The sequence below is a fragment of the Variovorax sp. VRV01 genome, from assembly GCF_014852545.1.
GTDB classification, from domain to species: domain Bacteria; phylum Pseudomonadota; class Gammaproteobacteria; order Burkholderiales; family Burkholderiaceae_C; genus Variovorax; species Variovorax beijingensis_A.
Genome location: NZ_JACVBS010000029.1, coordinates 1 through 57064, shown reverse-complemented (window position 1 = coordinate 57064; position 57064 = coordinate 1). Strand labels below are relative to the sequence as shown.

Genomic DNA, 57064 nt, shown 5'->3' with positions numbered 1-57064 from the left:
GCGATGCACTGGGGCGCGGCCCGGTCGGCCCGCAGCTGGCGCAGGGCCGGGTCGAGCTGGTGCCCGCGAAGGTGCGCGTCGTCGCGGACGCGGTGGCAGCGGACGCCCTTGCAGGCGACGCCGGCGGCGGTGGCGAGGAAGCCGCGCGGCCGCGGGCCCGCGAGGGTGCGGTCATGGCCGCCAACCTCGACCTGTTCCGGACCGCGCGCTCCGAGGTGCTGGTCGTCTCGCCCTATTTCGTTCCGGTGCCGCGCATGATCGAGGCGCTGTCCCATGCGAGCCGCGAGGGCGCGAGCGTGTCGGTGATGACCAATTCGCTCGCCACCACCGACGAGCCGCTGGTGCACTACGGCTATGCGCGCTACCGCAGCACCCTCCTGCAGATGGGCGCCACGCTGCATGAACTGATGCCGGCCGGCGAGCCGCATCCGGGCTGGAGCGAGAACGAAGGCAGCCGCGGCTCGCTCGGCCGCCTGCACGCCAAGCTGGCGGTGGTCGACCGGCGCTGGTTCTACGTGGGATCGATGAACATGGACCGGCGCTCGGCGCACTGCAACACCGAACTCGGCCTGATCGTCGACAGCCCCGCGCTGGCCGGCGAACTCGTGGAACTGATCCGGCGGGTGCGCATGCCCGCGAGCTTCACCGTGAGCGAGCTGCCGCGGCACGGCGGCCTGCAATGGAGCTTCCAGCGCGACGGGCGGCACTGGGTGCTGCACCGGGAGCCGGAATCGAACTGGGCCCAGCGGCTGCGCTGGTCGCTGCTGTCGCTGGTGGTGGACGAGGACCTGCTGTGACCCGAACCTCGGCCGCGCGGTCGGTTCTCAGCTAACTCTGAACTCTTCTCACTTAACGCTGAACTCGAAGAGCGTGCGTCTCAACCGTCCGCCGTGCTCGAATGCCGATGCGCTTGATGCGCTTGGCGGCATCCATGTCTTCGTTTGGACTCTGAATCCGATGTGTCGGTCTCGAAGCCCGAGCGGGCATTTCGAAGAAATAATTGATGGGCTCCCGGAGCAACCACGGTTCCAGGCGGTCGTGAACGCGGTGTACGCACTTCTCACGCGTCGGATCCTGTTTGCCGCCGCGTAGGTTTGCAGCGCAACCAGCTTGGTTCAGAGATTCGGGTAAAGGTGCCGTTCGCACAAGATGTAATCAAATTCCTACAATCAGGCGATTGCGAACCCGAGGCGTCCAAAAAGCGATGGCTGGCGCGGGCTGCAAAATGTTAAATTCGTAAAAGGAGGCCACCCTGCGGCGATCCTTCATGCGTTCGCACACGGGACCGGGAGATGGCCTCCACATGGAGCGGTCCTGCAGCATTGCCGTGTTCGAAACGGCGGTCCGTCGCGCTCCAGGTCACCACCTTGCTCTCGGACTCACTGCCACATGACATCTTCTTTTGTCCTTCCAACCGTGCGTGTGCCGTCTGCCCGCCCCCGATCCCTCATCTCCCGTTTCCTCACACTGCTCCTGGGTGTCATTGCGCTGCTGTCCGGATGCGGGGGCGGCTCGGGGGGCGGCGTAGGGTTCTTCGGCGCCGTTCCCGCAGGCCCGCAGCCGCCCGCCGGATTGAGCTACGCCATGACTTCGGCGGTGTATGAGGTGGGCCAGCCGATCGTGCCGAACCGCCCCAGCGCAAGCGGCGGCACGGTTGACCGCTATTCGGTTGCCCCCCCTCTGCCGGCTGGTCTGGTCCTCGACACGGCCACGGGCGTTATCAGCGGAACGCCCACCGCGGTCGCGCCGGCCGCCGTGTATGTGGTTAGCGCAGAGAACACCGGCGGCAACACCACGGCCCGCGTCGAAATCGAAGTGCGCAGCACACCAGCCGCGCCTGGCGGGCTGACCTACCGCGTTCTGGCTGCGGTCTATACGGTGGGCGAGACCATTGCGCCGAACGCACCCAGCAGCAGCGGCGGTCCGATCACTGGCTACGCCGTCGCGCCGGCACTCCCGGCCGGACTGCTGTTCGATGCGCGATCGGGCGTCATCAGCGGAACACCCACCGCACCGGCCGCCGAGGCCGACTACATCGTCACCGGCAGCAATGCGGCGGGGTCGGCCGTGGTCACGCTGCGACTGACCGTCAACGCGGCACTGGTGGCGCCCGTCAGCGTGAGCTATGCCACCCCCGATGCGTTGTACGTGACAAGCGAGCCCGTCGTTCCCAACACACCGCAAGTCACCGGCGGCGTGGCTTCCGCGTTCTCGGTTTCGCCGGCGCTGCCGGCCGGCCTGAGCCTGAACACGCTGACCGGCGCGATCACCGGCACGCCGACCGTGCTTCAGCGGCAGGCGACGTACACCGTTACCGCAAGCAACAGTGTGGGCTCGGCGCAAACGCAGATCCGGATCATCGTCACCGGGCAGGGAAGCTGGACAACGATGAGCGCGGTTCCGCTCGCCCGGCACTATTTCGCGATGGTGCGGCTGCCCAGCGGCAAGGTGATGGTCATCGGCGGCTTCGCGACTTCCACCATCACCAATTCGGTGGTCGTCTACGATCCTGCAACCAACGGCTGGTCGCCCGCGGCTTCGATGTTGTCCGCGCGCTCCGATCCGTCCGCAACGGTGCTGCCGGACGGCCGGGTGCTGGTCGCCGGAGGCGATACGAATGTCAATGCAACCCTTGCGAGCGCCGAAATCTACGATCCGGTGGCCAACACCTGGACAGCGACCGCCAGCATGGCTGAGGCCCGCACCCGGCAAACGGCCACGCTGCTCCCGAATGGCAAGGTCCTGGTCATCGGCGGCTACAACAGGGGCGGAAGTCTCACGTTCTCGCAGACCGCCGAAATGTACGACCCCGCACAAGGCACCTGGACCACCATGACCACGCCGCTGTCGGATTCGCGCGGCCAGCACGCCGCTCAGCTGCTGCCGGGCGGCAATGCCGTGCTGTTGATCGGCGGCGTCAACAGGACCGGGTTCGTGAACACTGCCGAACTGTTTCCGGTGAACGACACCGGCAGCACCACGGTGCTGCCGTACACGGTTCCGAGTGGCAATGTCTATACCTCGGTGCTTCTCGACGACGGCAGCGTGCTCGCCACGGCGGACGGCAGCACCACCGCCTTGCGCTTTCATCCCGACACCTCGAGCTGGACAACGAGCACCTTCAGCAGCACGCGCCTGCTACCCACCATGACCACGCTCGCAGATGGGCGCGTGTTGCTGGCCGGGGGCGCCTCCAACGGCGGTGTTCGACTGACGACGGCCGAGATCTACAACCCCGATGCAAATGTGTGGACCACGGCCGCCCCCATGTCCACCGCTCGCGGGGCAGCCTCGGCCGTGTTGCTGACCGACGGCAGCGTGCTGGCAGTCGGCGGGTTCAACACCACCAGCCTCGATTCCGTCGAACGCTACACACCCTAGCCAGCGGGAGCGTGCCACGTCACTCATCTTGAAGCACAACTTCAAAAGGCATGCGGCATTGGCCACCTATTTCTTTCAGACCCCGTCCCTGCAATAAGCGGGGACCGGCGCGGATGCCCAGCAGGCGCTCGGCCGGACCGAACTTGAGGGGCAGCTCGGATCGGCCATTGGCGGTGCTAAGGCCGTCAAAATAAGCATGCCTCCGTTGCCGAAAAATTCAGAGCTAAATGAAACTGACAGGGAAGAGTTCTGAGTTAGCTGAAACAACAGTTCAATACTCTGAGACCACAAGGGCTCTAGGTCATTGATTCGTGAGGGACGGCGATTCAGGGGTGGGAGACACGCGCAGCCGGCGGCGCAATGGCCCGTGGGCCTCCTCGGGCGACGCTCGGCGCGCACGCCAGGGCTTGACGACGGCGTACCACGCGCAGAGCGGCCACAGCACGACGGCCGAACCGGCAGCGAGAAGCTGCATGTCGAGCAGGAGCTCGGCGCCCGGCACGTAGCAATCCCCCGATGCAGGGCATCCGATGGCGCGGCGGTAGCTGTCATGGAAGCGGTATTGCACGACGGGGATCGCCGCCGCCAGGGCCCACCACAGGACACGCAGCGCAGTGCGGAGCAGCTTCAGCAATCTCATGGTGGATTCTCCTGGGGTACCGGCCCGCATTCTGCCCTTCGCCCCGCGGGCCCGGCAGGACCGCGCGGCGCCCATGAGGCATTCCGGCCGCGCTGGCATCATCTCCACCCTCTCCACCCTCTCCACCCTCTCCACCCTCTCCACCCTCTCCACCCTCTCCACCCTCTCCACCCTCTCCACCCTCTCCCACCCTCTCCCACCCGCGGAAGAAAAACGGCCATGCCTCGATTCGCGCTTCCACGTCCCTCGGCGACGAAATCCATTCTCCTGGGCCTTGTTGCCGCGCTGCTGGCAGTCACCGCCGCCGCGCAGTCGGCGACGACGACGCTGCGCATCGCCACGGAGTATCCGGCCACCTCGATGCCCGGCCTCGGCGTCTCGTATTTCGTGCAGCAGGTCGTGCAGAAGACCGAGGGCCGCCTGGTGTTCGAAGCCAGCTTCGACGCCGCCGCCGGATTCAAATCAGCGGACATGGTGGATGCCGTCGAGGCGCGCAGGATCGACGCGGGCGACGCCTTTGCCGGCGGCGTGGCGAACCGGTACCCGCTGTTCGCGGTGTCGTCGCTGCCCTTCCTGGCCGATTCGCTGCCACGCGCAGAAGCGCTTCTCAAGGCGGCACGCCCGGCTTACGAACGGTTTCTCCAGGCGCATGGACAAAGGCTGTTGTACACGACGCCCTGGCCCGCGTCCGGCATCTGGTCGAGGAAGCCGGTGACATCGCCCGATGGCATGCGGGCGCTTCGCATCCGCACCTACGACGACATGTCGCAGTCGACCCTGGCAGCGGCGGGCGCCCAGGCCTTCAACATCTCGTTCGCCGATGCGGTGGCGCGCATCGCTGCCGGCGACGTCGACGCGGTCCTGTCCTCCGGCGACGGCGGTGCCGGCCGCAAGCTCTGGCAATACCTGCCGGCCTTCACCGAGATCAACTACGCCATGCCGATCTCGATCGCCACAATCAACCTGGCGGCCTATGAAAGCCTCGACGCCGCCGCCAGAACGGCCGTCGACCAGGCGGCCGCCGAGACCGAGGCGGCGCAGTGGCAGCGCATCCGCAGCCGCCTGGAGGACAACTACAGGGTCATGCGCAGCAACGGCGTGGTGATCGAGACGAATGTGCCGCCGGCCGTCACCGGTGCGCTGAAGGCGGCATCGGCCGGCGCCATCAGCCAATGGCAGGAGCAGGTGGGGCCGGACGCCGACGAGATCCTGAGGCGGTTCTCGGGCCGGTGAGGGACCGCCGGTCCGCCGGGCGAAGGGTGCAGTTGGCCGTTCGCGCCGCCGATCCGGAGGCGGTCCGCCAAGTCTCGGTGCTGCTGGCCACCGGATCGATCGAGGCCGGGATCGCAGCGCCGCTAGACGCCTTTCTTGGCGGTCTCCGCGGCGAGGTGGCCGTGGCCGTCCAGCCGGTCGCACAGGTCGCTCGAAATGCCGCTGCCGACCTTGCGCACGAACCATTTGCCCGACGCGACGATCTCCTCGTAGTCCGATGTATGAAACCAGCGCGACAGCGAGGGATCGATCAGGTGCAGGTTCGCCGCGTCCCAGACGCCGCTGCCGCTGACGGGCTCCACGGTGTGCTGCAGCGGGGAATTTGTGAGCAGGGTATGAAAGTAGATTTCGTCGGGCGCCTTGGAGAACCGAAGAAAACGCTTCACCGACGCTTCATGCGGATACGACACGAGGTAGCTCACCGCTTCAGGGGTCAGCGCCCACCATTGGGAACCGAAGTGCCACTGCGAGAAGAGCGGCAACGAACGCCGCCCAAGCTTGCCGACGAATTGCAGAAGACCGCGTGACAGCCGTACGAGGGTGTATTTCCGTCCATCCACCGGAAGGTCCTGGTAGAACCAGAAGTGGCGGACCCGCTCGTGCTGTTTGCGCATGCTTGCCAGCGGAATCAGCTTGATGAAGTTCGTGCCGGCATGCGACCGCGAATAGGCCCGGAATTCCTCCGGCGGACGCAGTGGATAGCAGTTGCCCGAGAGCAGCACGAAGTGGCTCACCTGCGACACCTCGCATTCCGCGAGCGCGGTGCGCATGAGCCTCAGCGTGGCTTCGACCTGGGAGATGGCGCCCCAGTGCACGTCGACACGATCCTTCACGAAAATTACGCGCGGATCGTCGATCCGGAACGCGGCAGGCTCGGCCTTGGCATCGACATGGACGATGCAACGGCCGACTGAAACGAGGCGCCGCAGCAAGCGCTTCGCCTGTTGGGGGTCCGCATGTACAAGCAACAGGAATACCGGGCTCATGTCACGATGGTGCGTCTCATCAGCTGCTGCGTGCCTGGCAGAGGGTTCTGGGAGTGCTTTCGAGGCCGAAGCGGCCCAGATCGTACGACAGGCACGCGATTGCCCCATGGGGGTGGGTACCTAGGTGGGCCGGCCCTCCTCTCGACCTGACGTCACGCCCGCGGCACCCACGCTGGGCTTGCGTCATCGCGCATGCCGACGCGGCACCGCTCTCTGAAGTCTGGATTGGAAGTGCCGTCGCGCACACCCACGGGAGCGTGGCGCGGCGTACTTGGTCGGGTGTGTTGTTGTGGCTTTGAGCCTGCCGAAGGCCAAGCGCGGAGGATCGCAGCTCGTCAGGCGGCGGGTAGCATTTCAGGAGAACGTGGGCTTGTCCAACGCCGTTGGCGCGAGGTAGCGTCGCGCCAACGGCAACGCGCCGTACGGTTCAACGCGGCGCTATGGCGTTCGCGAGGAAACGTTGCAGCGCATCATTCAACTCGTAGCTCTGGCGCTTATGCAGCACGTACGTGGTGATGTGTATGTCCTCTTGCAGAGGCAAGGCCACCACGTCGGTGCGGCGCAAGGTAGCCATGTGGCCGGCATCGGCGACTCCAACCCCCAGACCGGCAGCCACACGGGTGACGTAACCCGCCAGGGTCCGGGCTTCGCCGGCGATGACAGCGCTCACCGCGAACTTCCGACGTACAGCATCCATCTGACTGCGAAGCCCCGGCAAACGATCGGGGTGAGAGGCGATCATAGGAAACCCAAGGAGCTCAGAAATCGGCAGGACGTCGCGTGTTGCCAACTCGTGACCAGGCGGGAGCAATGCAACCAATGGGTATGACCATGCCGCATCTTGGACGATGGCGTCGTCGCCCGGCACACCGAAGGAGAACCCGGCGTCCACTTCCTCGCGCCGCAGCGCAGTCAGCAGTTCGACCGCGCGCATCTCCGTGATTTCGAGCGGGACGCTGGGCGGGAGCGTTTGCCATCTCGCGAAGCACTCGGAGAGCTTGGGTTGGGCGATCCCGTCGGCTACGCCAATGCGAAGCGGCGCACGGTCCCGTGCATCGGTTGCGCGTACGACGCGTTTGATGCGTTGCAGCCGAATAAAAAGCCTGCGAGCGTGTTCCAGCAGCTTTTCTCCGGCCGGTGTGAGTTGCAACTTGCGCGTCGGTGAGCGGACGAACAGCAAGACTCCCAATCGATCCTCCAGATCCCGGATGGTGCGTGCCAGCGGACTCTGGTCGATGTGAATGCGTTCGGCCGCTTTTCGGAAGTTGAGCTCCTCCGCGACTGCGATGAAGTAGCGTAGATGGCGAAGCTCAATCATTCTTGCTGCAGTGTCACTGAACCACTAGCCGACGCGAGGCTGATCAGAGCCGTACGGGCAAGTGCACCCACGTTCAGCGCAAACGCCATTGGTCCGATTAGGCATCAAGTCGCAAGTTCGACATGGATCGCGTGTAGCAGCCGCTCGACCTCGCTCTCCGTGCCGACGCTGATTCGCACCCACTCCGGTAGACCATACGAATCGACGGGACGAACGATGAGGCCATGCTTTTCCAGCCTCCGCGCAAATGCCGCGCCTTGCCCTGCCTTGGCGAGAACGAAATTTGTGTGCGACTCGAGGCTTTGAATTCCAAGGCTCGTCAAACCCTTCACCAGCATCTGGCGCACGCGACCGTTCATCTCGATCGTGCGCGACAGGAATTCTTGGTCATCCAACGCCGCGATCGCAGCCACCTGAGCAGTGTGCGTCACGGTAAATGGAGAGCGAACCCTGCGGAGCATGTCCGCGAGCGCAGGCTGGGCAATTCCGTATCCCACACGGAGTCCCGCCAGTCCATAGGCCTTCGAGAAGGTGCGCAACACGACGAGATTCGGAAAGCGCCTGACCCAATGGACGGAATCCCCCCGAAGTTGCGGGCCGACGAACTCGAAGTAAGCCTCGTCGAGAATGACCACCACGTGCGCAGGCATGCGCGACAGAAAGGATTCCAGTTCGTCCGGTTCCAGGACCGTCCCGGTCGGGTTGCCCGGGTTGGCAATGTAGACCAGCGAGGGATTCTCGCCAAGCGCCCGCTCCAGCCCGCCCAGATCGACCTTGAGATCAGGTGAGGGCACGACGATGGGCACCGCGCCCATTCGCTTCGCCGCATTGACATAAGCCTGAAAGGAGTACGCCGAATACGCCGACTTTCGTCCGCCCTCCAGAATCGTTGCGGCAATGTTTCCCAGCACACTCTCTGAACCTGCGCCAACGACCACCCACTCCGGCGAGATGTCATGGAACTGAGCGATCGCCTTCACGAGAGCCGCACAGTCGCTGTCGGGATACCTCGAGATATCGATCGCCGCGCTGGCCAGAGCGGCCAGCGCCTTGGGGCTTGCCCCGAGCAGGTTCTCATTCGATGCGAGCTTGACGATTTCGTTCTCCTCGAATCCAAGTCGCGCAGCCAGGTCGGAGATTGGCAATCCGGGAACGTAGGGTTTGAGGGATGCGATATGGGCGGGGTAAATGGGCGTTGCAGTCATGTGCGGATGCTCCCGTAGTTTCCCAGCCTTGCCTAGTCAGGCCGCGCCATTCATGATTGCCTTTGGAAATCACCCTCTCTGTTCGCAGCCAGCGCATTCATGACATTGCAGCAGTTGAAAGATCTTGTCGCCGTGGTCGCCCACGGTGGATACCGTGCGGCCTCGCGGGTCCTTGGTGTTTCCCAGGCCGGGCTGACCAAGAGCTTGGCCAAGTTGGAAGAGGAGTACGGCATCGAGTTTCTGCAGCGAACCGCGAAAGGCGTCGTCCTCACGACACGCGGAGAAGAGTTCGTGGCCCACGCCCGGGCCGTCCTGCTGGAAGCGGAGCGTGCCGAGCATTGGTTGCAGGCGATCAAGGCGCCAGGCGACGTGCAGGTCAAGGTCGGGGTTTCAGTCGAACCCTCCTTGCGTTTGGTACCTGCGGTCCTAAAGGACTTCCGCCATGTCTTTCCTCAAGCGGTCATCCACCTCGCCCAGCGCTCGTCCAGCGAGCTTCTGGCGGCCGTCCGCGACGGCAGGCTGGACCTGGCCGTGATGCGGCTGCCCCAATTGGACGAAACAGGCGATCTGTGCGTGCAGGCGTTGTACACGGCCACCGCCGCGCTCTTCGCGCGCCTGGATCATCCGCTGCGCAACGCGAAATCCATCGGCGATCTTGCTGACTCGGAATGGATCGTGGTGGGTGATCCATCCCGTCCGGGGCAGCAGGACGAGAGCATTCAGGAATTGTTCCTGCAGCATCGTCTCGGACGGCCCCGCTTCGCTTGTGTATCGGACTCGCTGTTTGGAGCCATTTCGATGCTTCTCGAATCCGACTGCGTCGCGCGGCTGCCGTCGTCGCTGCTCACGCACCCGCTTGCAGCCAATACGCTGACCGAAATTCGTATCCGCGAACAGGCGGATCTGGTCTTTCAAGTCGGCATCGTCTACAAGGCTGGAAGGCGCTTGAGTCCTGCGGCATCGCAACTCGCATCCATGCTCAAATCGTTCTCACGCATGACGCAGGGTCTTCAACGCTCGACCCTTGCGCAGGCTTGAAGCCCAACAGCCACGAGGAGAATTCGCTGCGCTATTGGCGGATCTTTCCCAGGCCGCTCACGATCGACAGTTCGACATAGCGCGAGCCCGTGTGCTGCGTCGGCTTGAAGGCCACACTGTAGCCGCCCATGTCATAGGGTGCCATGCTGTGCAAGGCGTTCACCATGCCTTCGCGCGTAGGCTTCGCCCCTTGGCGGCGCACGGCTTCGACAATCACGCGGCCGGTAACGTAGCCCTCCATCATCGCGAAACTCAACGGCACCTCGAGCTTTTGCGCCCTCACCGCGTCGACGAACTCCTTGGTGAGGCGGCCTTTGATCTGATAGGGGCTGGGCGCGACCTGAGCGATGATCACCCCCGCCATCTGCTCCTCGCTCAGGCGTTGCGACAGCTGCTCGATTTCGGTTCCCGAATGTCCCAGCAACTGTGCCGTGCCGCCAAGGCTGCGGTAACCCTCGATGAAGGCCGCCGCCGCAGCGCCACTGGTGACCATGATGATCGCCTGCGGCTTTGCCTGTATGAATTGGTTCGTCGCCTCGCTCACCACAGTGGTGTTAGGTGTGTAGGAGGCTCGCGTGATGATTGTGGCGCCCGCCTTCTGCGCCTCCGCATCGGCAGCAGCGACCAGCACCTGCGCATTGGGGCCATTTTCGTAGAGCAGCGCCAAGCGCTTGATACCCACCGTGGCCAGATGCGTAGTCATCCGGGCAAGCTCATCGCGAAGGCCGGCGCGCACGCTATAAAGCATTGGCGCCTCGTCCTGCATCTCCGCGCTTCGATAACCCACGAGCACAAGGCGCTCGTCTTTCAACAACCCCGAAGCTACCAGGTCCGAGATATTTCGGCTGCCGAAGTAGCCGGCCAAGACCAAGGGTTTGGCGTCGGTCACAAGTTGCCGGGTGAGCGCCACCGTGTCGCTGGGCTGGCCACGGTCGTCCTTGCGCACCAGGGTGAAAGTGTGGCCGTTGGCGCCCCCCTCCTTATTCACCGCCTCGAAGTACATCTGCATGCCAGCGCTGTAGGCCCGGCCCTGCCGCGCCTCTGGTCCCGTCAGGGGAGCGACCTGGCCCACGACGATCTGCGCCGCACCTGCGGCCTGCGCAACCACGGACAGCCAAACCGCGGACACGGCAATGACCGACCGGGCGCTCGGACGGATGAACGATTTCATTCCATATCCCCTCTAGAGTGATGCACGTTGCCGAGACAAGTTTTCTGAGCGGCAGTTGTTCGGACGAACGGCTGCGCCATGCCTGAATCGTCCTCCCGGATGGGCACAGGGCTCGCCCCACCGAACCTGCTACTCAGGCTTGAAACCAGATTCGCGCACGACCGGCGCCCATTGCTGAAGCTCCTGAACCTGCAGGCGCGTAAAGTCCGTGGACGGCATGTAGGCGCTTTCGATCACCATCTTGTTCAGTCTTCCGTTCAATTCCTGCGAGGCAAGCGCCTGTGCAAAGGCGCGATCCACGCGGCTGACGATGTCCTTTGGGGTCTTCGCCGGCATGAAGGCCCCGAACCAGCCTTGCACCGATCCCATCTTCACGCCTTGCTCGGCGAGCGTAGGAATCTCGGGGGCGAGCGGGTAGCGCTTGTCACTGAAGATGCCGATCACGCGAATCTTGCCCGCCCGCTGATGCTCGATCTGATCGATGAGCGTGTCGATGCCTGCGGGCAGGTGCCCGCCGATCAAATCTGAGACCAGCGGCGCACCTCCCTTGAAGGCGATGTGAGTCCAATCAATCCCGATCTCTCTCCCGAATACAAGGCCCGTGAAGTGAGCCATGCCGCCAGCGCCTGAGGTTCCGTAGCTGGGGTTGGGAGATGCCTTCATCGCCGCGGTGAGTTCCGCCACGGTCTTGGTGCTGGACGTGCTCGGAACGGCAAGGCCAAAGGGGTAGCTCGCGAGGCGGGAAACCGCAACGAAGTCATCCGTGATCTTGTAGTCCAGCTTGTCCGCATAGACCAATGACTGGATGGTGGTCAACGAGTTCGGCGCAATCAGGATCACACTGCCGTTCGCAGCCTCGCGCTTGACCTGCGATGCGGCGATCCGCCCTCCTGCGCCCGGACGGTTATCGACGACCACATTGGTCTTCAGGGCATCCTGCAGTGGCTGCTGGATGAGCCGAGCCAGGGTGTCGACACTGCCGCCGGGCGGATAGGGCACCACCAGCTTGATCAGCGGCGGCATTTGCGCGTGGACCGAGAAGGCGATCGATGCGATGGCCAGCCCAAGGAGAAGAATGGAGCGACGAGGAATGATGGGCATGATCTTGCGTGGTTGAGTGAAGGCTGCGCGATGCTGTCTTTATCCGGTCATATTTGAAAGCTTTGCTGGCGCATCGCGATTGCGTCCGGCAATCAGCGCAACATCATTCGGGTTACTCAACCCGAGCACCGGAGGCACGCACAACAGGCGCCCAGCGCTTGATTTCACTGACCATGAACTGGCCGAGCTCGGCGGAGCTCGACCCCACCGGATCGGCACTCAGATCCTCCATCCGTTTGCGCACCGCCGAGACCTGCACTGCCCGCACCGCTGCGTCGTTGAGCCGCGAGATGACAGATGAAGGTGTGTTGGCTGGCGCAAGGAGCGCATTCCACGTCTCGGCAAGAAAGTCGGCGAAGCCGGCCTCGGCCGAAGTCGGCGTGACCGGCAGGCTTGAAAGTCGCTGTGGCGTTGTCACCGCGAGTGCACGCAGCTTTCCAGATTGGATATGGGGCAAAAGCGCGGGAACGGTGTCGTAGACGATGTCGATGTTCCCCGCGAGCAGGTCCTGCAAGGCGGGTGCTGCTCCCTTGTAGGGGACATGCGTGGACTGAACCCCCGCCTGCGAATTGAACATTTCTCCCATCAGGTGGCTGAACCCACCCACCCCCTGACTACCAAAGGTCAACTTGCCAGGATCCTTGCGCATGGCCTGCGCGAGCTGCCCCAAGGACTGCCAGGCCGAGGAGGCCTGCACCACGACGATGCCTCCCACGCGCGCGATCAGGGACACGGGTGCGAAGCTGCGTATCGGGTCATAGGGCAGCTTCGCATGCAGCGCGGGGTTGATCGCATGGGTCGACACGGTGGCCATCAGCACGGTGTATCCATCCGCGGGCGATCTGGCCACGATGTCCGAACCCAGGCTCCCACCGGCCCCCGCCCGGTTGTCGATCACCACGGGCTGCCCCAGCGTGCCGCTCATTTCGGCCGCGACCAGCCGGGCCACGATGTCGGTTCCTCCCCCGGCAGCGAAGGGAACGACCATCTTGAGCGGCCTTTGCGGGAAAGGCTCCGCCGCCTTCACGGCAGACGAGAGCGGTACGGCGGCGGATGCAAAGAGGAATTGTCGGCGCAACATCTTTTCACTGATCCATGCTGTTGGCGAAGAGCGATCAGGCGCCGTGCAGCGACCGGTACTGCAGGAGATCCTCGATCCCGAACCGGCCGTTCTCGCGCCCGAATCCGGACCAGCCCCAACCGCCGAAGGGTGTCGCGAGATTCTGGGCAGCACCGTTGATCACCACCTGCCCGGTCTTCATGCGCCTCGCGAACGCGGCGGCACGCACCGGGTCCGCAGACCACACCGCGCCGGACAGGCCATAGCGTGTGGCGTTGGCCAGGGCAACGGCTTCATCCTCGGAGTCGTAAGCCATCACCGAGAGAACGGGTCCAAAGACCTCCTCCCGGGCGATCTCCATGTCCGGTCGAACGCCGGAGAAGACCGTCGGCGGCACGTAGTACCCGTGCGAGAGCTTTTCCGGCACCTTGCCAGCCCCTGCCACCGGACGCGCGCCTTGTTCACGCGCACGTGCGATCATGGCCAGCACCCGTTCTTGCTGGCTGCGACTCGCGACAGGTCCCAGGCGAGTGCTCGCGTCAAGGGGATCGCCAAGCGGCCATGGTTCCAACGCGGCGCCCAGCCGGCCTTCGACCTGTTCGAGCAGGCCTCGAGGCGCGATGAGACGGGACTGGCTGACACACGCCTGTCCGGAGTTGGCCATGCTCAAGCGCACCACTGCGGCCAGGGCCGTGCCCAGGTCCGCATCCTCAAGCAGTACTGCAGCTGACTTGCCACCCAACTCCAGGGTGACCGGTTTGAGATCCTCAGCCGCCGCAGCCATGATGCGGCGGCCGACGGCGGTCGATCCCGTGAAGCTGACGTGCTGGACATCGGGATGCCGAACAAGCCTGTCTCCGACGTCAGGCCCGCCCCAGACCATGTTCACCACGCCCGGCGGCAGGCCGGCGAAGTGGACCGCTTCCATGAACACGTGCGCGGCACCGGGCGAGACCTCGCTGGGCTTCAGGATGATCGAGCACCCGGCTGCGATGGCTGGGGCAACCTTGGCGACGATCTGATGCAGCGGGAAATTCCAGGGCGTGATTGCGGCCACGACCCCCGACGGCACCAGTTCGACCCGTCCGTTGCCGATCTGCTCGGTCCACGTGATCTGTTGAATACCGTCTCTCGCGAACTCCAGGCCCTTCAGGGCCATTGGGACCTGCATGAGTTGGCCCAGCCACACGGGGCAGCCCATCTCACGGGCAAGGAGCGAAACCGCCTCGTCGGTACGCTTGAAAAGTTCCGCGTGCAGGCGAGTTAAGGCCTCGCTTCGCTCCTCCAGTGTCGATCGTGACCACACCTGGAATCCGGTGCGCGCGCTCTGGACCGCCTGGTTGACATTCCCCGGCGAACTGGGAACGACCTCGCCGATGGCGCACCCCGTGGAAGGATCCACCATCGGCATGGCAGGAGCGCCTTCGGATCGCACGAACGCGCCATTGGCGTAGAAGCTGTCATAGCGCCTCATCGCGGGGTCTCGCCCAGCGGATTGGCCGGCGCCTGCGGCGCGCTCATGCCCTTCATCGGCTGAAGCCGAAGCAGATGCCACGGGCTCGGCATCACCCCCACCTTAGCCTCGATCAGCACCGGCCCAAGATGCGTGTTCGCCTCACGCACGGCGGCCTCCAGCTGCGATGGCGATCCCACCGCCTGGAAGGCGACACCGAAGGCTCGCGCCAGCAATTCGAAGTCGGGGTTGGCCAGATCGACACCAACCTCTGCGCCGAATTCCCGCTTCTGGATGGCACGCACGTTGCCGTAGTACCCGTCATTGAAGACGATCAAGGTCACCGGAAGCCGGTAGCGCTGCGCAGTCGCCAGCTCCTGCATGTTCCAGCCAAAGCCGCCATCCCCGGTCACCGAAACAACGCGTCGTCCGGCGGCACCCACCGCGGCCCCCAGCGCGACAGGGAACCCATAGCCCAGCGTCCCTTGATACCCGGGTCCGATGTAGGTTCGCGGCGCATCGACGGGGAACGCGATTCGTGCCAGGTAGCCCACCTGCGTCAACTCGTTGACGAAGATGCCGTCCTCCGGCATCGCCTTGCGGATCGCCCGGACATAGGAGGCCTGCGGCTCCACCAAGTCGATCTGGCCCTGCGCCCAGCGCTTGACCAAGGCTGCGCGATCATTGGACAGACGAACATTCGCCTTCACCCGTTCCGCCAGTTCGCGCAAGGCCGGCAGGGCGTCGGCCACAAGCGAAACCTCGGGCGACCTTGGCGGGCCCAGGTCCGCTTCGTCGATGTTGACGTGGATGTAGCGGACCTTTCCGGCGGGCCAGGAGGGCGTCGGCGTCAGCACGTCGGCGAACCGGCTGCCCACGACGAGCACCACGTCCGCGTGCTCGAAGACCGCTCGCCCCGCCAAGGCATTCATCGCCAGCGGATGGTTGTCGCTGATCGCTCCTCGGCCGTTGTCGCTCATGACAACAGGTGCGCCGATCTTTTCCGCGAGGCGCTGCAGTTCAGCATGCGCCGCGCTTGCGAAGATGCCGCCCCCCACATAGATGACGGGAAAGGAGGCCTCATCCAGCAAGGCGGCCGCTTTCTGAATCTGTACGAGATCTTCCGCGCTCAGACCTTTCTGCGATTGATCAGATTCCGGGGCCTGGGGATCGATAGCAGTCGACGCGCTCAGGTAGTCGTGAGGAATCTCGATGCCCACCGGACGCGGTCGGCCTCGTCCAAGTTCGCGGAAGGCGTTGTCCAACGCGACGCGGATGTCGGAGGGGGACGTGACCATGTGATGCCATTTGGTCAGTCCCCGGACGAAGCCTGACTGATCCTTGATTTCATGCAGCAGTCCGCAGCCTTTGCCGATGCCGCTGGAATGGATCTGCCCCGTCACGAACAGGACCTTGGAGTTCGAAGCATAGGCCGTCGCCAGGGCGGCGCCCGCGTTGAGCGCACCGGGTCCAGGCACCACCATGGCGGCTCCGATCCGGCCGGTAGCGCGGTAGTAGCCGTCCGCCATGTAGGTGGTTGTCTGTTCATGCCGAGGGATGAACAAGCGGACCTCGTCGCTTCGCTGCCGCAGTGCATCCACTGCCCAATCGAGCTGGATGCCTGGGATGAGGAAGAGATCCTTGATGCCGTTCTTGATCAGGCCATCGACCAGCGCCTGGCCTCCGGTGGTTTGCGGTGTGTCGCTCATGTGCAGCTCGCTTGAAATGAAAAATGGATGTGCAGAAGCCGAGGATGGGGCGCCACGTCCGGCGCCCATCACGCAAGGCCCAGGTTGATGTCTATCGCCGGGCGTGCAGGTCGACCTACTCGACCTTGGCCCCGGTGGACTTGACGACCGCGCCCCATTTCCGGGACTCGGATGCGATCCACGACGCGAACTGATCCGGAGTGCTTGCGACCACCTCGAACTCCATGTCGTGAAGCCGCCCCGTCATGTCCGGTGAGTTCAGGATCTTGACGAGCTCGCGGTGATAGCGCTCGATGATCGGCTTGGGCGTTCCGGCCGGAACGAGCAGGCCGACCCAGCCGGTGGCCTCGAGGTCCCGGTAACCAAGTTCGATGAGCGTCGGGACATTCGGAGAACTCCGGAACCGCTTCTCCCCTGTGGTCGCCAGCAGTTTCAGTCGCCCCTGCGCCACGAACTGCTGGACGTTGCCGGGCACCATGAAGGCCACCTGCACATTGCCGGCGAGCAGATCCGTCACCGCAGGCGTGGCTCCTTTGTAGGGGACATGCGTGACACCGATGCCGGCGGCGGCTTTGAGCATCTCCATCGTCAGGTGCGAGGCGCTTCCCATGGCAACCGACGCGTACGAATACTTGCCGGGACTGACCTTCGCCTTGGCGATGAATTCCTTGGCGGTCGAGAAATCCGCTGCGGGCCCCGCCACCAGGTACTGCGGAGTCTTCACCGCAAGAGTGATGGGCGCCAGGTCCCTTTGCGGGTCGTAGGGCATCTTGGCAAACAGCGACGGGTTGATCGCCAGCGGGCCGTTGTAGCCAACAAGCAAGGTGTGTCCGTCGGGAGGCGACTTGGCCACGAAGTCGGCGCCGATGTTTCCGCCCGCGCCTGGCCTGTTCTCCACAATGACCGGCTGGCCCAGTGCCTCCTGGAGCTTCGGCGCGATCAGCCGGGCCAATGCGTCATTCGTGCTTCCCACGATGGGCACCACGATCTTGATGGGTTTCGTGGGCGCCCATTCCTGAGCGGTAGTCGGTGCTCCGGCCAGCATGAGGCCCGCTGCGGCGAGCCCCGCTGCAATCATCCTGTGCATCATGAATTCAGTCCTACTTCGCCGGAGGCGGCATGCGCGAGATCAGGTCGGCCCATTTCTTGGACTCACCTGCGATGAACTGGCTGAAGGCCTGCGAGTCCATGTAAGCCGGCTCCGCAGCCAAGTTCGTGATCTGTTGCTGAACGTCCGGGCTCGCGAGCGCCTTCTGCAGCGCTTCGGAGAGCTTGGTGCGCACGTCGGCGGGCGTCTTGGCACTGGCGAACAGCCCCATCCAGGCCGGTGCCGCGTACCCCTTTACGCCCCCTTCGGCGATCGTAGGAAGCTCCGGCGCAACCTTGCTACGCGTGGCGCTGGTGACTCCCAGAGCCACGAGCTTTCCTGCCTTGATGTGCGGGTAGGCAGACGTGAGGTCGACGACTGCCACCGGCACCACGCCTCCGAGCAGATCGGTCACGGCCGGGCCGCTCCCGCGATACGGCACCGCGGAGAGCGAGACGTTCCCCATCTTCGCCAACAGTTCTCCCGACAGGTGCTGCGACGTGTATTGGCCTGGGGTCGCATAGGAGATCCTTCCGGGATTTGCCTTGGCGTCGGCCAGGAGGGCTTGCAGGTTGCCATAGCCCGCCGAGGCGGAGGCCGCGACAACCAGCGGAATATCTGCCAGCTTTCCGATGGGGTACAGGTCGCGCTTCGGGTTCAGCGGCGGCGCATCGGGGAGATGCGGATTCACGGCAATCGCGCCCGTGGCCCCCAGGCCGATGGTGTAGCCGTCCGCCGGCGCGCGCGTCACCGCCATCAGGCCCAGGGCTCCGCCAGCCCCCGGCTTGTTGTCCACGACGACCGGCTGGCCGAGTTGTTGCGACATTTCCTTGCCGACAATGCGCGCAATGGCGTCGGCGGAAGCACCGGGTGCGAAGGGCACGATCAAGGTGATGGGCTTGGCCGGAAAGGACTGGGCTCCCGCCGTCCCAGCGATCATCGAAAGAAGCGCGAAGGGGGCGGCCAGCCGCCAGATTGCAGCGATCACGATTTGTCTCCTTTGGCTCTTTATTCGGGCTGAAGGTTGGCGGCCTTGGCGACCTTGGTCCAACGCGCGATGTCACTCGCGATGCGCTTGGACAAGGCCGCGGCGTCGTTGTCGCCTGGTTCCATGCCAAGCGCATGCATCTTCTCGACCATGTCCTTTTCCTTGAGGACCTCACCCGCCGCCGCACGGAGCTTGGCGAGCACCGGGGCCGACGTGCCCTTGGGCGCCATCAGGGCCGTCCAGATCGGGGCGTCGTAGCCCGGATAGCCCAGCTCGGCGATGGTGGGCACGTCCGGCAATGCGGCCGAGCGCTTGGCGGTCGTGACCGCGAGGGCCTTGAGCTTGCCGCCCTTGACCTGCTGGATCACCGCGGGGCTGTCCAGTACACCCGACTGAATCTCGCCGCCAAGCAGGCCGGTCACGACGAGGCCGGACCCCTTGTAAAGGATGTGGTTGAACTTCACGCCCGCGGTGGTCGAGATGGTCTCTGCCACCAGCACGAACGAGGTGGTCGGCGTCCCGTTGTCCAGCTTGCCGTCCTTCGTGGTCTTGGAGAACTGCACGAGTTCGGCAAAGTTCTTCACGGGCAAGGAAGCAGGCACGGTCACGACGAGTGGAAAGGTCCCGAGCAGCGCGATCGGCTCGAAGTCCTTGACCGGGTCGTACGGCAGGTTCTTCATCAGGATCGGATTGGTCGTCAATCCACCGCTGGAAGACACGAGCAGCGTGTAGCCGTCAGGCTGTGCCTTGGCGACGAAGTCGTTGCCGATGGCGGAGTTCGCGCCGGGCTTGTTCTCCACGATAAAGGTCTGCTTCAGCTTGTCCTGCAACTTGGCCGCAAGCAGGCGGGCCAGGATGTCGTTGGTGCCGCCGGGCGAGAAGCCGACGACGATCTTGACGGCCTTGTCCGGATAGGCCTGGGCCGAAGCGAGCTGAGGGGCGAACGAGATGAAGGTCGTCGCGAGCGCGGCGCCGAGAGCGCGCAAGGCTGCCCTGCGCGGGCGTGCCGATGGCTTGTGCATTGTCTTGTCTCCGTTGGGTCGTCGAGGGCGACGTAGTCAATCAAGTCCGCATGCCGGATTGATAGTCCATTTTACGGACACGATCTGATACTCGTCAAATTTTGACTACGCAGTCCGTCAGACGGACAATCAGCAACCAGCCAAGACTCGGCGTAGATCCGGCGACCGGGGACAAGTGAACAAACGGACCCGGCTTGCGCGACTGCGTGATCTCGTGAGAGGGCATTGATGCCAGGATTCCTCCCGTCATCTCAATATGACCCGCGCCGGAGCCCTGGCCACACGGCATCGACGCGACCAACGCCCGATGCCTATTTCAAGCCTTTAATAGCTCCTAGCAGGAAACTAGATAGCCCCCTTAAGAACCGGCCGAATGGCTTCTCAAGCGCACTCGCCAGCCCTACATCAAGCTAGAACTTGGGTTGGCCGCTTTTCCCTTTTGCTTGCGTGGGCCTGCATCGCCCCTCCGCGCAAGTTGGCGAGGCAATGCACTCAGTGCGGGCGCGTGCCGCCTGCTATTCCGGCTTGATATTCAGCTTGTCGAGCACGCCTTGCCAAGTCTTGCGATCAGCTTCGATGTATCTCGCAAGCTGCTCGGGGGTGCCAGGACGCGGATAGGTGCCCAGCTCGCGCGACTTGGCTATCACATCGGGCAGAAGCAAAGCCTCGCCCATATCCCTGTTGAGTCTGGCCAGAATGGAGGCATCGATGCCCTTCTTCGCAATCACCGCGAACCAACCAAACGCCACCGCTCCCGAAACAGTGTCCTTGGCGAGGGGGAATTGATCAAGGCCCGGTTCGACACGGTCACTCATTGACGCCAAAACTCGAAGCCTCCCACCCTGAACGTTTCCTGCAACCACGTTATAGGTTTCCACCATCATCTTGGTCTGGCCGCCCAGCGTTGCCTGCATGGCCTGCGCGCCGCCCGGGTAGTGGACCTCGAGAAACTGAGTTCCAGACTGAAGACCAAGGAGCGCCGATGCGAGATGCGGCGCCGTGCCGCGCCCGTTGTCCGCGACCTCCATGCCCTGAGGCCGGGCCTTTGCTGCAGCGACAAATTCGCCGAGGGTTTTGTACGGCGAATCGGCAGGCACCGCGAGCACGAAGGGAGCCACCGCCGCCAACGTCACCGGCACAAAATCACGGTCGAAATCGTAAGACACGCCCTTGATGGTGCTCGGCGCGACAGAGATGGCGGATCCCTGAACGAACCCGAAGGTCGAGCCATCAGACGGGCCGCTCAAGATCGTATTCATGCCGATGACGCCACTTCCGCCAGGCTTGTTGTCGATCACAACTGCCTGCCCCCACTTGTTGCTCAGCTTGACCCCAACGAAGCGGATAAGAACGTCGGGGGCGGATCCTGCGGGGAACGGAACGACAAATCGCACTGGTTGTGCGGGCCACTTTGTGGCCGCGGTTGGAACCTGAGCAGCCGCCGTCAATGCAAGCAGGAAAAGCGCGGGCGCGAGCAGCCACCGACGACATCTCACATTTTCCCAGCTTGCATGCGATGGACCGCTTGCGGGAGCAAGCGTGCTCAGATTTGCGCGGGTCGTTATCGTCATCGTTCGTCTCCTGTTCGTCCTGCAGTCTTCTTGCTGCGCCGGCTACTCTAGGGAGCCTCATGACATCTGTGAAATCAGCATCTTGGATTTCTGTCATGTCTGTCTCGCATATGACGGGGCGACGGGCTGGTCGGCTGGCGCGATCGACCTCGCAATCTCTCTGAGCGATGCAGAGGTAGACCGGCTACCTCAAGCTGCTTCGCTCATGCTCGGCAGCGGATGGATACGGTCGTGCTCGGCAGCCTTGAGCAAGTCAAGCGCCACGTCGACGATCATGTCTTCCTGACCCCCGACCATGCGCCGCTTGCCAAGTTCGACCAGGATGTCCACCGTCTTGAGGCCGTACTTTCTTGCAGCCACTTCCGAGTGCCGCAAGAAGCTCGAGTACACGCCCGCGTAGCCCAGCGCCAACGTCTCGCGGTCCACTCGCACGGGCCGGTCCTGAAGAGGACGCACAATGTCGTCGGCCGCATCCATCAGCTTGTACAAGTCGGTGCCATGGCTCCAGCCGAGGCGAGCAGCCGCGGCGATGAACACCTCCAGCGGAGCATTGCCCGCGCCGGCGCCCATTCCTGCCAGGCTCGCGTCCACGCGGTCGCAGCCTTCTTCCACCGCGACGATGCTGTTGGCCACGCCGAGGCTCAGATTGTGGTGCGCGTGCATACCGGTCAAGGTCTCCGGCTTCAGCACGTCCTTGAACGCGCGGAAACGGTCGCGCACGTCATTCATGCTCAGCGCGCCGCCCGAGTCCACCACGTAGCAACAAGTCGCTCCATAGCTCTCCATCAACTTGGCTTGCTCCGCCAGCGCCTGCGGCGTGGTCATGTGACTCATCATCAGGAAGCCCACCGCTTCCATGCCCAGATGGCCGGCGTACTCGATATGCTGCCTCGACACGTCGGCCTCGGTGCAGTGCGTGGCCACGCGCACGATGCGCGCTCCCGCTTCATGAGCGGCCTTGAGATCGTGGACCGTGCCGATGCCAGGCAACAGCAGGGTCGCAATCTTCGCGTGCTTGACCACGCTTGCAACCGCCTCGATCCACTCGACATCCAAGTGTGCGCCAAATCCGTAGTTGAAACTCCCGCCTTGCAGGCCGTCGCCGTGAGCGACCTCAATGGAATCCACCTTGGCCTCGTCGAGAGCCGCGGCAATCTGCTTGGCCTGTGCGATGCTGTATTGATGGCGGATGGCGTGGCTGCCGTCCCGCAGCGTTACGTCCGAGATATAGATTTTCTTGCTCAGGTCATGCGTCATAGCGATCTCCTTCAATCGGCCACGGCGGCGAGCATGCGCTCGGCCATGGATTCGGCAGTGCGCAATGCAGCGCTGGTCATGATGTCGAGATTGCCCGCGTATGACGGCAGGTAGTGGGCGGCGCCTTCGACCTCCAGGAAGATGGAGGTCTTCAGTCCGTGCATCTGCGCGCCCACTCCCGGGATTCGGATCGGACTGGTCGCCTCGATGCGGTCGAACTGCACGCTCTGCTTGAGGCGATAACCTGGAACATACGCCTGAACATCAGCAGCCATTTTCGCGACCGATTCGGCAATTCGGTCCTCATCGACGAACTCGCTGAGCGTATAGACCGTATCGCGCATCATCAGAGGCGGTTCGGCAGGGTTCAGAACGATGATCGCCTTGCCTTTGGCTGCACCACCGACCACCTCGATGGCTTTCGATGTGGTCTCTGTGAACTCGTCGATGTTGGCTCGAGTGCCGGGGCCAGCGCTCTTGCTCGAGATACTCGCGACGATCTCTCCGTAGTGAACCTTCGCGACTCGCGACACGGCCGCCACCATTGGGATGGTGGCCTGTCCGCCGCAGGTGACCATGTTCACGTTCAGCGCATCGAGGTGAGCCTGGCCGTTGACTACAGGGATGCAGTACGGGCCGATCGCCGCAGGCGTGAGATCTACCAGCCGGATCCCGGCCTTGAGCTCCCGAAGAAAAGCATCGTTTCGAACGTGGGCACCCGCGGACGTCGCATCGAACACGATGTCGATGTCGGCAAAAACGGGTAGCCGGGAAAGACCTTCGACGCCCCCGTGGGTCGTCGCCACGCCCATTCGCGTGGCGCGTGCCAATCCATCGGAAGCGGCATCGATGCCGACCATCGCACCCATCTCGATATGCCACCCGTGGCGCAGGATCTTGATCATCAAGTCCGTGCCGATGTTCCCGCTGCCGATGATGGCGGCCTTCAGTTTTCCATTACCCATGCCCTGCCTCCTTGACGGAAGCGCCTTTGGGAACGCCGCCAACGCCCCAGTGAGCCGCGGGCACTTCCTGCAAGATGACGCGGATGGAATCGCGCGGCGCCGCTGTGGCGTCGACCGCCGCGTCGGTAAGGCCGCGAATGAGCGCCGACTTGGCCTCGGCGCTTCGCCCTTCGATGAGGGTGACTTGTATCAGTGGCATGCTCTTCTCACTCTGTCGTGTTGATCTCAACGCGTCCGAGACCCTGCATCTCGAGCGCAACGTGTTGCCCCGGAGCCAGCGCCTCCGCCGCGGTTGCACCTCCCGCCATGACAAGCCAGCCTTCTTGCAACGGCTCACCCGCCTGCGCACTCAGGCGCGCAGCCGCGACAAGTGAGCGCAGTGGGTTGCCCAGGATCCCAGCAGTGCTTCCGACCTGGCGGGGGATTCCATTGATCGATAGCACGAGGCCGAGATTGCTGAAGTCCTGACGCGGGTCCTGCCAGGGGCCGATCACGTAGCCTGAGGACGAAGCGTTGTCGGCAACCACGTCCTCAAGCGAAAAGCGAAAGGCTTCAAAGCGCGAGTCAATGATCTCGAGCGCCGGGGCGATGGCCACCACCGCGTCCAGTGCCTGCGCGAGGCTGGCACCAGCCGGCAGAGGTTTGCCGAGCAGGAATGCCAGTTCGGGCTCGACGCGCGGATGTACGAAGCGACCGAGAGCGACTTGTCCGCCATCTTCTTCGGCCATCGCGTCGGTGAGGCGGCCCCAGATCATGTCGTGCACGCCCATCTGGACCATCTTTGCGCGGCTGGTGAAGCCCATCTTCATGCCCGTTCGGCGTTCCCCGCGTGCGAGGCGGTGGGCGATAGAAAGGCGCTGAATTTCATATGCCTCTTCGACGCTTAGCTCTTCCTCCCCACCAAATTGGGCGATCGGCTTGGCGTAGCGCGCGGCGTCATCGACCCGTTGCGCCAAAGATGTGATGCTTTGCTCGCTCATTGCTGTTGCTCCTCGAATACGGCGCGAACGGAACCGAGGCCCTGGATCCGAGCCTCAAAAACATCGCCAGGGCGCACCGAAGCCATCGGTCCCAAAGCGCCGGTCAGCACGACATCCCCAGCCTTCAAGCCCCGCCCCAGCTCCGCCATCTTGTTGGCGAGCCAGACGGCGGCGTTCAACGGATGGCCAAGGCATGCCGCTCCTGCGCCGAGCGAGACCTGCTCCCCGGAGCGCTCCATCACCATGCCGGCGAGGCGGAGGTCGAGACCGTCCAGGCGTACCGGCGTATTCCCAAGCACGAACGCACTGCTCGAGGCGTTGTCCGCAACGGTGTCGACGAAGCGGATGTTCCAGTCGGCGATCCGACTGCCAACTATCTCAATCGCTGGCAGCGCGAACGCCACTGCCCGCAGCATCTGCGCCACGGTGACACCTGGCTCGGACAGATCGTGTTCCATTACCAAGGCGACTTCGGCCTCGACCTTTGGCTGCTGGAGAGCGGCCCAACGCACCGGTTCCCCGTCCGCAACCGCCATGTCTGCGAACAGCATTCCGTAGTCGGGTTGGTCTACGCCGAGTTGCTTCTGCACAGCTTTCGCGGTGAGCCCGATCTTTCTGCCCACCAGGCGGCCGCCGGCACTCAGCCGACGCTGCGTATTGACTTCCTGAACCGCGTAGGCTTCTTGGGGCCCGAATCCAGGGTAGGTTTCGCGCAGAGGCGCGATTGCGTTGCCGCTTTCAGCGGCAGCCCACAGCAGCTCCGCTGCGGCGTTTACGTCATGCAGGTTCATTGAGCCTCTCCGTTGAGCTTGATGCAGATGTTCGACAGCTCGGTGTAGAACTCGAGCGAGTGAACTCCGCCCTCGCGTCCAATGCCCGATGCGCCAGAGCCGCCGAATGCGGTGCGCAGATCGCGCAGGAACCACGTATTCACCCACACCACCCCAACCTTCAAGGCGCCGGCGAATCGGTGTGCGCGATCGATGTCTCGGGTGTAGACAGATGCCGCGAGCCCGTACGGCGTGTCATTGGCCATATGAAGCGCCTCCTTCTCGGTGTCGAAGGGAATCACGACGCAGCAAGGTCCGAAGATCTCCTCGCTCGCAACACGCGAACCGTGGGCAAGGCCTGTCCATATGGTTGGCTCGATCCATGAGCCGCCCTTCATTGAACTGGAAAGCTCGGGTATCCCACCACCAGTAATGACTTTCGCTCCATCTGTCTTTGCCAAGGCGTAGTAGTCGAGCACCTTCTTCTGATGCTCGGCCGATATCAGCGGACCAAAATTTGCATCCGGATCATTGGCGTGGCCTGGCTTGAGACGCGCAGCGGCATCGGCCAGCTTCTGCACTACGGCGTCGAACACGGAGCGCTGCACGTACACGCGTTCGGTTCCGAGGCAGACTTGGCCCGTGTTCTCAAACACCGAACGGGCAAGTCCCGCAATGGTCACGTCGAGGTCTGCATCGTCGAAAACGACGGCCGCATTCTTGCCCCCCAGTTCCATGGAAACCGGCTTGATGCCGGCCGCAGACGCGCGGATGATCGCCGCTCCTGTGCGGGTCTCGCCGGTGAAAGTGATCGCATCGATGCCTGGATGGGTCGTCAGAAATTCGCCGGCCGAGTCCGGTCCGAAGCCATGGACCACGTTGTAGACGCCTTTGGGAATGCCAACGGCATTCATGACCTCGCCCAGGAGGGCTGCCGTTGCTGGCGTCTCCTCGGATGGCTTGACCACAACCGTGTTCCCGCAAGCGAGCGCCGGACCCACTTTCCAAGTCATCAGCAAAAGCGGCAGATTCCAGGGGCAGACCACGGCGACCACGCCCTTGGGACGCCTTGAGGCGTAGTTCAGAGCTGGCTTCCCGTCCGGAGCATGGCTTGCAAAGGACTCTGTTGGAACATTCCGAACGACGTCGGCAAAAACGCGAAAGTTTGCTGCTCCGCGCGGAATGTCCAGATGCGAAGCGAGGGAGCGCGGCTTGCCTGTGTCAGCGATTTCAGCGGCGATGAAATCTTCCGCACGACGATCGATCTCTGCAGCCACCGCGTACAGCAGGTCACACCGCTGGGCGAGCTTGAGCGAGCCCCACGGGCCCGAGAGCGCCTCCCGCGCGGCGCGGACCGCGTCGTCCACGTCCTCGCGAGCGGCTTCGCTCACGTTGTCGATCAGCGAGCCATCGACTGGGTTGGTGTCGTCGAAGGTCCGACCCGTGCGACCTTCTCGGTACTCACCATTGATGAAATTACGGATCACCTCTGTCTCCTAGGATTGAAGTTCGGAATCGCCGGCTGTGAGGTAGTCCCACATCCGCTCGTATATGCCCCCGGAGTCCGTGGCCCGACGCTCGCGTTCCGACTGGCTCAGGACCACTGATGCCTCCTGCAGACCGGCCGCAAGGACGGCGAGTTCGAGGCGTGCAGCGTCTTCGAGGTACCAGGTCAGCACAACCACCTTAACCAGGGAATCGGCCGCCACCACAACCCCGTTGCCGCGCATCACGACGGCATTGCCGTTACCCAGCGCGTCGATGACGGCCGAGGCACGTTCGTCGTCACGGATCAACTGAGGGTCGTCCCAAAGGGCCGCCCCGGCACCAAAGTACGAACCCATGCCGTGACGGGGCTGAGGCGTCCGGCGCGCCGTTCCCAGGGTCATGAGCGCGGGAGGCATGGTTCGCGCAACAGCCATCGTCTGCGGATGGCGCTGGTAGATCTGCTGATGGATGCGAACCTCGCCCAAAACACCGTCCGGTAGCGGACCATTCACCGGAACCACACGTCCTGCCTCGCCAGCGGCAATCAACGCCATCGGACGCGCCGCGCAGACGAGGAAATGCTTCTCGTCGAGGCGCACGCTGCAATGGCCGTACGCGTGAGCCAACCCGTGGCGGCCGAGGGCGCGGGCCGCGATGCGCAACTGCTTCTGGACAGACTCCGCCGCGTTCATGGCTGCGTTTCCTCGTCAGCGGATTGGCGGAACTCGGCGATGTCCGGCACGGAGCCCCACATGCAGAACGATTCGTTGACGCGGGGGAATTGACGAGGCTGGTAGGTCGCCTCCTCCTCGGCAGTAAAGGTCCGTACGCCGGTGGAGAACTCATAGATCATGTCGTCCGGTCCGCGGAAGTACAGGAACCTTGCGCCTGACGTCGGATGGCGGCCCGGCCCGAAAGCGATCGGAACGCCTCGCTCCTTCAGCATGTACCAGGCACGCATGATGTCGTCCACAGACTCCACTTGATGGTTGACATGCTGGACGCCGGAGCGGTTCGTCGGAAACAGCGCCACTTTGTGATGAACGTCGTCGATGCGAAGCAGCGGCGCGTCGCCAATTCGGTCACTCACACGCGCGCCGAGCACCTGGGTCCAGAAATGCTCGTCTCGTTTCGCATCGGTCGTGCAAAGGCCCACATGACTGAACCCGGTGACGCCTGCGTCGCGTTCAGGGAAGTAGCGACGGCCGCTGTGGTGCGGACCCAGCACGAGGTCGATCTTGTTTCCAGTCGGGTCCCTGAAATGGATGAAGCCGTTCACATGGCGCTGTTCGCACTCTTCTGCTGAACCCGCGCGCACCTCGATGCCCGAGTTGCTGAGCTCGGCACCGGCGGCGTCGAGTTCTTCAGAGGTCCTGATCTCGAACCCAACCGTATGGTCGGCAGGATCACCTTCGAAATACACGAGCGTGTGATCACGGCTGTCGCTGCGGAAATAGGAGGAGCCGGCCTCCACCCGCGCCAACTCCAGGCCGAGCACCTCGCGCGCAAATCGATCGGTTTCGACATGTTGGCGCGTCCCGAGGCGCACGTATCGGATGTCGAGCAGGTTGATCACTGGTTGTCTCCTTCGGCTTCAGGTGCGGTCAATGTAGAAGAGTCCGTGACATTCCCGAAATGAAAGAACAGAATTCGTCATATGCCTCAATCCGATATCAAGCCGCGACATCCCTCGCGCCTGCTCTCGCGGCAGTTGGATCTCAACCTCCTGGAGCTCTTCGAGACGGTCTACCGCACGCGCAACCTCACGGCGGCTGGTTCCCAGCTCGGCCTGACGCTGCCTGCCGTGAGTCGGGGCATTTCCCGCCTGAAGGAGATGTATGGCGATGCGTTGTTCGTGCGGCAGCAACGCGGCGTTGTTCCGACTCCTTTCGCTGATACCCTGGTGACACCTGTGGCCTCTGCATTGGAGATCCTGCGCTCCACCGTGCAACGACCAACGTTCAGGCCGGACGTCGAGGCACGAACTTTCCGGGTGGCCATGAGCGATATCGGCGAGCGGCTCTTCCTTCCCCGCCTGATGTCGCATCTGGCAAAGGCCGCACCCCGGGTGGTCGTGGACGCAGTCTCTCCGAGCCTGGGCGAGCTTCACGATGGGCTTGCCTCCGGTCAGATCGACCTCGCGGTGGGCTACCTGAGTGACCTAGGGAAGCAGATGCACCAGCGCCGCTTGTTTCATGAACGCTTCGTCTATGTCGCTCGCAAAAGCCACCCCGGCATCCACGGAAAACTACGTCGCGAGCAGCTCAGAGAGCTGCGCCACGTTATCGCAGGTCCCGAGGGCATGCAGCACGCCACTTCGGTAGAGAAGGTGTTGTCGGGCCCCCGCGTCAAAGCGCGCGTAGCCTTGAGGGTTCACAGCTTCCTTTGCGTAGGGCCGATCGTGGCGTCTACAGACTTGATCGGCCCCGTTCCGAGCAACCTCGGAGCAATGGTTGCAACGCACATGGACCTGCAACTCCTCGAACCCCCAGTGCTGTTTCCCGGCTTCGATGTCACCTTGACGTGGCACCAGCGATTTCACCGCGACCCGGGCAGCGAATGGCTTCGGGGGGTGCTGATCGCCCTCTTCGATTCGCAAACGGTTGCCGCGGACGCTCACGCGTAGCACCCCAAGCGAAACACGCTTCGGCCCGAAGCTGGCCATCCTTCGTTTATTCGAGGAACATTTCGGCAATCATCGATCGGAGCCATTGATTCGCCGGGTCGAGATGGAAGCGCTCATGCCAGTGCTGCTTGATGGCAAAAGTAGGCAGTTCAAATGGCGGAGCCAGCAACCTCACTGCCGCGATGCTGACCAACATCTGGGCGACGCGCTCCGGCACCGTGGCGATGAGATCGGTCTGTGCAACCAGGTTGCCCAGGCCCGGCAACGTGGGGAGCGAGAGGGCGAGCCGTCTCTCGATCCCCAAGCGCTTCAACTGCTGCACGAGCAAGTCGTGTCCGGTCCCGGGCGCCGTGATTGCGACGTGCTTCTCGCGTTTGAAGTGTGTCAGGGTCATTCGCTTGGCCACTCGGGGATGGTCTTTGCGCACCACGCACGCAAAACCCTGCTCGAAGAGGCGTTGCTGGTAGAAGCCGGCCTCCAGTTCCGGCATGAACCCGACGGCCAGATCGGCGTCTCCGTTCTCGAGCAACCGCCGCGTTTCCGGCGCTATCCGCAGTACCGCGATATGGATCGAGGGAGCAACCTCGGCAACGCGATGGATCAGCCGAGGAAGGAATTCCAAGTGGCTGACGTCGGTCATGCAAAGTCTGAAATGCCGGCTCGAGCTTTCGGCGTCGAAAACGACCTGCTGCCGGGTCGCCAACCGCAGCAGTTCCAGGGCCTGGCGAAGTGGCCCAAGCAGGTCATTTGCATGTGGCGTGGGGACCATCCCCTCTGCGGTCCGCACGAAGAGCGGATCGTTGAACTGGCGTCGCATACGCGCGAGGGCCAGGCTCACCGAGGTCTGCGGGATGTTCAGGTTCTCGGCCGCCCGGGTCACGCTGCGTGTCTTGTACACCTCGTCAAACACCGCAAGAAGACGCATGTCCATTATTTAGCTTCCTGCTTGAAGGTATTGTGGCTATTGCATGGACGTCATGATCGTCGAAACCTAAAGTTGCGACAACTGGCCCAGTTTCAGAGCCAACTATCGGAGACATCCCATGCAGCATCGCCTGACACTCAAGTGGCTTCTTTCTTTGTCCCTTGGCCTTGCGGCCGCCTCACTCCACGCGCAACAGTACCCCAAGGGCCCTATCCACCTCGTTGTCCCGTTCGCGGCGGGCTCGACCCCGGACCTGGTCGCCCGCCTCGTTGGCGAGAGGCTCGGTACGCGCCTTGGTCAACCTGTCGTGGTGGACAACAAGGCCGGAGCGTCCGGCAATATTGGAACCACGGCGGTGGCGAAGGCATCTCCGGATGGGCAGACCATAGGAATCGGGATCGCCGGCACCCTCGCAGTGAACGCGCTGCTCTACAAGAAAATGCCCTATGACCCGGCACGCGACATCGAGCTCATCACGGTCGCCGCTTCCCAGCCGGCGGTCTTGGTCACGTCTTCCAAGTTTCCCGCGAACAACGTCGCTGATCTGCTCGCGCAGCTGAAAAAGAGCCCTGGGAAATACAGTTTCGCGTCCATTGGCGCCGGCTCGGCATCCCATCTCGCAATGCAAGCCCTCGGTGCGCTGACGTCCGCAAATCTCGTGCATGTTCCCTATCCTGGCTCTGGAGCCGCCGTCACGGCGATCATCTCGGGCGAAGTGGACATGGGCGTGCTCCCTGCTGCGACGGTCATGCCATTCGTCAAGTCTGGGCGGGTGAAAGCCCTGGCGATCGCCTCGTCGAAACGCTCGCAGTTCCTGCCGCAATTGCCGACCCTCGCCGAAGTGGGGGCGCCTGAAGTTCAGGCCGATGCGTGGATCGGCATCGTGGCTCCGGCCAAGACTCCGGCGGACATCGTGACCCGCCTGCACACCGAACTCGTGCAGATCCTCGCCGAGCCCGCCATTCAAGAGAAGCTTCGCCTCCAGTACATGGCTCCGGTGGCGAACACGCCCGCGGAGTTTCGAAGCATGGTGAATGATGAGGTTGCCCGCTGGAAGCCGGTGATCGAGAAGAACAACATTACGCTCGACTGATCGGGAGCTTACGAAGATGAACACACAATCCCACTCCGTTGCTGAACCGGGCCGCAAGGTCCCACTATTGGGCGAGTACGACGTCGTCGTACTTGGTGGTGGGCCCGCCGGCATGGCCGCAGCAACGGCAGCTGCGCGCAACGGATGCGCAGTGCTGCTGACTGAGCGATACGGATTCATGGGCGGTATGGGCACCGCCGCGGGTGTCACGAATTTCTGCGGTCTGCACGCGAACGTCTTTGGCACCATCAAACAGGTGGTTCATGGATTCGCGGACGATGTGCTTCAAAAGATGCGTGACCTGGACGGACTCAGCGAGCCGCATCTGATTTTCGGCAAGATCCTCGCTCAAGCGTATGACATGTCCGCGTTCAAGTGCGCGGCGGACGAGGTGGTTACGGCTGCTGGGGTCCAGATCATGTTTCATGCCCTGGCGGCAGGGATCGTGAAGGCACCCGATGGCCGGATCGACGCCGTCATCCTGGAAACCAAGTCGGGGCGGCTCGCGGTGCGCGGGAAGTGCTTCATCGATTGCTCCGGCGACGCCGACATCGCGCACTGGGCGGGCGTTCCCACGGAAAAGGGCGACGATCAGGGTCACTTGTTGTATCCCACGCTACTTTTTCGGATCGGCAACGTCGATGCGCAACGGGCCGGGGAAGCATGGACCCGAATTCCGTCCTTGATGGCCGAGGCGGAGGCGGCAGGCGAGTTCAAATTTCCCCGCAAGGGAGCCATCGTCCGTCCGCAAAAACACCCGTACGAATGGCGCGCAAACGTCACGCAACTGAAGATGCCCGATGGCAAGGCCATCGACGGCACCGATGTCATCGCGCTTAGCGACGGTGAGCTCGAGGGTCGCCGGCAGATCGTCGACTATCTGAAGTTCCTCCGCGCAAAGGTGCCAGGCTTTAAGAATGCCTACGCCTTGGATATTGCGCCCCAGATCGGAATTCGAGAAACCCGGCGGCTTGTCGGCGAATACATGCTCACCGCTGACGACGTGCTCGGCTGTGCGGACTTCGACGACACGATCGGCGTCAATGGTTGGCCCCTGGAGATGCACGTTGCAGGGGATGTGAAGTGGATGTGGCCGCCGATTCCCGAATCGCGTGGCTACAACCAGCTCCCCTTTCGCATGATGCTGCCCCACCGTTCGACTGCCGGCGGGGTGGACAATCTTCTTGTCGCCGGACGTTGTGCCTCCATGACCCACGACGGCCAGTCGGCCGCCAGAGTGACGGGCGCCTGCTTCGCGATGGGCCAGGCTGCCGGTACAGCGGCCGCACTCGCCGTGTCAGGCGGGGTCTCGGTTCATGACATCGACGTCAAGGCGCTTCAACGTACGATCGAGGGCCAAGGCGCCTTCCTTGGGCGTGGATCGCCCGACGACCTCCCTCAATAGAAATGCGGAAGTGAGTGTGAGCGGCGTTAGCGCCGCGTCGCTCCGGACAGCCCGGCGGAGGCACTTCGCAGTGCTTGCTCCGGCAAAGTGCTCAGGCAGCGCTTGTGTCCTTGCTTCCATACCCCAGCATGGCCGACAGGTTCTTTGACTCCTCTTGCAAGAGCTTTGTGATCTGTTTCAAGCGCTCCGCACCCAGTCTCACTTCGGGCCCGAAGACCCCGATCGAACCCGCCACGGCCGCATTTCTGTCAAAGAAAGGCACCGCGACAGCCACTGCCCCTGGGATCAGCTCGCTGTGGCTGCTCGCCCAGCCGCGCTTGCGCGTGCGGGCCAGCTCCACCTCGAGCTCCTTGGGATTGATCCCGGTTCCCTTCGCATAGGAACTCAGCTCGTCCGCAGTGGCGCCCGCATACGCCAGGATCGCCCGGCCCGAGGCGCCGCGCACGATTCGTTCCGTGTAGCCGACGCCGCGCTTGAAATTGAGCGGTTGCGGGCTCGGCAACTCCGCCACGCACAGCCGCAACTCGCGCTGCGGCAGGAACATCGCCACCGTCTCCCCCGTGGCTCGCCAGATTCGCCGCAGGACCGGTTCTGCCACGGCAGCCAGGTCGAGGCTGGACGTCCAGACGTGGGCAAGACGCGCGACCGAGGCTCCCAGGCGGAATCGCTGCGGCTCTCCCACGGAGATCAGGAACCCGTGCTCCTGCAGCGTGTACAGGAGCCGGTAGAGCGTGGGCCGAGACAGGTCCACGCGCTTGAGCAACTCGGATGCTGAAAGCTCGAAATCCTGAGCCGTGAAAGCCAGCAGGATTTCCAGCGCGCGCCCGACGGCGCGCACGTTTTCATTCTTGTCGGTAGTAGCCACAACAACTCCTCTCGATGATGGCAATTCTCTGCCTATTGTCCGCCACACGGACATGGCCGTCCGGGCCCCGCCAATGACGAGTGCAGCACATGCACCGCGGCTGTCAAGGGCACGTCGATGCTGCGTCCATAAGGCTTGTTTATGAATCGCCCCAGAGGTTTCATTTTCCTTTTGCCGACGCACTGCCTTTAATCAGAGACCTTTCTTCATCCCATCTGGAACAGCGCATGACCAAGAATATCGAGACGCAAGTACTGATTGTCGGGGCAGGGCCCGTTGGCCTGACGCTGGCCATCGACCTCGCCCAGCGAGGCATCGGCGTCCTCGTTGCGGAAACGCGGCACCGCGGCGAGCCACCCAGTGTCAAGTGCAACCACGTGTCGGCCCGCACGATGGAAATCTTCCGTCGCCTCGGGATCTCGAAGGCGATGCGCGAAGCCGGGCTTCCGGCGGATCATGCCAACGACGTGTCGTACCGGACCACCTTCACGGGCCAGGAGCTGTCCCGAATCCACATCCCCTCCAGGGCAAGCCGGTACAGCGACAAGAGCGGGCCCGACGGATGGTGGCCCACGCCGGAGCCTCCGCACCGGATCAACCAGATCTATCTCGAGCCCGTTCTCTTCGCCCATGCAGAAGCGACCCAAGGCGTGACCATTCTCAACCGCACCCGTATCGACAGTTTCAGCCAAGACGAAAATGGCGTGAGCGCCAAGGGCGTCGACATCGACACCGGCGAAGAGGTTAGGATCTTCAGCCTGTACATGATCGGCTGCGACGGCAGCCGCTCCGCTGTGCGCAAGGCCATCGGCGCCAAGCTCTCCGGTACGGACGTGGTGGGGCGCGTGCAGTCCACCTATTTGCGGGCACCCGATCTCCTCTCGCGCACCAAGTGCACTCCGGCGTGGGCCACGTTCTCGTTCAATCCCCGCCGCAGCGGCAACGTGTACGCCATCGACGGCCGGGAGACGTTCCTGCTGCACAACTATCTGTGCTCGGACGAACTGAACTTCGAATCCGTTGATCGCGACTGGGCGATTCGCACCATCCTGGGCGTCGGCGACGATTTCGAGTACGAGATCCTCTCCAAGGAAGATTGGATCGGCCGCCGCCTGGTGGCCGACAAGTTCCGTGATCGCCGGATCTTCATATGTGGGGATGCGGCCCATCTGTGGATACCAATGGCCGGCTATGGCATGAACGCAGGCATCGCGGACGCGATGAATCTGTCTTGGCAACTGGCCGCTCGTCTGAACGGCTGGGGCGACGAAGGCGTACTGGCCGCCTACGAAGCCGAGCGTCAGCCGATCACCGAGCAAGTCTCCAAGTTCGCCATGAACCACGCATTGGCGCTGCAGAAAGAGCGCGAAGGCGTGCCGGCGGGCATCGAGGAGCCGGGCCCGGCCGGCGAGGCGGCTCGCAAGCTCGCGGGGCAAACCCTCTACGACCTGAACGTCAAGCAGTACTGCTGCGGCGGCCTGAACTTCGGCTACTTCTACGATGCCTCGCCGCTGATCGCCTATGACGGCGAATCGGCCCCTGCCTATGCGATGGACCAGTTCACGCCATCTACCGTCCCTGGTTGCCGCACGCCCCACTTCTGGTTGGCCGATGGCCGCTCGCTCTACGATGCGATGGGTCCCGAGTACACGCTGCTGCGATTCGATCGGGCAATCGATATCGGCCCGCTGGAGCGCGCCGCAGCACGCAGGGGCGTCCCGTTGGCGCTTCTGGATGTGCAGGCAGAGGATGTGCCGAGCGCATACCGCAACGCGCTCGCGCTGTCGAGGCCGGATCAGCACGTCGCCTGGCGCGGGGATTGCCTTCCCGAAGATCCGCTGGCGCTTGTCGATCGAATGCGCGGTTGCTTCTCCGGCAGGAACGCCCTTTGAAGAAGCGCCGGCGCCGTTGACTGCCCACCTCGCCGGGTGTGGTTCGCTACAGCTTCTGCTTCCGAAGGACGAGCTCCTGCAGGCTCACGGCGGTAGGCGGCAGTGAGCGGTCTCGCTTGAAGATGAAGGCTGTGTTCCGCTCCACCAGCGGGCGAAGAATGCGGCGGGTTTTCAGGCTGTCGTTCCGCGAGGCCGCCACGATCGAACCGGGCACCACAGCGACACCGAGCCCTCCGGCAGCGAGCGCAATCGCAGTCGTAAGCAAAGACACCTCGTTGGCGATCCGCAGCTCGACGCCCGCCTCCGATGCTGCGCGATCAATTCTCCTGCGCACACCGTATCCCGGTTTGACCGCGATGACGGGGTATGCGCTCAGTTGTTTCCATGTCAGGGGTTTCTCGGTAGGAAAGTACTTCGGCGTTGCCACGGCCACAAGTGAGTCATGGAGAAACACTTGCTCCACCAGGCCCGGGATGCCCGCCTCCAGCGTTCCGATACCGCAGTCAACACGCTCACTGACGATTCGCTCGACGAATTCGCCGGGTGCGCAATCATCGATGAGCAGCTGTACGTCCGGATGAAGCGCGGCGTACTCCTGCAATATGGATGGCAGGAGCGTCTGCGCGACCGTGGAGGTCGCGGCAATGCGAAGCCGGCCTCGTCTGCTTCCGGAGTAGTCGGCCATCGACCTTCCCAGGGACTCGAGTTCCGCCAGCGTACGTACCGCGTAGCCATAGGCCTCCACAGCCGCCTCCGTGCGACGCATGGATCGCGTCGTGCGGTCGAAAAGACGCACGCCGAGGCGATCCTCCATTTCGCGGAGCAGAACGGTGACGGCCGGCTGCGTCACTGAGAGCATCTCGGCTGCAGCCGATACGTGGCCACTTTGGTAGACCGCGACGAACGCGCGCAATTGCCGCACCGACGGCAATCCGCGCAGCGACAAGGGTTCTCTATGAATCATCTCTCGATTGAAACCTTATGCGGGCTCGTGCGCACCCAACTGCCTGCACGTTTTCGTTTCAGCCACGGCAACCACAACAACTCGTCTCGATATGCGGGCTCCGCCCATTGTCCGCTACATGGACATGTTGACCGCAATCCGCTAAAGTCCATACAATGGATGAACTGTCCATACAACGGACATCATAAAGGAGACTGTTTATGAGTTCGATCGTCCCGGTCACGCTGCTGTTTTCCGACGGCGTCGCACACCGACTGGACGTGCCGTGCGGCAAGAAGATCGTCGAAGCTGCCAGCGAAGCTGGGCTGAATCTCCTGACCGACTGCTCCAACGGCCAGTGCGGAACCTGCACCGCCCAGTTGCTTTCGGGTACGGTGGAAATGGAGGACTACGACACGGCCGTCCTGCCCGACGAAGACCGTGACACCGGCACGGTCCTTCCCTGTGTCTGCCGCGTCACCACTGCGTGCGCGGTGGAATTTCCCTATGACTCGACCGAGGCCCTCTCGGAGGAGCCCGCGCCCATCGATGGCGAGGTCGTTGCGGTGCGCCAAGTCGCCAGCGAGACCGTACTGCTGGAAGTCTCCATCCCCGAGGGCATCCAGTTCGAGCCGGGACAGTACGTGCGGATCCATCCCGAAGGCTCGGACTTTCATCGGTCGTACTCCATGGCCAACGTGCCCGGAAGCAACCGCCTGGAGTTCTTCATCCGGCTCGTGCCGGATGGTGCGTTCTCCAACTGGCTGACCGGCGCCAAGGCAGGCGACAAGGTGGAGCTGAGCGTTCCCCATGGCACCTTCTTCCTGCGCGACGAAGATCGCCCTCGCCTCTTTGTCGCCGGTGGCACTGGCGTGGCCCCGTTCCTGTCGATGCTGCGCAGCATGGGTAAAAAGGCCCGGGCCCAGCCCACCATCCTGCTGATCGGTGCGCGCACGCCCGGCCACTTGTTTGCGCTCGAGGAACTCGAAGCTCTTCGCCAGGCCTTGCCGCATGTCGAAGTGAAACTGGCCGTTGAGCAGGACGCGAATCCCGATTGCCATCAAGGCTACGCGACCGATCTGATCGTCGCTCTCGGCCTGGATCCCACCACCCGTGTCTACCTCTGCGGCCCGCCGCCGATGGTTGAAGCCGGCCGCAAGGCCGCAGAAGCAGCAGGCCTGCCCCGCCAAGACGTCCTGTGCGAACGTTTTGCCTGATTTCCCCGCCCTCGCTAACCCCCAACCGAGATAACCCATGATCCCGATCACCACCGAATCCCGCTACAACGCGATGATCAACCTGCGCAAGGGCGAGATCAGTCGCGAGATCTTTTCCGACAAGGAGATCTTCCAGGAAGAACTGGAGAAGGTCTTCACCCGCGCGTGGCTGTTCGTCGGCCACGAGAGCCAGGTTCCCAATCCCGGCGACTTCTTCACCTCGCGCATGGGCGCCGAGTCGGTGATCCTGGCCCGCGACAAAAAGAAGAAAGTCCATGTGTTCCTGAACTCGTGCCGCCATCGCGGCATGAAGGTGTGTCAGTACGACCACGGCAACACCACCCTTTTCACCTGCCCGTATCACAGCTGGAGCTATACCACCGAGGGCAAGCTGTTCGGCGTGCCGCAATTCAAGAACCTCTACGAAGGCTGCCTGGACAAGGAGGAGTGGTCGCTTATCGAGGTGCCCAAGATGGAGATCTACAAAGGCACGGTCTGGGCGTCCTGGGACAAGGATGCGCCGGACTTCATGACCTACCTGGGCGATGCGAAGTTGCACCTTGACCTGGCGCTGGATTGCCGCGACGGTCGCGAGGGCGGCTCCGAGGTCCTCCTCGGCGTGCACAAGTGGATCATCCCGTGCAACTGGAAATTCGCCGCGGAAAACTTCCTCGGCGACACCTATCACAACGTAAGCCACCGCTCCGTGGATCTGATCGGCATCGGCCCTTCCGCCGAAGCCGGTGCCAAAGGGCGTCGCGACAACGAACTCGAGAAGGCAAAGCACCTGTGGGTGAACTTTCCCGCTGGCCATGGCGTGCACAGCGCCATCATGCCGGAGACCTGGGAGTTCCTCGACACCTACCAGAACAATCCGATCATCGCCGAGTACTTCCGCGAAGCTCACGCCAAGCGCAAGGAGCGACTTGGCGCCGAACAGCATCGACTCGTGCCGTTCGTCGGCACGATCTATCCGAACGTCTCGTTCCATGGCAACCAGCCGCGCAACCTGTGCGTGTGGCACCCACACGGCCCCGAGTCCACCGAAGCATGGCGCTTCTTCCTGGTCGATGCCGACGCCCCGCAAGAGGTGAAAGACTTTCTGCGTAGCTACTACATGCGCTACTCCGGCCCGGCCGGCATGACTGAGCAGGACGACATGGAAAACTGGAACTACGCCACCGCTGGCAGCCGCGGCGTCATCGCCAAGCGCTACCCCTACAACTACACCCAGTCGCTTGGCAAGGTCGAAACGAACGGTCCCGTTGCCGGTAACGTCAGTCTGCAGGTCAGTGAAGAGAACCCGCGGCAGTTCTACCGCCGCTGGCGCGACTACATGAATGGTGCCGACTGGGACACACTCCTGGGCCGCAAGGACAAGGAGCCGGCGAGCTTCGCCGCCTGATCATGAGTGTCGTCATCGTCACCGGTGGAACCTTCGGCCTGGGCCAGTCGATCACGGTCGAACTGGCTCGCCGGGGCCACCAAGTCGTGGCCTTCGGGCTCGCCCAGCCGCAGGTTTCCAGCACGGCCCAGGGCTTCGACAGCCTCATGGCCGAACTGAAGAGCGCGGACTGCACCGCCGATGTCCTCGAAGCAGACGTCTCGAATGCGGCCGACGTCCAACGCGTCATCGATCACACCGTCGAGAAGCACGGGGCAATCAACGGGCTGGTCAACAACGCGGCGATCGGCCCCCTGGGGACGATCCTCAGCACCGACGAATCGACCTTCGATCGCATCGTCGGCGTGAACCTCAAAGGCACTTACCTCATGTCGCGAGCGGCCCTGCCCCACATGGTTCGCGCAGGGGGTGGGTCGATCGTCAACATCGGCTCCGGCGCAGGCTGGGGCAAGCCGAATATGGCGATCTACAGCGCCAGCAAAGGAGCGATCGTCGCCTTGAGCACCGCCATGGCCTACGACCACTTCCATGATCACGTGCGCGTCAACGTCGCCATTCCGGGTGGGGGCGGGATCGTCTCAGGCATGAGCGTCGGCCGCATGGGTGGCGATGTGTCTGCCTTCAAGAGCAAGCCGGCGCCTGGCACGGTCGCGGGACGGCCGGCCAACGGGCGAGACCTCGCCAACGCCGTTGCGTTCCTGCTTTCCGACGACGCCGCCACCGTCTCGGGGACCGTCATCGATGTCGGCTGCTTCGCCCACCAGGGCGGCCCCATTCCCTCCACGCACTGAGCTCAACACCAGGAGAAATCATGTCTGAACTCGCAGAACCGGTGGTCCAACAAGCCTCCCGTCTTCCGCGCGACGCCAAGTACTACGACGTCAAGCGCGAAATCGAGGAGTTCCTCTACGACGAGGCGAATCTTCTCGACGACCGTCATTTCAAGGAATGGGTGGACACCCTTGCCGATGACCTCGAGTATTTCATGCCGATGGAATACAACGTCAAGGCGGGCGAGCACGCTCGCCGCGAACTCACCACCCGTGAGAAGCAAATGAGCTGGTTCAACGAGGGCAAGTGGACCCTGACGAAGCGCGCCGAGCAGATCCTGACGGGCGTGCACTGGGCGGAAGAGCCGCTGTCGCGCGTCAGCCGCCTCGTGAGCAACGTGCAGCTCATGGCCATGCAGACCAATGACGACGGCGATCTCGAGGTCGATGTGTCAAGCCGCTTCCTCACCTACCAGAACCGCTGCGAATACGAGCAGTACTTCTTCGTCGGTGATCGCAAGGATCGCATCCGCAGAACAGCCGATGGCTGGAAACTGGCTCGCCGGGAAATCCGCATCCACCAGAACGTCCTCCTGGCGAAGAACCTCAGCATCTTCTTCTGACAAAGATCACGCCATGCTCAATCTCATCAAGATCCAGGTCGGTCAGAGCATTCGCCTGAAGGACGGCACTGTTGGCGAAGTCACCGAAAACATCGGCGACGGCATCTGGCTGCAGCTGCGCAATCCCGAAAACGGTGAAGAGGAACTCGTTCACTGCGAAGAGATGGTGGAGCTGGTCGAACAGCCGACCAATTAGCCCTCAATCCCTACCTGAACGCGACGGCCGCCGCTGCGGCCAGCGGAGCCCTGACCTTGAATCCCCACGACTATCACTTCAACTACGCACCTTATCGGCTTACGGGCACGGTGTATGGCACCTTGCTCAACGATCGGCATGCGCTGGCGGCGCTGGGCGACAGCGTCCACGAGCCGCCGTACAAGGGCGCACCGAAGGCACCCGTGCTGTACGTCAAGCCCCGAAACACCTTCCGGCCATCCGGCGCAAGGGTTATCACGTCGCAGGCGACCCCCGAGTGGGAAGTGGGAGGATCGCTGGCGCTGGTCATCGGTCGCACCGCATGTCGCGTCTCCGTCAATGACGCACTCGACCATGTCGCCGGCTACACCGTGGTGGCGGACCTGAGCGTGCCGCACGAGAGCTTCTACCGGCCCTCGATCCGGTTCAAGGCCAGAGACGGATCGTTGATTGTGGCGGATGAGGTCGTCGCGCCAGAGGCCGTCGCCGACCCGGGCGCTTTGACCTTGCGTGCCTATCTGGATGGCCAGCTCGTCCAGGAATCCTCGCTGAGCAGCATGGTCCGCCCGGCGGCCCAACTGCTCGCGGATGTCACGGACTTCATGACCCTTTCCCCGGGTGACATGTTGCTGCTTGGAGTGCCGCACGGCGCTCCCCGTGCACGCGCGGGACAACAAACCTCTGTCGAGATCCGTGGCATCGGCGCGGTGCACGCCAGCTTCGTCGGAGACGAGCGATGAAGCGCGCACGCGTTGCCTACGCAGGCGCCATTCACGAAGCAGTGCCTCATCCTCAGGGACTGCAACTGGCCGATGGGCGTGTCGTCGCCGAATACGCCGTGGTGTGGTTGCCGCCGTTCGAGGTCGGCACCATCGTCGCCCTGGGCCTGAACTACGCCGATCACGCCAAGGAGTTGTCCTTCGGCGCGCAGGAAGAGCCGCTGGCCTTCTTGAAGGGCCCCGGCAGCGTCATCGGCCACCGGAGCGTGACACGCCGCCCGGCGGGCGTGAAGTTCATGCACTACGAGTGCGAGCTGGCCGTCGTCATCGGCAAGCAAGCCCGCAAGGTCAGGCGAGAAGCCGCCATGGAACACGTGGCCGGCTACACCGTGGCCAACGACTACGCGATTCGCGACTACCTCGAGAACTGGTATCGCCCCAACCTGCGGGTCAAGAACCGCGACGGGGGCACGGTCCTCGGCCCCTGGTTCGTGGATGCCGCCGATGTCGGCGAGAAGGTGGAGTTGCAGCTGCGGACCCTGGTCAACGGCCAGGTGACCCAGGAGGGCAACACCCGCGACTTCGTGTTCGACATCCCCTATCTCATCGAGTACCTGAGCGCGTTCATGACGCTCTCACCTGGCGACGTCATCCTGACCGGCACACCGGAGGGGGTGGTTGACGTCAAGACAGGCGACGAAGTGGTCTGCGAGATCGAAGGCATTGGCCGGCTGGTGAACACCATCGCGGGCGACGAAATTTTCGGGCGCTAGCCCGACCTGCAATCAATACTGGAATCAAGACATGCGAATCGACCACCTGATCGACGGCAAGGCCGTCGCCGGAAGCGACTACTTCGAAACCGCCAACCCCGCCACGCAGGAGGTGCTGGCCGAAGTCGCCTCGGGCGGCGAGGCCGAAGTGAACGCGGCCGTGGCCGCGGCCAAGGAAGCGTTTCCGAAGTGGGCCGGCCTGCCCGCGACCGAGCGCGCCAAGCTGGTCCGCAAGCTCGGTGACCTGATCGCAAAGCACGTGCCCGAGATCGCGCGGACCGAGACCAACGACTGCGGCCAGGTCATTGCGCAAACGGGCAAGCAGCTGATTCCGCGTGCGGCTGACAACTTCTATTACTTTGCCGAGATGTGCACGCGCGTGGACGGCCACACCTATCCCACGCCCACGCACCTGAACTACACGCTGTTCCACCCGGTGGGCGTGTGCGCGCTCATCAGCCCGTGGAACGTGCCGTTCATGACGGCCACCTGGAAGGTCGCGCCCTGCCTGGCCTTCGGCAACACCGCGGTGCTGAAGATGAGCGAGCTCTCGCCGCTCACGGCCGCGCGCCTGGGCGAGCTCGCACTCGAAGCGGGCATTCCGCCCGGCGTGCTGAACCTGGTGCACGGCTACGGCAAGGAAGCCGGCGAGCCGCTCGTGGCGCACCCCGATGTACGCGCGATCTCGTTCACCGGCTCCACCGCCACGGGCAACCGTATCGTGAAGAGCGCGGGCCTGAAAAAGTTCAGCATGGAACTCGGCGGCAAGAGCCCGTTCGTGATCTTCGACGACGCCGACCTCGACCGCGCACTCGACGCGGCCGTGTTCATGATCTTCAGCAACAACGGCGAACGCTGCACGGCCGGTTCGCGCATCCTGGTGCAGCAATCGATCTATGCAGACTTCGCTGCCAAGTTTGCCGAGCGTGCGAAGCGCATCGTGGTGGGCGACCCGCTCGACGAGAAGACCATCGTGGGCCCGATGATCTCGCAGGCGCACCTGGCCAAGGTGCGCAGCTACATCGAGCTGGGGCCGAAGGAAGGCGCAACGCTGCTGTGCGGTGGCCTCGAGGCGCCAGCGAACCTGCCCGACCGCGTGAAGAAGGGCAACTACGTGATGCCCACCGTGTTCGCCGATGTCGACAACCGCATGAAGATCGCGCAGGACGAGATCTTCGGGCCGGTCGCCTGCCTGATTCCTTTCAAAGACGAGGCCGACGCCATCCGGCTGGCCAACGACATCCAGTACGGCCTGAGCAGCTACGTGTGGACCGAGAACATCGGCAAGGCCCACCGCGTGGCCGCCGCGGTGGAGGCCGGCATGTGCTTCGTCAACAGCCAGAACGTCAGAGACCTTCGCCAGCCCTTCGGTGGCACAAAGGCCTCGGGTACGGGGCGCGAAGGCGGCACCTGGAGCTACGAGGTGTTCTGCGAGCCGAAGAACATTGCGGTGTCGATGGGTTCGCACCACATTCCGCACTGGGGAGCCTGACCATGGGCACGCTCGCACTCGCCGCCAAGATCACGCACGTGCCTTCGCTCTATTTGAGCGAGCTGGACGGGCCGCGCAAGGGCAGCCGGCAGTCCGCCATCGACGGCCTGAAGGACATCGGCCGGCGCTGCCGCGAACGGGGCGTAGACACCATCGTGGTGTTCGACACCCACTGGCTGGTCAATGCCAGCTATCACATCAATTGCGGCCCGCACTTCCAAGGTGTCTACACCAGCAACGAACTGCCGCACTTCATCAGCAACATGCCCTATGAGATTCCGGGAAACCCCGAGCTCGGAAGACAGCTGGCGAAAACGTGCAATGAGTGGGGCGTGGAGACACTGGCGCACGACGCCACCACGCTGGGTCCGGAGTACGGCACGCTGGTGCCGATGCGCTACATGAACGAGGACCGGCATTTCAAGGCCATCTGCGTATCAGCCCTATGCACCAGCCACTATTTGAACGACAGCGCCCGCCTGGGCTGGGCCATGCGCCGCGCGGTGGAGGACCACTACGACGGGACGGTGGCCTTCCTCGCCAGCGGCTCGCTGTCGCACCGCTTCGCGCAGAACGGCCTGGCCCCGCAGTTCGCCGACCGCGTCTGGAGTCCGCTGCTCGAGCGCTTGGACCACGACGTGGTGAAGATGTGGGAGAACGGCGAGTGGGCCGACTTCTGCACCATGCTGCCGGAGTATGCCGCCAAGGGCCACGGCGAGGGCTTCATGCACGACACGGCCATGCTGCTGGGCGCGCTGGGCTGGTCGGCCTATGACGGCAAGGCCGAAGTCGTCACGCCCTACTTCGGATCCTCCGCAACGGGGCAGATCAACGCCCTCTTTCCGGTGACACCACAAGACGGCCACGCCATTCCTAAGGCCCAGGCATCCAGTGCCGAAGGCTTCCAGGCCGTTTCTCGCCTCTGATCTCAACAAGGAACACCGACCTCCATGCTCAACGATAACTTGATCGACCAGCTCGCCGCAGAGCTTCATGCCAGCGAGAAGTCCCGTGTACAGGTCGAGCACTTCTCCAAGCGCTTTCCGGAAATGAATATCCAGGACGGCTACGCCATCTCGCGTGCCTGGATGAAACTCAAGCTCGCCGAGGGCCGCATCGTCAAAGGGCACAAGATCGGACTGACTTCCCGCGCAATGCAGCAGGCCAGCCAGATCACGGAGCCTGACTACGGCACGCTGCTCGATGACATGTTCTTTGAACCGGGCGATATTCCTTGCGACCGGTTCATCGCACCGCGCGTGGAGGTCGAACTGGCTTTCATCCTGAAGGACAGGCTCGAAGGCGAAGGCACGACGATCGAGGATGTGCTGGCTGCTACCGAGTATGTCCAGCCGGCGATCGAGATCATTGATTCTCGGATCGAGCAATTCGACCGGCATACCAAGGTCATGCGAAAGGTGTACGACACCATCAGTGACAACGCCGCGAATGCCGGGATCATTCTTGGCGGCGACAAGGTCCGGCCGAGCGAGGTCGATCTCCCGTGGTGCGGCGCTGTCCTGCGCCAGAACGGCGTTGTCGAGGAAACCGGTCTGGCCGCCGGCGTTCAAGGCCATCCCGCTGTGGGGATCGCTTGGCTCGCTCAGAAGCTGGCCCCTTGGGGTGAGGCCTTGCTGCCGGGTCAGGTGGTCCTCGCCGGATCGTTCACCCGGCCCATGGCCGCGAAGCACGGCGATGTCTTCGACGCCGACTACGGACCGCTCGGCCGGTTCGAGTTTAGATTCGTCTGAAGGAACTGCCCATGCAGATGCCTGAGAACACCTTCAAGCAAGCGATTAGAAACGGCCAGGTGCAGTTGGGCCTGTGGGTCGGCTTTGCCGACGCCTATGTGGCGGAGGCTCTTGCCACTGCCGATTACGACTGGCTGCTGATTGATGGAGAGCATGCGCCCAACGACCTGCGGGGTGTCCTGGCCCAGTTGCAGGCCATCGCACCATACAAGTCTCATCCCGTTGTCCGGCCTCCGGAAGGAAGGGTGACAGACGTCAAGCAACTGCTCGATCTGGGCGCGCAGACCTTGCTGATACCAATGGTGGAGACGCCTGAGCAGGCAGCGCAGCTCGTGTCGGCGTTGCGATACCCCCCTCACGGCGTTCGCGGGGTGGGAAGCGCCCTTGCCCGCTCCTCCCGCTGGAATCAGATCGACGGCTACCTCGCCAAGGCCCAGGATGACATCTGCCTTCTGGTGCAGGTGGAGAGCTCCACTGCGTTGAGCCGAGTCCCCGAGATCGCTGCAGTCGAGGGCGTGGACGGCGTGTTCTTCGGCCCCGCCGACCTTTCGGCCTCAATGGACCTGCTCGGCCAGCCCGGTCATCCCAAGGTCCAGGAAGCCATTGTCCAGGGCATCCGTTCCGTCGTCGCCGCTGGCAAGGCAGCAGGCGTCCTGTCCGCAGACCAGACGCTCGCCAAGAAGTACTTGGGAGCGGGCGCCACCTTCGTCGCGATCGGCGTTGACACCACGCTTCTGGTGCGCGCTGCCAAGGATCTGCTTGGCCATTTCAGGGACACAACTGCCGCTCCTGTCGAACCTTCGGGGGCTTACTGATGCTGAAACTCAAGGACTCCTGCCTGCTGCGCTCGCAGATCTTCGTCGACGGCCGCTGGCTCGACGACAAGAGCGCCCCTGCCATCGAGGTTCGCAATCCCTCCGGCGGCGAGCTCGTTGGTACCGTCCCGCGCGCCGGACGCGACGCAACGCGCCTCGCCATCCAGGCCGCCGATACCGCCTTCAAAAGCTGGAGCCGCACCACTGCCGAGCACCGGGCGCGCATCCTGCGCCGCTGGTACGAGCTGATGCTGGAACACCAGGACGACCTCGCCGCGATCATGACCGCGGAGCAAGGCAAACCGCTGGCGGAGGCTAAGGGCGAGATCGGCTATGCCGCCTCGTACATCGAGTGGTTTGCCGAGGAAGCCAAGCGGACCTACGGCGACGTCGTGCCATCTCCCTGGGCCGACAAGCAGATACTGGTCAAGCGCGAGCCCGTGGGTGTCTGCGCCGCCATCACGCCCTGGAACTTCCCGGCCGCCATGATCACCCGCAAGGTGGCGCCCGCCCTGGCGGCCGGCTGCACGATCGTCGTCAAGCCGGCCGAACAGACGCCTCTGTCCGCCTTGGCGCTGGCGGCACTCGCGGAGCGTGCCGGGGTCCCTCCCGGTGTCCTGAACGTGATCACGGGCAACGCACGGGAGATCGGAGCCGAACTGACCAACAACCCGGTCGTTCGCAAGCTCAGCTTCACAGGCTCCACCGAGATCGGACGCCTGCTCGCGGGCCAGTGCGCCCCGACGCTCAAGCGGCTGTCTCTCGAGCTCGGAGGCAACGCGCCATTCATCGTCTTTGACGATGCGGATGTCGATGCAGCGGTCGAAGGCGCCATTGCCTCCAAGTACCGCAACAGCGGCCAGACCTGCGTGTGCGCCAACAGGTTCCTGGTCCAGGAAGGGATCCATGACGCCTTCGTCGCCAAGCTATCGGCTGCCGTGAAAGCTCTCAAGGTAGGGGATGGCCGAGATGCCGACGTTCAGCAGGGCCCGCTGATCGACGACGCAGCGCTGGACAAGGTGCTCACGCTGCTCGACGAAGCCGTCGGCAAGGGCGCGCAGATTGCCACCGGTGGCGCCCGCCACCGACTGGGCGGCACCTTCTTCGAGCCCACGGTGGTGACCAACGTCACACCGGAGATGCGCATCGCGAACGAGGAGATCTTCGGGCCCGTGGCACCGATCATCCGCTTCCGTTCCGAAGAAGGGGCCGTCGCGATTGCCAACTCGTCGGAGTTCGGTCTCGCCTCCTACTTTTACTCGCGCGACATCGCGCGGGTCTGGCGGGTTGCCGACGCGATCCAGGCCGGTATGGTGGGCATCAACACCGGCATCATCAGCACGGCCGTGGCCCCTTTCGGGGGCGTCAAGCAATCGGGCATGGGCCGCGAAGGATCCCGATTGGGCATCGAAGAGTACATGCAAACCAAGTACATGTGCCTCGGTGGGCTCTGACAAACGAGAGGAATTTGCACGATGGAAACCGAAGCACAACTGCGCCGCGATCTCGCGAACTGCTACCGCCTGTTCGATTGGCTGGGCTGGACCGAACTCATCTTCAACCACATCACGGTTCGAGTTCCGACGCCAGCGGGCGAGAAGGCGCAGTACCTGATCAATCCCTTCGGGCTCCACTACTCCGAAGTGACGCCGGAGAACCTCGTTCGCATCGACATCGACGGCAACGTGCGCGACGGCAGTGGCGGGCGCGTCAACAAGGCCGGCTTCATCATCCACAGCGCCATTCACGCCGCCCGCGAGGACGCTCATTGCATCATGCATGTGCACACCACTGCTGGCTGTGCGATTTCCTGCAAGGAGGAAGGCCTGCGGCATGACAACTTCTACACCGCGATGCTCTATGAAGACGTGGCCTACCACGAGTACGAAGGCGTCACCACCAACGAAGACGAACAGCCGCGACTGGTCGCCTCGCTCGGGAAGCGAAACCACCTGATCCTTCGCAATCACGGCGTGCTCGTTGTCGGACCGGGCATTCCCTCGGCATTCAACAGGCTGTGGACGCTGCAGCGCGGCTGTGAAATCCAATTGGCTTCGGATGCCGGTAATGGCCCGAATCGACAGATCCCCGCGGAAATCCTCAGGACCGTGCCGGAAACCCGGGTCGCGGGCAGCGCGGAAGTGCACCGCCTCATCTTCGAGACGATGCTCCGGCGCGCCGGCATCGCCTCTGGTGCATGACACGTTACCGAGCGGCAGGTATTCGAATGGCGCCAGCTTCATGCGAGCCCGGAACTGTCGTGGCAGGAAACGGAAATCTCGCGCTACATCGAGCAGATCCTGTCGACGATCCCAGGCTATGAGATTCAAACCCGGTATCGCGGGCACGGCATCAAAGCCGTGCTGCGCGGCGGCAAGGCGGGCCCGGTGGAGGCGCCCGCGAGCGGAACTCGTGGCGCCTCACATTCGCCAGATCAATATAGCCCATTGATCAAACCGCGTTGAACGATGGCGTGCGAAGGGAGATCATCACCGACCTCAACAAGAGACGCCGCCCCACGGCGGTATAGGAGACACAAAGCATGGACAACATCCCATCGGCAATCTTTCCTCAGAAAGAACCCGATACACACGACGCACCGCTGAGGCGCTTCGCCGATCCCGCCTACGTGCCGCTGTGCGCGAACCTCGCCGAGGTACGCGAGAACATCGACGCACTCGACCAGAAGATAGTCGCGCTGCTGGCCGAGCGCGGCCGCTACGTGAAGGATGCGGCGCGCTTCAAGCGCGACGCTTTCCAGGTCTCGGCGCCCAGGCGTCAGCAGGAAGTACTCGACAAGGTGAAGGCGCTGGCCGAGAAGGAGGGCGCGTATCCTGAAGTCGTGGAAGCGTGCTTCCGCGCCATGATTGCGGGGTTCATCGCGAGAGAGCAGAAAGACCATTTGGGTATGGTCGATGTGGAGGCGCAGCCGTGACCAAGCTCCATTCACCCGGCCTCATCCTTTCCACAGCCGCGGTGGCGGTCATGGCCGTTGCCGGCGCCGTAACCGCCCACGCGCAGGAATGGCCGCAACGCCCGATACGGGTCGTCGTGCCATTCGCGGCGGGCTCGTCGCCCGATATCCTGGCGCGCATCGTCAACGACAGGCTCTCGACCCGTATCGGCCAGCCGCTGATCGTCGACAACAAGCCCGGTGCGGGTGGTAACACCGGCACCGACCAAGCCTCGAAGGCAAGGCCCGACGGCTACACCTTCTTGCTGTCGGTCAATGCGCCGTTGGTCTACAACACCGTCCTCTACAAGAACCTGCCCTACGACCCGTTCAACGAACTCGTGCCGGTGTCGCTCGCGGCCACCACACCGAACGTGTGTGTCGTGTCGAATTCGATGAATGTCGATTCGGTCAAGGGCTGGCTCGCGGCAATGAAGCAGAACCCCGGCAAGTTCAACTTCGCATCAACTGGCAACGGATCCATCTCTCATCTGGGAGTGGAGCTCGTCAAGCTCAGGACCAACTCGTTCGCGGTGCACATCCCGTATGCATCCTCGGGACAGGCAGTCACGGCACTCATCCAAGGCGACGTCCAGTACGCCTGCCTGCCGCCCGTTGCGGTGATGCCTCAGGCCAAGGCGGGGCGTTTCAAGGCGCTGGCTGTCACCTCGGCCGAGCGCTCGTCCCTTCTGCCCGAACTGCCAACGCTGCGCGAATCAGGCCTGCCGGACATCCAGGCCGTGCCGTGGTACGCCTACATGGCGCCCAAAGGTACGTCGCCCGAGATTGTGCAGCGCATGAGTCGCGAGATCGCGGCGGTGCTGAAGGAACCCGAAACGCTCAAGCGCCTGCAGACCGCGTACTTCGATCCAGTGGGCAGCACACCCGAGGCGCTCGGTAAATTCATGGGCGAAGAACTGCGCCGCTGGAAACCGGTGATCGAACGCGCCGGCCTGAAGCCCGACAATTGAAGGTACGAGAGTTGAGCAAATTTTGAGAAGCTCGGAGCGGGCAATTGTTGGCACATGATGGACGGGTGTTGTTGCCGGCTCAAGCTTCGGCACCGACGTGTTGAGGTGTTGAGTTTCGCTTCTGACTTCCTGATCAAGGCCTGCTCCAACATCCGCCGCGTTTTCTCGTGCCAGGCTTTTTCGTCGTCGAGCCTGCCCTTGAGCGCCTCGACGCTCGCCGCGATCGCTCTAGGTGCGTCACTCACGGCAACGCCGCACCCTTCAACGAACTGAATCGGAAGTGACATGACAGGAAACGCAGCAGACAGCGCGCAGTCGCAGGTATTGATCTCCGGCAGGGGGGGCTCGCCAGCACGGCGTCCCATGCGTAGCAATCCGGAGCGAGTGTGTTCCTGACCCTGGACGATTATGAAAAGGCCGCCCGCAAGCGCCTGCCACGCGCGCTCTACGGCTTCGCAGCCAATGGCTCGGAACGCGGCGCCTCGGTGTTGGCCAATGCACGCTCCTTCGAGCGCTGGTCCTTCCTGCCGCAAACCCTGGTGGATGTATCCGCCGTCATTCAGGAACGAACGCTGTTCGGCACGACATACGCCTCACCGTTCGGCATCGCACCGATGGGCGGCTGCGCACTGTTCGCGTATCGCGCGGACCTCGCGCTCGCTGCAGCCGCACATGGCGAGCGCATTCCCCACATCCTCAGCTCCGCCTCGAGCGCACCGCTGGAGCAAGCGATGGAAGCCGCTCCGGGGAGTTGGTACCAAGGCTACGTGCCCGGCAACGAGGACCGGATCGTCAAACTGCTCGCTCGGCTGCGCAGCGCCGGCGTGCGCGTGCTCGTGCTGACCGTGGACGTGCCGGTTGCCTCCAACCGGGACGGCGATCGACGGCTGGGCTTCACCGTGCCGCTGCGCCCCAGCGTCATGCTCGCGGCAGACGGCCTGCTTCACCCGCGCTGGCTCTGGAGCACGTTCGCGCGGACGCTGCTCTCCGACCATCGAGCCCGATGGGATCCGGCTGGCTGGACCGCCCGGTCCTCGCGTCATAGCTCCTGAATTAGTTGTAGAAGAGACCGCTCTCCTCATCCGCGTACTGGCCCGGATAGCGCAGGTTGAACTTCCCTTCCGAGATGCTGGTGGTGCCTGGGTTCGGTGTTGTCTCCAGGTTGGCGAATCGGTTCTTCGCTGTCGTCGGCTTGTCTCCCCCGAACGCGCTATAGCCCCACTGCCAGACCGTTTGACCATTCTGGTTGGTCGGGCCAGCGGCGTCCTTACTGCAGCTCCGATACCGTCCACGGCTCTACATTCGTATCAACCACCACCTTGATGAACTTGCGCCCGTCACCGGTCTTGGCCCAGTAGGTGAAATACGACCTTGAACCTGCCATTCGAAAGCCGGAGAGCATCGCTGTGTCAATCGTCTTGTACTTGGTTTGCATGGCAGGGGTGGCAATCAGGTACTCCCGCGCGAGTTCCGCCTCACGCGAAGTCGCCGCTGCGTACCCAGGTGAATGCAAAGCCGCCTACGCCCAATAGGACCATTGCGAGGATTGGCCATTTCATCCGTCTTTTCATCTGCGTCCGCTCGATTGATAGATAGAACCTTGAATGCCGATAGAGTCCCCGATCGAAGCTCCTGTGCGTCCGCCCGGCTCGTAGCCAATGCTGCCCTTCAGGCTCGGATCGTTGTACTGCGACCCTCTGCCAAAATCATACCCACGGCTGCCATCGGCCTGCCCGCTGATGCCTGCTCCTGCGATGCCCAAGGAGCCGTTGCACGCGGGACAACTACGCCCTTCCACGGTTGAAGCACACGGGCTAAATAGCTAAAATGGCTAATCATATCGAGGACTCCCAGAGAATTCCCCATGCAGATCAGTGCCACGGAAGCCAAGAATCGATTCGGCTACTACCTCGGCCAAGCCGAACGCGAGCCTGTTCACATCATGAAGAATGATCGCGTGGCAGGTGTGATCGTCTCGGCAGCGCGTTTTGCCGAACTGGAAGCACTGGAGCAGAGAAAATCGATGGCTCAGCGCAAGAGGGAGTTCAACGAGACGTACAAAGAATGGATCGCCGAGCAAAACGATCTGGTCGAGCGGGTCGGGGTTTTTGGCGAAGAGTTCAGGCCCTGGTGAAAGCGGCGCTCGGAAGTGGCCCAATTCGACGTCTACCCTAATCCCTCAAAGCTGCAACGTCAGGACATTCCTTGGATGGTCGACATCCAAAGCGATCTTCTCTCGGCATTGCCCACACGTTTGATGGTTCCGCTTGCGTCCCGCAAGCATAGGCCGGCCGCCTTGCCTCGTGCGCTATGTCCGTCAGTGCAGTGGGAAGGCCACGCCTTGGTCGCGATGCCGCATATGGCCGCGGCGTTTCGTGCCAAAGATCTCGGCATCGCGCGAGGCAACCTGCGGTCGCAGGCAAGTGAACTCGTCGCAGCCTTGGACGCCGTGATCAGCGGCGTGTGAGGTCGACGGGGGCTCGGCACTGGCTGCCCGAACTCCTTCATCCGCAAGCAGCCCTTGCATGCCGCCGACCGGTTCAGGGGCGATGCATCGGCCCGATGGTTCAAGAGCTTGGGTGAAAAGGATCTGGGGCTAAGGCACCCGACGCAACCCCGGGTAAGGATGATCGCGGTGCCTTTCCACCAGCGCATGACCAGCCTGCCATCGTCGAAGGCACGCACGGGTGTCACTCGCGGCGCAGGAATGTCGAGCGCCCATGGCAATGCACGAAGATTTCTTCATCTGGTTTCGTCAATCTCTTCCGCTCGGCCGCCCCGTCTTGCTCATGATCAAGCGCGCAAATTTCCCGAACTCGCAGCCCCCGCGCGCACTTCCGCGTTCATGCCATTCCTGGTCCATGTGGCCAAATCCCGATCCATGCGCAACTGGGCTCGACCTCGGACGCATTCCCCAAACGATGCACTTGCCGGAATCCGAAATGAAACTGCCGACAGAAGTCGAAGGACGCCAGCAGCTGGCCGACGAAATCCACGCGCGCCCCTTCGAGCCGCTTTCCACGCCGGGTGCCGCGTTGGCCATTGCCACGCTGCGCGAAGGACCGGACGACGACGCGCTTTGCATCGCGCATCTGGCGCGGCTCGGCGGCGAGGCCTCCGGAGCGGGTGCGGCCACGCAGTGCCAGGTACGCTGCGGCGCGTTGCGCGTGCGCTGGGAGCGCCACACGGAGTTCCACACCTTCACCGTGTTCACCGACCTTGCCGAACTCGCCATGGACCACGCCTTCGACACCGGCTGGCTCGACGCCCTGCCGCACGATTGGCTGGCCTCGTTGCCCGGCCGCATGATTTCCGCAACGCAGCTGGCCGTGCTCCCCTGCCCCGGCGATCCGCCCCATGCGCGCGTGGTGGCGCCGCTTTTCGGCAGCGATCTGCTGGTGGGCAACCGGGTGGCCGAAGGCGCGGCCACCGTGGTGTCGGACCTTCGCACCAAGGCCGGCGTGACGCGCTTCCTGGTGTTCGACCACGCCATGAACCGGCGGCGCGCGGGCCGCACGGTCCAGCGCCTGATCGAGGTCGACACCTACCGGATGATGGCCCTGCGGAGCCTGCCGCTGGCCTCGCGCCGCATGGGCCAGCTCGCGGCGGAAGAAACCCAGCTCGCGTCGCTGATGGCCCGCTTCCACGATGCGACGGACAGCGACGAAGTGCTGCTGCACGAACTCGTCACGCTCGCGGCCCAGGTCGAGCATGCGATGGCCGAGAACAGCGCGCGCTTTGCCGCCACCCGCGCCTACAGCGGCATCGTGAACCAGCGGCTGCTCGATCTGCGCGAGATTCTGGTGCCCGGCCTGCAGCCGCTGTCGGAATTCCTGGAGCGCCGGTTTCGTCCGGCGATGGACAGCTGCGCAGCCACGGCGGCGCGGCAGGCCCAGCTGTCCGAGCGGATCGCCCGGGCCGCGCAGCTGCTGCAGACGCGCTCCGAAGTCGAACGCGAACGCCAGAACCAGGCGCTGCTCAGCTCCCTCGACCGGCGCCAGGGCCTGCAATTGCGCCTGCAGGAGACCGTCGAGGGCCTGTCGGTGATCGCCATGACCTACTACGGCGTCGGCCTCAGCAATTACCTGCTCAAGCCCTTGGCCAAGGCCATGGGCTGGCACGAAACCGCGGTGACGCTGGTGGCCGTGCCGGTGATCGCACTGCTCGTCCTGCTCAACGTGCGCCGGTTGCGCCGGCATCTGCACCGGTCGACGGACAGCCAGGTGTGAAGCTCCAATAGGTTGTATCCGGTGTTCATCCGGATTGGGTTTGAGAGACTGGACGTCGCCAACGCCCAATCCACTCGGGACGCCCAACGCATGAACACCCATAAGCATGCCCGACTTACCTTTGCCCGCCGAATCGAGATGGTCAAACAGACGACTCTGGAAGGCCTGGATGCCGTGCGAGCCGCAGCCGTGCACGGCGTCACCGCGCCCGCGGCCAGGAAGTGGCTCGGTCGCTACCTGGCAGGCGGAGAAGCCGCCTTGGCCGATGTGTCCTCCGGACCCATGCGCTCGCCCAGGGCATCGATGCAGGCAAGGCCTTGCTCATCGTCGACCTTCTTGGATTTCTTCTTCATTGCACCTTGGGCTTGATCAGTTCGTCTCTGCGCTCTCCATCATGGCAGCTCCAGCGGTGTTTGCGTTTGACATGTACTGCGACTCACGATGTCGCCCCAAGCTCACTCGTAGTCGGCGCGCTTGGCCCTGGAGATCTGTTTGGTATGCACCCGCTGGCGATCGCAGATGCCCAGAACCACTTCCTTGAAGCGCTGCGCGACAGCGGCCGGGACGTCTTGCTGGAGGCTGTCTGCCACCAGCGCGTCCATCACGGCAAGCACCTTGCCAGCGAGTGTGTCGAGTTCGTTAGCCACCAGACGGAACGGCAATTTGCACTGGTATGCGAAGTGGCCCCACTCGTAGGGGCTCAACTCGTGCTCCGAGAATGCGTCGCCGTACGCCATCGCGTACGCGCCTCCGAAGCCGACATCGAGAGCTTCCATGCAGACAAGGTCGTACGCCGGTGCGAGCCGGAGACCGCGCTCATCGCAGAAGAACGACACGTTCTTGCCATGGGCATCCGTATTGCCGATCAGCACCTGGAAGATCGCCCAGCGCAGCAAGCCGAGCCGGTCTACCGCCGGCAGCGGGCTCTGGTCGACCAGCGAAAAGAGTTTTGGAAAGCTCACACCCTCGCGGAGGTGGGCGACTTCCGCGCCATCGCCGTAGGCGCGCTCGTACTTCATAGCCACCGACAGGCCCAGGGCCTGGCAGCCGTCGACGATATGCAGGCGCCGGACACCATCCGGTGCCTCGACACGGTCGAACCGGCGCACCAACAGCACCGGTTCCGGCACATGTACCAGCCGCGTCGGCGCCACTTCGAGTCCGACGCGTCGCGCAAGCTGCATGCACATGTGCTCATTCGCCGGCAGACTGGCCAGCTGTGGCCGCACCGGCACCGGTTTCACGATTTCGGTAGAGGCCAGCCGGCCGCCCTCGACCAAGTACCACCGGCCTTCCCGCTCGTAGACCGCGATCTTGTCCTGGTACCCCGCGATGGACAGGCGCACCTTGCCATCCCAGACAGAAAAAGGGAGGTTCCCACGCTCGCGAATTCGTTCGGAGAGCTGCGCGGGCGTGATCTCGCGGAGCTGATCGGCGCCAGCGGCGGCAGGCGCGGCCGCCGTGTCATCCGTGAGCGTGACGCGCAATGCGCCCGCGGTTTCTTTGCCGAGGGCGATCAGCAGGCCCACCAGATTCGAACGCGTGGTGCCCGCCGACTGCGCGGCGTGGTCTAGTGCCTCGCCTTCGGGCAACAGGTTTTCGAAAAATTGCCGGACCTGCGCACTGTGCTGTTCGGCGGTTTCGCCGGCCGGCCGTTGCAGTGGAAGCTGTGGGCTCAATGGAAAGCGACCTGCGGCATTCCTCCAGCCGGCCGCGTAGTCGAAGCTGAACTGGTTGGCCTTCGGGTCGTGTCCCAGGACGCCGACAAGGTCGTGACCTACCCAGACATCCAAGGTCACCATCTTCGGCTCACCTGCCGGGCGACACGCCGTCCTGCATGCCCTCAACGCCCGGCTGCAAGCTGGCTAGGGCGCGGCGTACGCCCTCGCGTTGCCCACCGGGGACGGCCAGGATGGACACGCCGAACTCCCGGGCAGCGCGTAGGGCGGTGTCCAGGCTGACGCTGCTCTTGGCAGTCTCAAGGTTGGTAAGGGTCTGCCGCGCGACCCCAAGCAGCAGCGCGGCGTCGGCCAGTGTCATATTGGCGGCGCAACGTGCCGCACGGATCGATGCGCCGAACGCTTTGCTGTCCGACACGACCAGGTCCGGGGGCGGAGAGATGAACTTGACGCGTTTCATAAAAGACTAGATTTCTAGATTTTATGACAGCAGACCGGCAACGGATGGATAAATGTCTAGAAAACTAGTCCCAATAGCTCAAAAGGATCGTCTGGACCCGTCATGCCTAGAATTCTAGTCAAATTGGCAACTTTAGCGCGCGAGCCGCAAGCCTACTTCAACCACCAGACTGCCCTGGAACTCCACCAGTTGGTCGCCGGCGCCTGGAATCCCATTTACCTCAACGAGGAGCAATTGGCCGGCTGAGAGACGAGCCCGTGGGGCTTCTGGCGCAGGCCCGCATTGACGCAGCCTTCAAGCGCCCGCCACGCATGTCCAACATGCGTGGCGACGTTTCAGGACAAACAGGTCCGACTGCTCAATGCGGGATGCAGACCGGAATGCTCGGTGTCGTCACCGCGCCATTTCCCATATGCGGAGCCAGTGCATCCACTGCACGTCACAGATGCGATCCACCAACGGCATGATTTGCGGGAGGTTTTCCCAACGCCCGTTCGCGAAGCGCGCCGCATCGTCGGCACGTTCGATCCTGACGAACATCAGACACTTGATCAGATCGGGCGTGGCACGATGGTCGCTGACCTAGATCATCTGAAAACGCTTCCAGCTGCCAAGACCGGTGCACATGGACGCCCCTGGGTATTTGGATTTTTTCTCAGGTTTCCGATTTATCCATCAGCGTGTTCGACGGCAGCGTTTCGTCCAGCAGCTTGCGCGCCGTCTCCACGCCCGCCACCGGCAGCAGCTTCGGGTCGAGCAGGCCCACCTGCACCAGCACGCTGGCCTGGTCCCAGTAGATG

Annotated in this window: 55 protein-coding genes and 2 pseudogenes; 28 read left to right on the top strand and 29 right to left on the bottom strand. The window is 63.4% G+C overall.

Going from position 1 to position 57064, the window contains the following annotated elements; genetic code table 11:
- Nucleotides 1-797: phospholipase D-like domain-containing protein (locus tag IB278_RS31455; RefSeq protein WP_225613291.1), on the top strand; the 797-nt coding region annotated here is incomplete at its 5' end.
- A gap of 787 nt (nt 798-1584) precedes the next feature.
- Nucleotides 1585-3381, top strand: coding sequence for a Kelch repeat-containing protein (locus IB278_RS31450; RefSeq protein WP_192328018.1), 1797 nt, complete (start codon nt 1585-1587; stop codon nt 3379-3381).
- Nucleotides 3382-3682: 301 nt separating this feature from the next.
- On the opposite strand, the gene IB278_RS31445 is transcribed toward IB278_RS31450, so the two are convergent.
- Nucleotides 3683-4021, bottom strand: coding sequence for a hypothetical protein (locus IB278_RS31445; protein ID WP_225613290.1), 339 nt, complete (start codon nt 4019-4021; stop codon nt 3683-3685).
- A 219-nt stretch (nt 4022-4240) separates the two neighbouring features.
- Between IB278_RS31445 and IB278_RS31440 the strand changes: the two genes are divergently transcribed.
- Nucleotides 4241-5254 carry a TRAP transporter substrate-binding protein gene (locus tag IB278_RS31440; RefSeq protein WP_192328015.1) on the top strand — a complete coding sequence of 338 codons (1014 nt, stop codon included), beginning with the start codon at nt 4241-4243 and terminating at the stop codon, nt 5252-5254.
- A gap of 122 nt (nt 5255-5376) precedes the next feature.
- Here the strand turns inward: IB278_RS31440 and IB278_RS31435 are convergent, their stop codons facing one another.
- The 3 genes from IB278_RS31435 to hisC form a co-directional block, all read right to left on the bottom strand.
- Nucleotides 5377-6279 carry a beta-1,6-N-acetylglucosaminyltransferase gene (locus IB278_RS31435; protein ID WP_192328012.1) on the bottom strand — a complete coding sequence of 301 codons (903 nt, stop codon included), beginning with the start codon at nt 6277-6279 and terminating at the stop codon, nt 5377-5379.
- Between the two features lie 427 nt (nt 6280-6706).
- On the bottom strand, nt 6707-7597 hold the full coding sequence (locus tag IB278_RS31430; protein WP_192328009.1) for a LysR family transcriptional regulator: 891 nt from the start codon (nt 7595-7597) through the stop codon (nt 6707-6709).
- A 104-nt stretch (nt 7598-7701) separates the two neighbouring features.
- Nucleotides 7702-8802: a histidinol-phosphate transaminase gene (gene hisC / locus IB278_RS31425; RefSeq protein WP_192328006.1), complete on the bottom strand. Its 1101-nt coding sequence runs from the start codon at nt 8800-8802 to the stop codon at nt 7702-7704.
- 99 nt (nt 8803-8901) lie between these two features.
- On the opposite strand from hisC, the gene IB278_RS31420 reads away from it, so the two are divergent.
- Nucleotides 8902-9840: a LysR family transcriptional regulator gene (locus tag IB278_RS31420; protein ID WP_192328003.1), complete on the top strand. Its 939-nt coding sequence runs from the start codon at nt 8902-8904 to the stop codon at nt 9838-9840.
- Between the two features lie 31 nt (nt 9841-9871).
- On the opposite strand, the gene IB278_RS31415 is transcribed toward IB278_RS31420, so the two are convergent.
- From IB278_RS31415 to IB278_RS31335, 17 genes are all read right to left on the bottom strand, one after another.
- Entirely contained in the window at nt 9872-11011 is a 1140-nt protein-coding gene (locus IB278_RS31415; RefSeq protein WP_192328000.1) for an ABC transporter substrate-binding protein, read from the bottom strand.
- A 129-nt stretch (nt 11012-11140) separates the two neighbouring features.
- Nucleotides 11141-12112: a Bug family tripartite tricarboxylate transporter substrate binding protein gene (locus tag IB278_RS31410; RefSeq protein WP_192327997.1), complete on the bottom strand. Its 972-nt coding sequence runs from the start codon at nt 12110-12112 to the stop codon at nt 11141-11143.
- Between the two features lie 112 nt (nt 12113-12224).
- Nucleotides 12225-13193, bottom strand: coding sequence for a Bug family tripartite tricarboxylate transporter substrate binding protein (locus tag IB278_RS31405; RefSeq protein ID WP_192327994.1), 969 nt, complete (start codon nt 13191-13193; stop codon nt 12225-12227).
- 34 nt (nt 13194-13227) lie between these two features.
- Nucleotides 13228-14646, bottom strand: a complete 1419-nt coding sequence (locus IB278_RS31400) for an aldehyde dehydrogenase family protein (protein WP_192327991.1) — start codon at nt 14644-14646, stop codon at nt 13228-13230.
- Nucleotides 14643-16334 (bottom strand): thiamine pyrophosphate-dependent enzyme, encoded by a 1692-nt coding sequence (locus IB278_RS31395; RefSeq protein WP_192327988.1) that lies wholly within the window; start codon nt 16332-16334, stop codon nt 14643-14645. Before IB278_RS31395 ends, IB278_RS31400 begins: the two co-directional genes overlap by 4 nt.
- Before the next feature lie 115 nt (nt 16335-16449).
- Nucleotides 16450-17424, bottom strand: coding sequence for a Bug family tripartite tricarboxylate transporter substrate binding protein (locus IB278_RS31390; RefSeq protein ID WP_225613289.1), 975 nt, complete (start codon nt 17422-17424; stop codon nt 16450-16452).
- A gap of 10 nt (nt 17425-17434) precedes the next feature.
- Nucleotides 17435-18409: a Bug family tripartite tricarboxylate transporter substrate binding protein gene (locus IB278_RS31385; RefSeq protein WP_192327985.1), complete on the bottom strand. Its 975-nt coding sequence runs from the start codon at nt 18407-18409 to the stop codon at nt 17435-17437.
- Nucleotides 18410-18429: 20 nt separating this feature from the next.
- Nucleotides 18430-19431 (bottom strand): Bug family tripartite tricarboxylate transporter substrate binding protein, encoded by a 1002-nt coding sequence (locus tag IB278_RS31380; RefSeq protein ID WP_192327982.1) that lies wholly within the window; start codon nt 19429-19431, stop codon nt 18430-18432.
- A gap of 515 nt (nt 19432-19946) precedes the next feature.
- A complete protein-coding gene (locus IB278_RS31375) occupies nt 19947-21002 on the bottom strand; it encodes a Bug family tripartite tricarboxylate transporter substrate binding protein (RefSeq protein WP_192327979.1) in 1056 nt (351 codons plus the stop codon).
- Between the two features lie 189 nt (nt 21003-21191).
- Entirely contained in the window at nt 21192-22259 is a 1068-nt protein-coding gene (gene dmpG / locus IB278_RS31370) for a 4-hydroxy-2-oxovalerate aldolase (RefSeq protein ID WP_192327976.1), read from the bottom strand.
- Between the two features lie 11 nt (nt 22260-22270).
- Nucleotides 22271-23224 (bottom strand): acetaldehyde dehydrogenase (acetylating), encoded by a 954-nt coding sequence (locus IB278_RS31365; RefSeq protein ID WP_192327973.1) that lies wholly within the window; start codon nt 23222-23224, stop codon nt 22271-22273.
- Nucleotides 23217-23423, bottom strand: a complete 207-nt coding sequence (locus IB278_RS31360) for a 2-hydroxymuconate tautomerase (protein WP_192327970.1) — start codon at nt 23421-23423, stop codon at nt 23217-23219. Before IB278_RS31360 ends, IB278_RS31365 begins: the two co-directional genes overlap by 8 nt.
- A gap of 7 nt (nt 23424-23430) precedes the next feature.
- The gene (locus tag IB278_RS31355; RefSeq protein WP_192327967.1) at nt 23431-24204 is read right to left on the bottom strand and encodes a 2-keto-4-pentenoate hydratase; all 774 of its coding nucleotides are present in this window, start codon (nt 24202-24204) and stop codon (nt 23431-23433) included.
- Nucleotides 24201-24995, bottom strand: coding sequence for a 2-keto-4-pentenoate hydratase (locus tag IB278_RS31350; RefSeq protein ID WP_192327964.1), 795 nt, complete (start codon nt 24993-24995; stop codon nt 24201-24203). Before IB278_RS31350 ends, IB278_RS31355 begins: the two co-directional genes overlap by 4 nt.
- On the bottom strand, nt 24992-26461 hold the full coding sequence (locus IB278_RS31345; protein ID WP_192327961.1) for a 2-hydroxymuconic semialdehyde dehydrogenase: 1470 nt from the start codon (nt 26459-26461) through the stop codon (nt 24992-24994). Before IB278_RS31345 ends, IB278_RS31350 begins: the two co-directional genes overlap by 4 nt.
- A 9-nt stretch (nt 26462-26470) precedes the next feature.
- Entirely contained in the window at nt 26471-27154 is a 684-nt protein-coding gene (locus IB278_RS31340) for a class II aldolase/adducin family protein (RefSeq protein WP_192327959.1), read from the bottom strand.
- Entirely contained in the window at nt 27151-28038 is an 888-nt protein-coding gene (locus IB278_RS31335) for a VOC family protein (RefSeq protein WP_192327956.1), read from the bottom strand. The genes IB278_RS31340 and IB278_RS31335 overlap by 4 nt, the downstream gene beginning before the upstream one ends.
- 81 nt (nt 28039-28119) lie before the next feature.
- Between IB278_RS31335 and IB278_RS31330 the strand changes: the two genes are divergently transcribed.
- Nucleotides 28120-29088: a LysR family transcriptional regulator gene (locus tag IB278_RS31330; RefSeq protein ID WP_192327954.1), complete on the top strand. Its 969-nt coding sequence runs from the start codon at nt 28120-28122 to the stop codon at nt 29086-29088.
- A gap of 46 nt (nt 29089-29134) precedes the next feature.
- On the opposite strand, the gene IB278_RS31325 is transcribed toward IB278_RS31330, so the two are convergent.
- The gene (locus IB278_RS31325; RefSeq protein ID WP_192327952.1) at nt 29135-30019 is read right to left on the bottom strand and encodes a LysR family transcriptional regulator; all 885 of its coding nucleotides are present in this window, start codon (nt 30017-30019) and stop codon (nt 29135-29137) included.
- Between the two features lie 112 nt (nt 30020-30131).
- On the opposite strand from IB278_RS31325, the gene IB278_RS31320 reads away from it, so the two are divergent.
- Both IB278_RS31320 and IB278_RS31315 read left to right on the top strand, forming a co-directional pair.
- Nucleotides 30132-31106: a Bug family tripartite tricarboxylate transporter substrate binding protein gene (locus IB278_RS31320; RefSeq protein WP_192327950.1), complete on the top strand. Its 975-nt coding sequence runs from the start codon at nt 30132-30134 to the stop codon at nt 31104-31106.
- Nucleotides 31107-31122: 16 nt separating this feature from the next.
- Entirely contained in the window at nt 31123-32511 is a 1389-nt protein-coding gene (locus IB278_RS31315; RefSeq protein ID WP_192327948.1) for an FAD-dependent oxidoreductase, read from the top strand.
- 91 nt (nt 32512-32602) lie between these two features.
- Here the strand turns inward: IB278_RS31315 and IB278_RS31310 are convergent, their stop codons facing one another.
- Complete coding sequence (locus tag IB278_RS31310) at nt 32603-33376, bottom strand: IclR family transcriptional regulator (RefSeq protein WP_318646725.1); 774 nt, start codon at nt 33374-33376, stop codon at nt 32603-32605.
- Between the two features lie 227 nt (nt 33377-33603).
- Here IB278_RS31310 and IB278_RS31305 point away from each other — a divergent pair, with 227 nt between their 5' ends.
- Nucleotides 33604-35268 carry an FAD-dependent oxidoreductase gene (locus IB278_RS31305; protein ID WP_192327944.1) on the top strand — a complete coding sequence of 555 codons (1665 nt, stop codon included), beginning with the start codon at nt 33604-33606 and terminating at the stop codon, nt 35266-35268.
- Nucleotides 35269-35314: 46 nt separating this feature from the next.
- Here IB278_RS31305 and IB278_RS31300 read toward each other — a convergent pair whose 3' ends face one another.
- Entirely contained in the window at nt 35315-36214 is a 900-nt protein-coding gene (locus IB278_RS31300; RefSeq protein WP_225613288.1) for a LysR family transcriptional regulator, read from the bottom strand.
- Between the two features lie 218 nt (nt 36215-36432).
- Between IB278_RS31300 and IB278_RS31295 the strand changes: the two genes are divergently transcribed.
- The 16 genes from IB278_RS31295 to IB278_RS31220 all read left to right on the top strand — a co-directional run bounded on the left by IB278_RS31295 (nt 36433) and on the right by IB278_RS31220 (nt 50948).
- A complete protein-coding gene (locus IB278_RS31295) occupies nt 36433-37428 on the top strand; it encodes a 2Fe-2S iron-sulfur cluster-binding protein (protein ID WP_192327940.1) in 996 nt (331 codons plus the stop codon).
- Nucleotides 37429-37465: 37 nt separating this feature from the next.
- The gene (locus IB278_RS31290) at nt 37466-38833 is read left to right on the top strand and encodes an aromatic ring-hydroxylating oxygenase subunit alpha (protein WP_192327938.1); all 1368 of its coding nucleotides are present in this window, start codon (nt 37466-37468) and stop codon (nt 38831-38833) included.
- 2 nt (nt 38834-38835) lie between these two features.
- Complete coding sequence (locus IB278_RS31285) at nt 38836-39624, top strand: SDR family NAD(P)-dependent oxidoreductase (RefSeq protein WP_192327936.1); 789 nt, start codon at nt 38836-38838, stop codon at nt 39622-39624.
- Between the two features lie 20 nt (nt 39625-39644).
- Nucleotides 39645-40226: a 3-phenylpropionate/cinnamic acid dioxygenase subunit beta gene (locus tag IB278_RS31280; RefSeq protein ID WP_192327934.1), complete on the top strand. Its 582-nt coding sequence runs from the start codon at nt 39645-39647 to the stop codon at nt 40224-40226.
- A 13-nt stretch (nt 40227-40239) separates the two neighbouring features.
- Nucleotides 40240-40422, top strand: a complete 183-nt coding sequence (locus tag IB278_RS31275) for a hypothetical protein (protein ID WP_192327932.1) — start codon at nt 40240-40242, stop codon at nt 40420-40422.
- A gap of 56 nt (nt 40423-40478) precedes the next feature.
- The gene (locus tag IB278_RS31270; RefSeq protein ID WP_225613287.1) at nt 40479-41162 is read left to right on the top strand and encodes a fumarylacetoacetate hydrolase family protein; all 684 of its coding nucleotides are present in this window, start codon (nt 40479-40481) and stop codon (nt 41160-41162) included.
- Nucleotides 41159-41914, top strand: coding sequence for a fumarylacetoacetate hydrolase family protein (locus tag IB278_RS31265; protein ID WP_192327930.1), 756 nt, complete (start codon nt 41159-41161; stop codon nt 41912-41914). The genes IB278_RS31270 and IB278_RS31265 overlap by 4 nt, the downstream gene beginning before the upstream one ends.
- 31 nt (nt 41915-41945) lie before the next feature.
- Nucleotides 41946-43406, top strand: a complete 1461-nt coding sequence (hpaE, locus tag IB278_RS31260) for a 5-carboxymethyl-2-hydroxymuconate semialdehyde dehydrogenase (RefSeq protein WP_192327928.1) — start codon at nt 41946-41948, stop codon at nt 43404-43406.
- A gap of 2 nt (nt 43407-43408) precedes the next feature.
- Nucleotides 43409-44332: a 3,4-dihydroxyphenylacetate 2,3-dioxygenase gene (hpaD, locus tag IB278_RS31255; protein WP_192327926.1), complete on the top strand. Its 924-nt coding sequence runs from the start codon at nt 43409-43411 to the stop codon at nt 44330-44332.
- A 24-nt stretch (nt 44333-44356) separates the two neighbouring features.
- Complete coding sequence (gene hpaH, locus IB278_RS31250) at nt 44357-45157, top strand: 2-oxo-hept-4-ene-1,7-dioate hydratase (RefSeq protein ID WP_192327924.1); 801 nt, start codon at nt 44357-44359, stop codon at nt 45155-45157.
- A gap of 11 nt (nt 45158-45168) precedes the next feature.
- A complete protein-coding gene (gene hpaI / locus IB278_RS31245) occupies nt 45169-45972 on the top strand; it encodes a 4-hydroxy-2-oxoheptanedioate aldolase (RefSeq protein ID WP_192327922.1) in 804 nt (267 codons plus the stop codon).
- On the top strand, nt 45972-47426 hold the full coding sequence (locus IB278_RS31240) for an NAD-dependent succinate-semialdehyde dehydrogenase (protein WP_192327919.1): 1455 nt from the start codon (nt 45972-45974) through the stop codon (nt 47424-47426). The genes hpaI and IB278_RS31240 overlap by 1 nt, the downstream gene beginning before the upstream one ends.
- 21 nt (nt 47427-47447) lie before the next feature.
- Nucleotides 47448-48173, top strand: a complete 726-nt coding sequence (locus tag IB278_RS31235) for a class II aldolase/adducin family protein (RefSeq protein ID WP_192327916.1) — start codon at nt 47448-47450, stop codon at nt 48171-48173.
- A gap of 341 nt (nt 48174-48514) precedes the next feature.
- Entirely contained in the window at nt 48515-48907 is a 393-nt protein-coding gene (locus IB278_RS31230; RefSeq protein ID WP_192327913.1) for a chorismate mutase, read from the top strand.
- Complete coding sequence (locus IB278_RS31225) at nt 48904-49896, top strand: tripartite tricarboxylate transporter substrate binding protein (protein WP_318646724.1); 993 nt, start codon at nt 48904-48906, stop codon at nt 49894-49896. Before IB278_RS31230 ends, IB278_RS31225 begins: the two co-directional genes overlap by 4 nt.
- Nucleotides 49897-50282: 386 nt before the next feature.
- Nucleotides 50283-50948, top strand: a complete 666-nt coding sequence (locus IB278_RS31220) for an alpha-hydroxy acid oxidase (protein ID WP_192327910.1) — start codon at nt 50283-50285, stop codon at nt 50946-50948.
- Nucleotides 50949-51163: 215 nt separating this feature from the next.
- Here IB278_RS31220 and IB278_RS31215 read toward each other — a convergent pair whose 3' ends face one another.
- On the bottom strand, nt 51164-51331 hold the full coding sequence (locus IB278_RS31215; protein WP_192327907.1) for a hypothetical protein: 168 nt from the start codon (nt 51329-51331) through the stop codon (nt 51164-51166).
- Nucleotides 51332-51760: 429 nt separating this feature from the next.
- On the opposite strand from IB278_RS31215, the gene IB278_RS31210 reads away from it, so the two are divergent.
- From IB278_RS31210 to IB278_RS31195, 4 genes and pseudogenes are all read left to right on the top strand, one after another.
- Complete coding sequence (locus IB278_RS31210) at nt 51761-52030, top strand: type II toxin-antitoxin system prevent-host-death family antitoxin (RefSeq protein ID WP_192327904.1); 270 nt, start codon at nt 51761-51763, stop codon at nt 52028-52030.
- A gap of 15 nt (nt 52031-52045) precedes the next feature.
- Nucleotides 52046-52363: a CcdB family protein gene (locus IB278_RS31205; protein ID WP_192327901.1), complete on the top strand. Its 318-nt coding sequence runs from the start codon at nt 52046-52048 to the stop codon at nt 52361-52363.
- A gap of 475 nt (nt 52364-52838) precedes the next feature.
- Nucleotides 52839-54125 carry a DUF3422 family protein gene (locus tag IB278_RS31200; RefSeq protein ID WP_186454327.1) on the top strand — a complete coding sequence of 429 codons (1287 nt, stop codon included), beginning with the start codon at nt 52839-52841 and terminating at the stop codon, nt 54123-54125.
- A gap of 90 nt (nt 54126-54215) precedes the next feature.
- A pseudogene (locus IB278_RS31195) lies at nt 54216-54425 on the top strand (leucine zipper domain-containing protein); the annotation flags it as partial.
- Between the two features lie 155 nt (nt 54426-54580).
- Here the strand turns inward: IB278_RS31195 and IB278_RS31190 are convergent.
- The 4 genes and pseudogenes from IB278_RS31190 to IB278_RS31175 all read right to left on the bottom strand — a co-directional run.
- Nucleotides 54581-55927 carry a HipA domain-containing protein gene (locus tag IB278_RS31190; protein ID WP_192327898.1) on the bottom strand — a complete coding sequence of 449 codons (1347 nt, stop codon included), beginning with the start codon at nt 55925-55927 and terminating at the stop codon, nt 54581-54583.
- A gap of 7 nt (nt 55928-55934) precedes the next feature.
- Entirely contained in the window at nt 55935-56264 is a 330-nt protein-coding gene (locus tag IB278_RS31185; RefSeq protein ID WP_192327895.1) for a helix-turn-helix transcriptional regulator, read from the bottom strand.
- Between the two features lie 393 nt (nt 56265-56657).
- The gene (locus IB278_RS31180) at nt 56658-56804 is read right to left on the bottom strand and encodes a hypothetical protein (protein WP_192327892.1); all 147 of its coding nucleotides are present in this window, start codon (nt 56802-56804) and stop codon (nt 56658-56660) included.
- A gap of 115 nt (nt 56805-56919) precedes the next feature.
- Nucleotides 56920-57064, bottom strand: a pseudogene (locus tag IB278_RS31175) (dienelactone hydrolase family protein); the annotation flags it as partial.

Coding starts and splice junctions, on each gene's coding strand:
- IB278_RS31185 (WP_192327895.1), bottom strand. CDS start 56,264: ATGAAACGCGTCAAGTTCATCTCTCCGCCCCCGGACCTGGTCGTGTCG.
- hisC (WP_192328006.1), bottom strand. CDS start 8,802: ATGACTGCAACGCCCATTTACCCCGCCCATATCGCATCCCTCAAACCC.
- IB278_RS31410 (WP_192327997.1), bottom strand. CDS start 12,112: ATGCCCATCATTCCTCGTCGCTCCATTCTTCTCCTTGGGCTGGCCATC.
- IB278_RS31330 (WP_192327954.1), top strand. CDS start 28,120: ATGCCTCAATCCGATATCAAGCCGCGACATCCCTCGCGCCTGCTCTCG.
- IB278_RS31215 (WP_192327907.1), bottom strand. CDS start 51,331: ATGCAAACCAAGTACAAGACGATTGACACAGCGATGCTCTCCGGCTTT.
- IB278_RS31375 (WP_192327979.1), bottom strand. CDS start 21,002: ATGACGATAACGACCCGCGCAAATCTGAGCACGCTTGCTCCCGCAAGC.
- IB278_RS31360 (WP_192327970.1), bottom strand. CDS start 23,423: ATGCCACTGATACAAGTCACCCTCATCGAAGGGCGAAGCGCCGAGGCC.
- hpaD (WP_192327926.1), top strand. CDS start 43,409: ATGGGCACGCTCGCACTCGCCGCCAAGATCACGCACGTGCCTTCGCTC.
- hpaI (WP_192327922.1), top strand. CDS start 45,169: ATGCAGATGCCTGAGAACACCTTCAAGCAAGCGATTAGAAACGGCCAG.
- hpaH (WP_192327924.1), top strand. CDS start 44,357: ATGCTCAACGATAACTTGATCGACCAGCTCGCCGCAGAGCTTCATGCC.
- IB278_RS31230 (WP_192327913.1), top strand. CDS start 48,515: ATGGACAACATCCCATCGGCAATCTTTCCTCAGAAAGAACCCGATACA.
- IB278_RS31390 (WP_225613289.1), bottom strand. CDS start 17,424: ATGATGCACAGGATGATTGCAGCGGGGCTCGCCGCAGCGGGCCTCATG.
- IB278_RS31350 (WP_192327964.1), bottom strand. CDS start 24,995: ATGAACCTGCATGACGTAAACGCCGCAGCGGAGCTGCTGTGGGCTGCC.
- IB278_RS31210 (WP_192327904.1), top strand. CDS start 51,761: ATGCAGATCAGTGCCACGGAAGCCAAGAATCGATTCGGCTACTACCTC.
- IB278_RS31290 (WP_192327938.1), top strand. CDS start 37,466: ATGATCCCGATCACCACCGAATCCCGCTACAACGCGATGATCAACCTG.
- IB278_RS31415 (WP_192328000.1), bottom strand. CDS start 11,011: ATGAAATCGTTCATCCGTCCGAGCGCCCGGTCGGTCATTGCCGTGTCC.
- IB278_RS31420 (WP_192328003.1), top strand. CDS start 8,902: ATGACATTGCAGCAGTTGAAAGATCTTGTCGCCGTGGTCGCCCACGGT.
- IB278_RS31355 (WP_192327967.1), bottom strand. CDS start 24,204: ATGAGCGAGCAAAGCATCACATCTTTGGCGCAACGGGTCGATGACGCC.
- IB278_RS31280 (WP_192327934.1), top strand. CDS start 39,645: ATGTCTGAACTCGCAGAACCGGTGGTCCAACAAGCCTCCCGTCTTCCG.
- dmpG (WP_192327976.1), bottom strand. CDS start 22,259: ATGACGCATGACCTGAGCAAGAAAATCTATATCTCGGACGTAACGCTG.
- hpaE (WP_192327928.1), top strand. CDS start 41,946: ATGCGAATCGACCACCTGATCGACGGCAAGGCCGTCGCCGGAAGCGAC.
- IB278_RS31320 (WP_192327950.1), top strand. CDS start 30,132: ATGCAGCATCGCCTGACACTCAAGTGGCTTCTTTCTTTGTCCCTTGGC.
- IB278_RS31430 (WP_192328009.1), bottom strand. CDS start 7,597: ATGATTGAGCTTCGCCATCTACGCTACTTCATCGCAGTCGCGGAGGAG.
- IB278_RS31240 (WP_192327919.1), top strand. CDS start 45,972: ATGCTGAAACTCAAGGACTCCTGCCTGCTGCGCTCGCAGATCTTCGTC.
- IB278_RS31180 (WP_192327892.1), bottom strand. CDS start 56,804: ATGTTCGTCAGGATCGAACGTGCCGACGATGCGGCGCGCTTCGCGAAC.
- IB278_RS31235 (WP_192327916.1), top strand. CDS start 47,448: ATGGAAACCGAAGCACAACTGCGCCGCGATCTCGCGAACTGCTACCGC.
- IB278_RS31400 (WP_192327991.1), bottom strand. CDS start 14,646: ATGAGGCGCTATGACAGCTTCTACGCCAATGGCGCGTTCGTGCGATCC.
- IB278_RS31200 (WP_186454327.1), top strand. CDS start 52,839: ATGAAACTGCCGACAGAAGTCGAAGGACGCCAGCAGCTGGCCGACGAA.
- IB278_RS31365 (WP_192327973.1), bottom strand. CDS start 23,224: ATGGGTAATGGAAAACTGAAGGCCGCCATCATCGGCAGCGGGAACATC.
- IB278_RS31285 (WP_192327936.1), top strand. CDS start 38,836: ATGAGTGTCGTCATCGTCACCGGTGGAACCTTCGGCCTGGGCCAGTCG.
- IB278_RS31380 (WP_192327982.1), bottom strand. CDS start 19,431: ATGCACAAGCCATCGGCACGCCCGCGCAGGGCAGCCTTGCGCGCTCTC.
- IB278_RS31305 (WP_192327944.1), top strand. CDS start 33,604: ATGACCAAGAATATCGAGACGCAAGTACTGATTGTCGGGGCAGGGCCC.
- IB278_RS31315 (WP_192327948.1), top strand. CDS start 31,123: ATGAACACACAATCCCACTCCGTTGCTGAACCGGGCCGCAAGGTCCCA.
- IB278_RS31275 (WP_192327932.1), top strand. CDS start 40,240: ATGCTCAATCTCATCAAGATCCAGGTCGGTCAGAGCATTCGCCTGAAG.
- IB278_RS31440 (WP_192328015.1), top strand. CDS start 4,241: ATGCCTCGATTCGCGCTTCCACGTCCCTCGGCGACGAAATCCATTCTC.
- IB278_RS31190 (WP_192327898.1), bottom strand. CDS start 55,927: ATGGTGACCTTGGATGTCTGGGTAGGTCACGACCTTGTCGGCGTCCTG.
- IB278_RS31295 (WP_192327940.1), top strand. CDS start 36,433: ATGAGTTCGATCGTCCCGGTCACGCTGCTGTTTTCCGACGGCGTCGCA.
- IB278_RS31340 (WP_192327959.1), bottom strand. CDS start 27,154: ATGAACGCGGCGGAGTCTGTCCAGAAGCAGTTGCGCATCGCGGCCCGC.
- IB278_RS31265 (WP_192327930.1), top strand. CDS start 41,159: ATGAAGCGCGCACGCGTTGCCTACGCAGGCGCCATTCACGAAGCAGTG.
- IB278_RS31450 (WP_192328018.1), top strand. CDS start 1,585: ATGACTTCGGCGGTGTATGAGGTGGGCCAGCCGATCGTGCCGAACCGC.
- IB278_RS31435 (WP_192328012.1), bottom strand. CDS start 6,279: ATGAGCCCGGTATTCCTGTTGCTTGTACATGCGGACCCCCAACAGGCG.
- IB278_RS31405 (WP_192327994.1), bottom strand. CDS start 13,193: ATGTTGCGCCGACAATTCCTCTTTGCATCCGCCGCCGTACCGCTCTCG.
- IB278_RS31325 (WP_192327952.1), bottom strand. CDS start 30,019: ATGGACATGCGTCTTCTTGCGGTGTTTGACGAGGTGTACAAGACACGC.
- IB278_RS31445 (WP_225613290.1), bottom strand. CDS start 4,021: ATGAGATTGCTGAAGCTGCTCCGCACTGCGCTGCGTGTCCTGTGGTGG.
- IB278_RS31395 (WP_192327988.1), bottom strand. CDS start 16,334: ATGAGCGACACACCGCAAACCACCGGAGGCCAGGCGCTGGTCGATGGC.